This is a genomic window from Paenibacillus sambharensis (genome assembly GCF_003233845.1).
Lineage (GTDB): Bacteria > Bacillota > Bacilli > Paenibacillales > Paenibacillaceae > Paenibacillus_I > Paenibacillus_I sambharensis.
The window spans coordinates 228266-284451 of sequence record NZ_QKRB01000057.1 but is presented as its reverse complement, the minus strand read 5'-3'; the positions used below and the strand labels follow the sequence as shown (position 1 = coordinate 284451).

Genomic DNA, 56186 nt, shown 5'->3' with positions numbered 1-56186 from the left:
GGATTTACCGACATTTGGCCGCCCGACAATCGCCACTACGGGTCTTGCCATCTATTCCACTCCTTCAAAAATTCTCACGATAACCATCATAGCAAAAAACCTCGGGCTTGGCTAACATTTCATTTGTCGCCGTGTTTCACCAAAACCAGAATGCCATTCTTCAAATCATGTACACTTGCATCCAATATCTTTTCGAGCAAAAACGCGGTCTTCTCTTGTTGTTCGCGGCTCTGCTCGACAAAAATGGGCGCTCCGCCCCCGACTGCTTCCCGGTCGAGTGTAACAATAGCCGCAACTTTAGCCACTTGCCCTTCCCTCCTTATGATTGACGCCTGCCTCAGTCGGCATTCGAACGGCGGATTCCAGAATTGGCACCCGTTCGACAATTTCTCGTGCCTTATTAACATCCTTCTCCTGCGGCAGCATAAAGATCGCGAGCCTGCCGTCCTTCATGTCCAGCTTCGCGAGTGGTACCAGGGCCGGTTCGCCTTCATCCCTGAAGACACCCAGCAGAGTGGACAAATCATAGAGAATGGCCTGCCGTTGCCCGAGATTGGCAATTGTCGCTTTTCCGTTGGGATTAAACGGGGTCAGGACAATGCCAATGCCCCGCTCCTTAATGATCGCCTGGTTGGCCGTCAGACCTACGTTCATCATATAGATATCATCCACAAACAAGTCAGGCCCATCTTGTCGAACCTGCACCGCCTCGGCTGCAGCAATATGGGAGATAGATTTGCCCGACCTCAGCTTTCGTACAGCAAGCAGCATCAGAAGAGCAGCAGCGGCACCAGCATACCACTCCCACACGATCGCTGCCAGACTGGTCAAGAACGCCGTAAGGATGACCAGATAATTCCTGCCCTCGAACACCATAGCAATCCCTTCAATATAAGTGGCACCGCGAGGCACAAGCTCGAGTCTATCGATAACCGTAAGCGTCTCCCTCTCCATCTTGCGTACATCGCGGAACTGTTGAGCGGCCAGCGCCAGGAAAGTGATCGCGGTGTAATCCTTGTTAAATAGTGCCGGAACCGCTATAGCCCCCAGTGCCGCTGCTATTACGCCAAGTGATATATGAATGATCCTTCCGTGCGGATAAGTCGGATACTGACGGTAATCTGTGTGAAGCATGTAAAGCCGGGCAGTTACACCCGCCAAAACACCGAGCAAAATTCCGATCGTCTGCTTGTGCGCAGCGAGAAATACCATCATGTTCCCGTCTTCCCCCTTATCTGTGCAATGCTGTTAAGCAGCTGCTTGCCCGCTCTTCGCAGCTTGGCATATAGGTTAACACAAAGGGAAAGCAGGACGGTCACCAAGCGTACTCCTGCCATGGCAAGCAGGAAACTGTCCAGCAGAACCCGGCTGTCAAGCACTGAACTCCTCCAAGTCAGCTCTTTCAGCGGGATAAGAACTGAACCGAGCTCACCGATCGTAGAAGAAAGCGCCAGCACAGCGAATTGGTCCCGAAACCTGGCAGACATGAATGCAGCGGCCAGCGCCGCAAGCAGCGGGGCATCGGTATAGGGATGAAGGATCACGAAGACGGGATCGAACCAGTACAGCTTGCGCATCCAAATCCAGGCAGCAGCCGTAAGCAGCGCAGTCAAGTAAATATAAGTCTGATGGACCGCTGCTTCATGCTTGGTTATTGCCATCATTGCCCACAGCCAGAGCCAAGCAACAGGCAGCAGAACATAATAAACCGGTCTGCCGGCAGATAGCAGCGTCATTGCGGTCAGCGGCACCAGGAACAAGGCCGCTATCCGCATGCTGCAGCCTCCGATGAGCTCCCGCCGCCAGCCGGTCATAATCAGGATCATGCCTGAGAGCAGCAGCCATACAGATAGATATCCGGCAATCAAGACATAACCTCCTTCTGGTCCTATTATGTGCCAAAGCCTGCCGGCATAGTCGGCTGATTTCCTGGCGGTCTAACAGGACGTGCAGACGGAAAAAGAGCTGCCAGCCTGCAGGGTTACCTGCAGGCAGCAGCTCTTCTGGTTACATCATGATCACTTGAACTTGCTCAGCTTATCACCGAAGCGCTCGCCAAGGGTAAAGCTCATGCTTTCCTTGTTCATGCTGACATTCGGATTATTGATTTCTTCCTTAGGAGCACGGGAAGGTCTCTCCGGTCTTGCCGAAGGCTCCGGTGCTTCTTCCGTTTCCTTAATGGAAAGGCTGATGCGCTGCTCAGATGGGATGAAGTCCAGTACCTTTGCCTGTACCTCTTGACCTTCCTTCAGCACTTCAAATGGAGTTGCAATATGACGATGTGCGATTTGCGAAATATGAACCAGGCCTTCAACGCCAGGAGCTACTTCAACAAATGCGCCAAAGTTAACGAGACGCTTAACCGTACCGGTAACGATGTCTCCAACTTTAAACTTGTCGGCAGCTGTTTCCCAAGGACCAGGCTGTGCTGCTTTCATGCTCAGGCTGATTTTGCCTGCTGCAGGATCAACCTTCAGTACCTTGACACGAACTGCCTGGCCTTCTGTTACCACATCCTTCGGATGGGCAACATGCTCCCAGGAAAGCTCGGATACGTGAACAAGGCCGTCTATGCCACCGATATCAACAAAGGCGCCAAATGGCGTCAAGCGCTGTACCGTACCTTCGATTTCCTGGCCTACCTCAAGGGAAGACATGATTTGCTGCTTGTTAGCCTCATATTCTTCCTCGAGCACTTCTTTGGCCGACAGGATCACTTTGTTGTTCTCACTGTCGATTTCTTTAATCTTAACGCGCAGCGTACGCCCCTTGTAGTCGCTGAAATCTTCTACAAAATGACGTTCAACCATCGAAGCCGGAATGAATCCGCGAACGCCGATATCGGCAACCAGACCGCCTTTTACTACATCGGCAATCGTGACTTCCAGAATCTCGCCTTTCTCGAATTTCTCCTGAAGCTCACTCCAGGAACGCTCAGCGTCGATAATGCGCTTGGAGAGGACAAGCTTTTCCTTATCGTCGTCAATGCTGACCACTTTAAGTTCAACCTCTTGGCCCACTTGTACCGCTTCTGCCGCATTATCCAGATGAACAGCGGAAAGCTCCCGAAGCGGAATTACGCCGTCGTATTTATATCCAAGGCTGACGTAGGCTTGGTTGTCTTCAATTTTGACGATCGTACCTTTAACCGTATCGCCCTTCTTGATCGATACCAAATTGTCCATCGTCTCTTCGGTGATGCTTTCCGCTGCTGCGGATTCCTGAACCTTCGTTTCTTCTGACATGTGAACTAACCTCCTCGATTCATACCCCAACTTTATTTAAACCTGTCGAAGGCTTTTGAAACACTTCGCAGGATTTAAAATAAAATCAATGTTCTCGTTATAGTAAGATAAGGCATGTGTGAAAGCTTATAGGCATAGCTACCTGCTTAGCTCACGAATATGAGCCATGATGACGTCAGTAACCCTCTCAAGCAGTTCAGGATCCTTATCGCCCTCAAAAATGGACAGGTCAACTGGGGGCCCGTAACGGACAATAACCTTGCCGAACAGCCTGTAGCTGCCCGTTATCGCCACTGGCACAACTGATGCGCCGCTGCGAAGAGCAATCATTGCCGCTCCCTTCTTAGCCGCTCCTTCCATTCCGGGAACGCTGCGCGTCCCTTCAGGAAATATGCCCATTACCTGGCCGTCCTTCAGCAGCTGCAGCGCCAGCTTAATGGATTCCTTGCTGACTCCGCCCCGCTTGACCGGAAAAGCGCCGATCGCCGTAAGCAGTGCGCCTAATGGTTTGAAGGAAAACAGCTCAGCCTTGGCCATAAAGTGAACGCGACGGCGTACTTTAAGACCAACTGCTGGAGGATCAAAGTTGCTGATATGATTAGAACAGAGCAGTACAGGACCATGGTCTGGTACATGCTCCAGACCTTCAGCTCTAATCCGGAATAGTAACGTATAAAGCACATCAAGCAGGAACTGGCATATCCGGTATATCATTGTGAGTTCGCCTCCGCAATTCTGCCGCGGCTGAGCTCCAATATCCGCTGCACGACTTCATCAATCGTATCGTTCGTGCTGTCCAGCAGAACGGCATCCTTCGCCTTAACAAGCGGAGAAACAAGCCTCTGCTCGTCCATCCGGTCCCGTTCGGCGATCTCCCGCTCCAGCTGCTCCAGCGTATAACCCTGCTCAGCACCAGACTCTTTGTACCGGCGCTTCGCGCGTTCTTCCACCGAAGCTGTCAGGAACACCTTTAATTCCGCATCCGGAAGCACATGCGAGCCGATATCTCTGCCATCCATGACAACGCCTTTGGCAAGTGCCAGCTTGCGCTGCTTGTCAACAAGACTGGTTCTGACCGGCTCAACAGCCGCCACTGCCGACACACCTGCTGTAATCTCCCGCGAGCGGATCAACCCGGTAACATCTTCGCCATTGAGGAACACCCGCTGAACAGGATCCCCTGGTTTCAATGTAATGTCCAGATTACTTACCAGCTCTGCAAGCAGATCTTCACGGCTTGTACCGATGCCAGACCGCTGTGCGGCCAATGTCACAGCCCTGTACATGGCTCCTGTGTCAATATACACATACCCCAGCAAGCTGGCTACACGGCGGGCAACTGTACTTTTACCCGCTCCTGCTGGACCGTCAATCGCAATGTTGATCCGGTCGCTGTTATTATGCTGCTCTATCGTTGCCAAAAAATAATCCCTCCACCATCAGGTAAGCAGGAAGCCCCAGCTTCACAGCACCCCAAGAAAAAAGCAGGCACGGCCTGCGAACGTGAAAATTATACCACACTAAAAACAGAGATGCAAAAGACATCCCCAGTATAAGGGATGCCTTCCAGCCTCTCGGTTAACAAGAGCCAGCTTCTGACCGGCTCAATCTTCAGTGCCGCCTGCGCGATGAAGAGGATTACGAACAACACCGCCAGGCACAAGAAGAGCCGGAAGCTAACTTCGTCAGCGATCCGGCTCCATTTTTCCCAACTAGAACAGCTGCCGTAAGACTTGCGCTTCCCCATATACACGGACACTTCCTTCCGATATTTGGGTTTAGCTTGCCCGCCCCGGCTGGCGGTTATTCACATATGGTATCCTACTGCTTTCGCACTTCCAGCTGTCTTTCGAAACAGTAACGGATAATTTTCTGGCGTTCGCCATCCGTTATGCTGATGTACTTCACCATAACCTGCTTGCGGCCGGATTCCAGCAGCTTGACGCGTACAATCTCCGCTTTGAAATTGGCGTGCTCCAGGGATCCATTCTTATAAGGCAGCAGAAGCCAGCACTCCAGCGAATCGCCCGCTTTAACATCGCGGGCGCCTTCCGCCAAGAAGGAAATCCCCCCGCCGCCAACATCATCCGTATGGACGATGAACCGCTGATCGCCGTTTAGCCTGATTGCCATCTCAAGTTCGGCCGATACCCGCAGAAAGCTCCGGCGCTGAATTTTCGTTATCGAATCCGGCTCGGGCATCTTGATCTCAACCAGGCGCAGGACATCCTGCCTGAAGCCTAGCACGTGAGAGCTGAAATAATGCTTCACTCCCTCTTCATTAAGGAAGTATGCGGACAGCTCGTCCCCCAAGTAAAGCTTCTTCAGCCGGCCGGTCTGCTCAAGCATGGGCACCTCAATCAGCAGCCGTCCTTCCTGTATATCGGCAATCCTTGATTTATACTCGATTTTCGCTTCCTCTTCATCAGAAGAAGCAACTTGCAGAATTAATACTTGGTTCACTTTAGGCAGCAATTGGGCTCCTCCCTCCATATGGTTGATTATAACATGGAGGATTGAGATTCAACTACCACAAAATAGCCCTTTTTTCCTATTCCATTGCTTCAAACCGCTCAATCTTCTCTTCCTGTCCTGAATCTGCATTAATGTAAATCCGGTAGCTTCCTCCATTAATTCTGCCTGTAAACTCATAGCACAGCGTCTCTTCGCCCATATCATTCTCGATGAGGGCAAGGCGTTCACCCTGGAGACGCAGCGAGGGATTAAGCGCCTTGCGGGCCTCAGTACTGTCCAGTGCAGGTTTAGGCAAGGAACGCTCATGATGCTCATAAACAAAGTCTGCTGCCTGCAGACCAATAATATCCCCGTTATCCAGGGCTACCTTTACCGTCAGCTTCTCCGGATAGATCAGCACCTCATCCTGCTGGGCTGCAAACGTCAGCACGATGGCGTTATCGGTCCTGTCAAACGTAATGGCCTGCATATTGGGGTAGCCATGGGTACGGAGGAATGAGGATGCAGCCTGCTCTGCTGTCTCCACATCGACCGCCGGATTATCGACATTACGGGGGTTAAGGTACCAGATCATCCGCCCACCATTCTTGGTAAAATCCATCTTGATTTGCCGATCGGAGCTCGGGTCGCTTATAACCGCAGAATACGTTTGATATTCCGTGCCCTGCCCGTTCTCCTCAACCTGAATGACCGACGGGTCTTTTATGCCGAGAAAATGAGCGGCCGACTGCCGGATCTCTTCCGGACTCTTGGCTTCACCCTGCATGAGCTTAAGGGAGCGCTTCTCGTACATCTTGGTTACAGAAGGACCCCAATCCAGTTCAGGATATTCGCTGACCTTCTTATCTACCGTCCGGAAGCCGTCCACAAGGGTATTCTCCTCTTGCTCCCCGCTGGAGGCAAGCGCAATTTCGACATCCATCCATCTTAAATTCTCCTGCAGCACCTTGGTCTGCATTCCCTGCAGGTTATTGGCAATGTCTTCGGAACTCTTATACAGCGTGAGCAGCGTATCATATTCTTTCTTGGTGAGCGGCTCCTTTGTCAAATCCCGGATCGCCGTCTTATAAGAGAAATTCGCGATCTTCGAGAGAAATTCTTCCGTACGCGTGAATGGCAGCAGAGTTAGCGGCAGCTGGTTGATTTCGTTCTGCGCTTCATTAGTGATCCGCCAAACATTGATCAGACCCTTGCGGTGATACGCTTGCGAAGTTGAATTCACTGCCAAGGTATTACCTAACTCCTCATGAAGCTGATCGACGTGGTAAGTCAAATCGTGAAAAGCCCGCTGATACTGATTTTCCGCTTTGATCAGAATCGAGTTTTTTTCCTGATGCTCCTGATAACCCCAATAGGCTGAGCCAACCAGCAGCAGGGCTGCTACGGGAAACAGGACTGCGCTTAACCGTTGGTACATAAGGCAAAAGCTCCTTTCATTAACAAACCTGCCATTAGTGTGGTTTGTCGAAAGGAGCTTTATGCATGAGATATTGGTCGTTATACCATTTGTTCTTCAATCTCGAAATCTTCGGTATTATTGCATAGACATTGCTTAAAGCCGGTGTCGATTCTTCCCTTCTCGCGCTTGCCTCGCAGCACAAACTTTTCTCCGCATTGATTGCAGCGTATTCTCACTTTAACCCTCATGTTTTCCATAACAACCTCCTGGATAAGTCTTTAACTTTGTCCTTAGGCATTATGGACGGAAGACTCACATTTTAACCTCGTCCTCGCGTCCGACAATCCGGAAAGGGGAGTGCGCATTGGCCCTGCGGATTTTGGCCAGGCCTCTGATCCACAGCACAATCATCAACGGTACAATAAAGTAAATCCACGTTGTTTCAGCAGTCAGCATGATGTAGTCGTACAGACCATGCCAGAACAGCGGCAGGGCCAGCGAGAAGGCCAGCAGACGTCTGGTCTGGTGTTGCTCGGCAAATTTGGCTTTTCCCACGTAATAGCCCATCATGACGCCAAACAGGGCATGCGCCGAAACCGGAAGCAGAGCCCTGACGAGCAGGGAGCCAAACGTAGAAGGCATCAGAAGCGCGTACAGCACATTCTCCAGCGTGGCGAAGCCAAGTGAAATGGCGGATGCATAAATAATGCCGTCATATGGTTCATCGAAGATCGTATGATTGTAGATGATGTGATAGAGCACAAACCATTTCATCACTTCCTCGACGCCAGCAGAGATGACATAAGCGTAGATGAACGGCTCTTCCCCTAACCACAGCATGAGCCCCCGCTGTACAATGACAATCGGCAGCACAATCAGCATGCCGACAATAAACATTCTTGCCACCATATGGAAGGGCTCCATATCATAGCGGTCCTTCAAATAAATGTAGACCAGCAAAGACACACCTGGAGCAATGGCTGCCGCCAAGATTGAGAGCAGCAGCATCTAACGCCTGTCACCTCCTTTCTTTATGAAGAATCTATACCCAGCCGCGTAAGCGGGCAGCCTCCGCGACCTTCCTGACACCTACCATATAAGCGGCAAGCCGCATATTGACCTTGCGCGACCGGTGAACATCGACGACCTCGCGGAATCCCCGCACCATCATAGCTCTTAGCTTTACATCTACTTCCGGCTCAGACCAGTAGTACCCTTGATTGTTCTGAACCCACTCGAAGTAGGAGACAATAACGCCTCCCGAGCTGGCCAGAACATCAGGCACAATAAGGACATCGCGGTCATTCAGGATATTGGTCGCCTCAAGTGTTGTTGGCCCGTTGGCGGCTTCTACAATAGCCCTAGCTTTGATCCGTGGAGCATTATCTGCGGTAATCTGATTCTCGATGGCAGCTGGCACAAGCACGTCGCATTCCAGCTCCAGCAGCTCGTCATTGCTGATTGTCTTGCGGAACAGATTCGTCACCGCCCCGAAAGAATCCCGCTTATCAATCAGATCCTCGATATCCAGCCCGTCCGGATCATGCAGCGCTCCGTGAACATCGGAGATTCCGACCACCTTCGCACCCGCGTCATACATGAACTTGGCCAGATAGCTGCCTGCGTTTCCGAAGCCTTGAATGACAATCCGGGCATCCTTGAGCGGGGTCCCCATGACAGCAAGCGTCTCCTCGATCATAATGGCCACGCCCCGCGCTGTTGCTGTCTCTCTGCCCAGTGAGCCTCCCAGCACGATCGGCTTGCCTGTAATAAAGCCTGGAGAGTCATGTTCCCGAATACGGCTGTATTCATCCAGCATCCAGGCCATAATCTGTGAATTGGTCATGACATCCGGAGCGGGAATATCCTTGTTCGGTCCAACGATCTGGCTGATGGCGCGTACATAGCCCCGGCTCAGCCTCTCCAGCTCCCGGAACGACATGCTTCTCGGGTCGCAGATAATGCCGCCCTTCCCGCCTCCGTAAGGGAGATCGGCTATGCCGCATTTCAGCGTCATCCAGATGGATAACGCCTTTACCTCCTCCTCGGTAACACTTGGGTGAAACCGGACGCCTCCCTTGGTCGGACCCACCGCATCATTATGCTGGGCCCGGTAGCCGGTAAAAACCCTCACTCGTCCATCATCCATCCGGACTGGTATCCGAACCGTCAGCATACGCAGCGGTTCCTTCAGGAGCTCGGCCATATCGGAACCGTAACCCAGCTTCAACAGTGCTTCTTCAATAATGGTTTGCGTTGCTGCCAGCATCTCCTGATGATTATGTGCTGCCATGGGATATACACCACCTTCTACCAGTCTATTATGAACGGCCCCCCGCCTGTCTATGCGCTTTAACGGCGCTTCCCATGGAAAGACAAAAGAGCGTCTGCCGGATTTATGATCCGGTTCAGATGCTCTTTCGTTATACGATTATTCAAAGTGATTGCATATCTCTTTCACTGCGCCTGCGGCGATGACAACCTTGCCGTACTCTTCAAGTACAGCCGTAGTAACCGAGGCAGCTTCGCCATATTCAGCAAGCAGTGCTATAATCGCATGATATTTGGAAGGCTCTGAGCCTGCAGGATCAAATGCAAGCATATATTTGCCCTGATAGGCGTACAGCCGTCCATCCTCCGAAATACCGGATGAAAGCAGTTTCTTAGAAACCGAGATGACGTCCTCAAAATCGCGGAACGCATACATAACTGTATCACTCTGTTCAAGCGTAACTTCCATCTCATAAACCTCATCATCATGATCATCATCCGTATCTGGATATCCGATATGATGGCTGTCCGTTTTGCCGCGGGTGACGATTACGACCATACCTTGGGCCGGAAGTGCAAACACTTCAACCGCGAGAGGCCCGCTTGCGTCGAAGCCGAGTTCGCTGTAAGCTTGCTCCATCATTTCACTGAACAGCTCATGAACTTTCGGAATTTCGCGCCACATATCCTCTTTTTGGATCCCCCGTTCAAGGAGGTCGTCGAACGTCAGGAATATGCGAATCTTGTCCTGACTAAGCCGTTCGATCTTCATGCAAGGAACCCCCCTTTGCAGCATCGGTTATAACATCGTATGAACCGTATTAAGATATGTGATAATAAGTTATATGTATCTATGTTATCATGTCTGCTGCTGAAATGCACTATATGCACCTGAAAAAGAAATTGGCCCGGCCGCCTGTATTTGCAGGCGGCCGGGCCAACTTGTATCCGTCTGTTTATTGCGACGCTGTGGATGCGGCCGAATCAGCTGGGGTAGCTGCTTCCGTCATAATTTGGGCTGCCTGGTTCTTCACTTCCGGGTCGCTCGTCATCAGCTGTGCAATCATATTCCAGGAGCTGTCCTGCTGCTGGTTCTGGGCACTGCTGCCAGCCGTACCGCTGACCGCATTTGGTGCCATTGTGCTTTGCGCTGCATTATTCATTGCAGCAGTATTTTGAGCCGCAGCCTGGTTCGGCTGCTTCTCCTTGCCAAATTTACGGTCAAGTGCGTTTTCAATCATTTTGCTTTTGGCTCCCGCTACTAGTCCGGATGCCGCGTCCCCAACCCATGCAAAGGACCCCGGACGTCTTTTCGCCAGATAGGCGGCTGCCATTACACCTACGATTCCACCGACCAGAAAACCGCTCATTCTCATAACGGGTACCTCCCTTAATAATTCGGTTCCTGGATTAGTTTGTCCGGAACATCTTCCGTAATCCCGATCAAATTAAGGAAAGTGAGGGTTCTGGATGTGAAATCGGGGTAATGCTACAATAAATTACAATCAACTACTCATTGGAGGTAACCATGCTGACGAAATGCTATTCTGCCGTTACAATCATCATTCTCGCCTTCACACTGGCTGCCTGCGGCCAAAACGAAAACACGGATGTCAATCCGCCAGGCCAGCCGGCTGAAACAGATACCACCCTGACGGATACCCCCTCTAAGACACCGGATAACACTGTTACCCAGCCCGAGGAGAGCGCACCTGAGGCTGCTCCGGATCAGGTACAGGAAGACAACGAAGATGCGATCAAGGAAGACCCTTCGGCAGCGGGCAGCAAAGAAGCGGCTTCCTCTGATGGCGAAGAGACAGCCGCTGCTTCCCCGCTATACCGTATGAACGAGGCGTACCGTTTTGTTCCCATCGAAGAGAGCACACCAGCGAAGGTGGTACTGCTTACCTTTGATGACGGGCCTAAGGAGCGTGATCTTCTGGAAAGCATGCTGGATACGCTGGAGAAGCATAACGCTAAAGCCGTTTTCTTCGTTAACGGATACCGGGCCAAAGCAAATCCAGAACTGCTTAAGCTGATCGCAGACAGCGGCCATTCAATCGGTAACCATTCCTGGGACCATATCGATCTGAAGAAGGAAAAGGCTGACGTAGTCAGAAAGCAGATTGGAGATGTTCAGGAGCTCGTAAACGAAGTAACCGGCAGCAAGCCCAAGCTGTTCAGACCGCCATTCGGCTCGGGAGGCGACAGTGTACAAGAAGTCGCTAAGAATGAAGGACTGCTGTATATGACCTGGTCCAACGGTTCGCTCGATTGGGATCCCAAGAACAAGAACAAGCCGGATGCCGTCATAACCAATGTAATGGATCAGCTGCACCCGGGAGCCAATATCCTCATGCATGAACTGCCATGGACAGCGGAAGCACTTGACCAGCTCCTTACGAAGCTTGAAGGCAAGGGCTATGGCTTTATTGATCCCGAGACGATTCAGACTGGGGACAAGAACGAAGAGTAAGTAGATGCGCCTCCGCTGGCGCCCTAAGCCGGAACGGAATTTTGGAAGTGCCGAACCCCCGGCTGACGAGCATCCGGCATTCTTCGCCTACTGCCATACCGGCTTGCTGCAGCTGGAACCAGCCTTTCGGGTAAAGGTTCAGCGACTTGGAATTAATGACAGCACCAGCGAAGGGAACGACGATCTGCCCGCCATGTGTATGACCGGCGAGGATCAGATCGATCCTGCTCCCTTCGCCGCTGCACGGCAGCCGTTCGGCTATGATGGGGTCATGCGCCAGCAGCAGTGTAAACGGAATTGTTTCCTGGTCTACTGCTGCCTTACCCGTTCCCAGGGCCAGCCCCAGCCGGTCTCGGCGGGTTTTGGGGTCATCGACCCCAACCAGTCTAATCACACTTCCATCCTTCTTCTCCAGCCGGACAGCCTCGTTAACCAAGACCCTAACCCGCTCTTCCTCGAGCAGCACCTCCAGTTCCCGAACAGGCTCATCATGGTCATGATTGCCATATACCAAATAGACTGGTCCAAGCCGGGAGAGCAGTCTTACATTATCTCGGGTCCGCTTCAGCGGCACGCCCCCTTCACGAAGATCGCCGCCAATCAGCACCAGATCTGCCCCTTCAGATAATATCGGATCATCAAGCAGCTTCTGCGGGAGCCTTCTGCGATGAATGTCGCTGATAAAAAAAATCCGCGTCCCGTCAAAGGACGCAGGAAGACGATGGAGTCTTACCTCTTCAGTATTGACAGCCGTACGGAATGCTTCAGCCAGCATCCAAACAGCGAACGCAATTGACCCGGCAGACAGCAGAGCAGCAGCAATGAGCATGCGATCGACCTCCGTAACTGTCTTATTTATTTCATATGCGAAAAATAGCGGCTCATTCACTCCCCCGACATCTGACGGCCATACCAGAACAGGCCGGCGGCAAGTGCCAGGAATAGAAAAATTAAGGAGTTATAAAACCACTTGGTTACCTGCTGCTTGCTAGACGGGTGCTTAACCCGGCGCGGGGGAAGCGCCTCCTGTTCGGGTTTCTGCACAATTTCATGATGCGCCGGTCCCGCCGGCTGTCCACGTTTCCTTCCCCTGCTCATGTTTCCCTCCGGAATCGAATAATGAGACCCATAACCATATCAATTGCAAAATGTGCCGCGATCGGCGCCCACAATGTATCGGTCTGGATATAAATCCAGCCAAGAGCGTAACTAATAGAGAAAACAAGTCCTGTCGGTATCCAGTGGCGCAGATACCGGACATGTATAGCGGCAAACAGAATACTCGTCCAGTATGGGCCAAATGCGTGTTGCAGGGCTCCTCTGAAGAGCATTTCCTCACATACGGCTACTATAAAGGAAATCACCAGTATGTGCCAGACAGGCCTTCTGCGGAACAACCTCTCATTCACGCCGCCGTCATCCGCCGCCTCCTCCGGTATCCACCGGGACAAAATGAGATCGACCGCCACCACGGCTGCGGCCAATCCAAACCCCCAGTAGAGAAAGGCAGATCCTTCCGGGACAGCCAAAAGTGAAAAAGGATTTCGCCCCTGAAAAAAAATCCATGCCAAGCCGATAATAAGTGTAAGGACTTGAGTAAGATACAAATTCATCAGCAGCATCCGGTCATCCAGCTCATCGACTGAGACTTTTCGGATTTTGATGTTCTTGATGTCGAATTTTTTCATAGTTCCCTTCCTGTCACAAGGTTCGTTATTCCCTTTTTTGTCATTATAACCTATACTAATTAAGACACATCCCGTCATAATTCGACATCCATCTACTTTACCCACTACATATATTGAAGGAGATTGTCATGGAAAAGCGATTAACCCGAACCGAAATGCTGTTCAGTCTTGGATTTATCTTCATGCTGGTCGTAGCCGTTGCCGCATTCCTCTACGGTATGAAGGTCGGTGCTGAAGAGACTGAAGCAAAGTACGTGCCAAGCAAAAAGCTGAATGCAGAGGTCGCCGACAAAGACACCGCATACCAGCAGCAGGATCTTGTGTCCTACTATCATACCGTATTTTTGCCGTATCGTGAATTTTTGAATGAATGGGTAGCTGAAACGGACCGGATGAAATCGGGACTAACCGAGGAGCCTGCCGATAAATTAAAGGAACTGGCTGCCTTGGCGGATAAGCAGTATAAGGAAGCCGCTAAAGCTTCCCTTCCGGCCGTTTCACCGCTGCTGGTCGACGCTCATACCAGCACATTGAAGAGTCTTAAGCTGTTCAAGCAGGCTGCTGAAGCGCAAACAGCCGCAGCCAAGAGCAAGACACCGGCGGATACTGCCGCCCTGCTCTTCAAGGATGCCTACTACAAGCAGGCTGCCGAGTATGCCCTTCAGAGCCAACAGGAATATTACAGCGCCATGCTGAAGTGGGGATCGACCGTCAATAAGAAGGTTCCCGGCAATTATGAAGCGCCAAGCCTGCTCGATCTCGCCACCTGGAAAGCGCAGCCGATTCTTGTCAAGAACAAGCTGATCGCCGATCAGCTTGAAGCACGCAAGCTTCTTACCGGTTATCATCCGCAGGATATGACTGCGCGCATTGATGCTTTCATTGCCTCCGGTCAGGCTTCCAAGATGAAGATCAAGACGGTATCCGCCATTGTTGACCTGCTCTTGGGAACGGAAGCGGTGCGCGGCGGAGATTTCATGTCAAGCAAATCCAGGTTCTACAGCAAAGAACTGCTTCCACAGCTGCCATTCTTCATCTCTTAATCGTATTGAAAACCATTCAACAAGGCTGCAGCCGCTATTCCGCCTGTTATGTTGCGGAGGCGGCTGTAGCCTTGTCCAGCCATATAACTGCATACATGCATACTGCGTACGCCGTGAGCACAGAGCACATACCACTCTTTGTCCTTGGACAGGTCGTCAAGCGATTCGTGTATCACGCTCATAGCGATATGCCTCGTGCCTGGAAGGTGGTAGTAGTCCCACTCCTCCTGTTCACGGACATCTATTATACTGGCTGGTTCCACCCGTCCCTCTTCCAGCTGTTTGAACAATTCTTCCGGACTAATGTCCTGCCATTCTCCAGCCACTTCAAACCCTCCATCTCGTTTGCTTCCACTGTGCCGTATTATGACATAAACAGGCATAACACGCCAATTACGGTAGAATGATAACGAAATTTTCACATTTCATCAAGTTTGCTGATTGCATTCTTGCGCTCTAATGCTTTAAAATAGGAAAGGACAAGATAATTATTCCGTATTAGTAGGATTATTCTGAAGAATGGAATAAGCTATACTTACAAGAGCCGTTACTCGTTGTAGCGTAAGCTCACATGCGAGTAACGGGAACGAGCTTAACAGCAAGCAATGCCGGTCTAACTCTCGTCCCGCCGCAGCGAACGGTACCGGGATCGGGAGTTTTTTCCTTTTACCACCACTATGATTATGGAGGCGTGTTGCATTATGTTTAAAGTACTCGTATCGGACCCCATCAGTGACCTTGGAATCCAGCAGCTTGTCGATGCTGAAGATGTTTCTGTCGACAAGAAGCCCGGCCTTAGCGAGGACGAGCTGGTCGCTATTATCGGCGAATATGACGCACTGCTTGTGCGCAGCCAGACCCGAGTCACTGCACGGATCATGGAAGCTGGCAAGCAGCTTAAGGTTGTAGGCCGTGCAGGCGTTGGCGTCGACAATATCGACCTGCCTGCAGCCACAGAGAGAGGCATCATCGTCATCAATGCCCCGGATGGCAACACGATTACAACTTGTGAGCATACCTTCGCTATGATGATGGCGCTTGCCCGTCATATTCCGCAAGCTTATACCAAGACGATTAACGGCATCTGGGACCGCAAGACTTTCCTTGGCGTGGAGCTCCGCAACAAGAAGCTTGGCGTTCTAGGAATGGGCAGAATCGGCAGCGAGGTGGCATCACGTGCCAAAGCGTTCGGCATGGAAATTCTGGCCTATGATCCATTCCTGACCGAAGACCGCGCCAACAAGCTGGGCGTTAAGCTGTCTTCTGTTGAAGACATTGTCCGAAATGCGGATTTCATGACTGTCCATACCCCGCTTACTCCTGAAACACGCCACATGATCGCAGGCCCGCAGTTCGAAATCATGAAGCCTGGCATGCGGATCGTTAACTGTGCCCGCGGTGGCATTATTGACGAGCAGGCTCTTGTGGAAGCAATCGACAAGGGCATCGTAGCCGGCGCAGCCTTTGACGTATTCGAAGTAGAGCCGCCGGAGAAGGATCATCCATTCCTTACGAATCCGAAAATTATTGTAACCCCTCACTTGGGTGCTTCAACCGTAGAAGCCCAGGAGAATGTTGCGATTGATGTCTCCGAGCAGGTTCTTCATATTCTGCGCGGCGAAGCGTTCAAGAACGCCGTGAATATGCCTCCAGTACCGGGCGATGTCCTTAACAAGCTTCAGCCTTACTTCTCCCTTGGCGAAAGACTGGGCAGCTTTGCAGCCCAGCTAGCCCATGGTGCGGTTGAAGAAATCACCGTCAGCTACTCTGGAGAGCTCGCAGATGTGGATACACAGCCGCTCACCCGCTATGTTGTGAAGGGTGTACTGTCCCATCATCTCGGTTCGGATCAGGTTAATCTGGTTAATGCCATGCACTTGGCCAAAACACGTGACCTGAACATTGTTGTTAACAAATCAACCGCCCACAAAGGCTTTACTAACCTGGTGACGGTCACGCTGCGCACACAGAGCGAGGAACGCCTCGTAGCAGGCACGCTGCTCACCGGTTACGGTACCCGTATTGTACAGATCGACAAGTTCCCGGTTGATGTCTCGCCGGAAGGCAATCTTATCCTTGTCAAGCATAACGATAAGCCGGGCATCATCGGCCGCGTAGGTACCCTGCTTGGCAATAATGACGTTAACATCGCAACCATGCAGGTTGGACGGAAGCTGGTTGGCGGAGCGGCGATTATGGTCCTGACTGTGGACAAGGCAGCAACCAAGGAAGTCATTGCAGAGCTTGTCAGCCTGCCGGATGTTAATAAGGCTAAAGAAATCCTGCTCGTTTGATTAATTAGCAATTAACATAATCAGGGCTGTCTCGAAGATCAGTATGTATGACCTTTGGGACAGCCCTTCTATTGGCATCGAATGATATGGATTATAATAACGGCCGCCCAGGTTAATTCCTGAACGGCCGTTATTTAATATTATTGTTTCACGAACAACAAGATTAAACGCTACGTTTCGCGAGGCTTGGACAGTACACCGGGCCCTTCGACAGGAAGCATCAGGGTGAAAGCTGTTCCTTCTCCAAGTGTGCTGGCAACCTCAATAGTACCAGCATGAGCTTCGATGATATTCTTCACGATTGCCAGGCCAAGCCCCGTCCCACCGCTGTTACCGCGTGTGCGCGCTTTGTCGGCCTTGTAGAATCGTTCAAAGATGAATGGAATGTCTTCCTTGGGAATTCCCTGCCCCTTATCTCTTACCGTAACTCTGGCAAACGGTTTATCCTTGACAGCCGTTTCCTCAGCGGATATCTTGATCTCTTTCCCTTCGGGCGTGTGACGAATAGCATTATCCAGCAGATTCGTAAGCACTTGTTCCAGACGATCCTCGTCTGCTTGCTCCAGCCGTATCGGTTCCCCTGGCAGATCATACCGAAGGGCAATCCCCCGGTCTTTGGCATAGACCAAGAACTTGCGGTGTACCCGCTTGATCAGTTCGCTTAGATCAGCCTGTTCCAGCTTCATCTCCATATGACCGGCTTCCATTCGGGCCAGATCAAGCAAATCCTTCACCAGTCGTCCCATACGCAGCGATTCGTCATGTATCACCTGGACGAGCTCATTGCGCTCCTCAGGAGAAGCGGCAATATCGTCAAGCAAGGCTTCACTATAGCCCTGCAGCATGGACAACGGTGTGCGGATCTCATGGGAGACATTGGCCACGAAATCTTTGCGGAGCTTCTCCAGCCGGTATTCCTCTGTCACGTTCCGAAGCACGGCTACCGCTCCTCTAACACTTTCCTTTGACTTGAGTGGCGCCATAACAATAGACCACACGTCGTTCTGCACATGCATCTTATCGGTTTGATCTCTGCCCTGCCGCAGTACATCCCGGAACAAACCGTACAGCGGAGCAGGCACGGAGCCATACCTCTGCAGCTGTCCCGGCTCCTGATCCCTGGAAATAGAGCTCCACTGCTCCATAATCTGTTCCCCTTCGGGGTTGGTCATAATGACTTCTCCGGTAGCATCGAAGGTAATGACGGCATCAGCCATACTGCGCAGAATGGATGACAGATGATCCTTCTCATGCTGCAAATCCCCGATAAGCTTATCGACTTCAGCCGCCATATGATTGAATGTTCCCGCCAGTTCTCCCAGTTCATCCGTAGAGCGAATGGGCACCCGGGTGCGGTATTCGCCCTGGGCGATCAGATCGGCAGCCTTCTTCAGCTGAAGCAGAGGCTGTGTGATTTTGAACGATAAGAAGAAAGCAAAGAAGGTGGAGAGCGTAAATCCGATGATACAGGTAATGATGAAGAGCATCTTGACATCGTCGGCATTCGTAAACGCAATATCGATATATTGGAGCAGGAACATACCGAGTATGATCAGCACCACAGCTACAAGGGCCATAATCGTAGCCCACAGCTTGCCTACAACGCTGCGCAAGAACCGCAACACCATCTTACTTAGGCACCTCTAACTTGTAGCCGACACCCCATACGGTCGTGATCATGGCCGCTGCATCTGGAGACACCTTGTTAAGCTTCTCCCGAAGACGCTTGACATGCGTGTCAACCGTACGAAGATCACCAAAAAATTCATAATTCCACACATCCTTAAGCAGGTCTTCACGCGAGAATACCTTGTCCGGTGAAATAGCCAGGTAGTGCAGGAGCTCATACTCTTTCGGTGTCAGGCTCACTTCATGTCCTCCAGCCGTGACCCGGTGGGCATCATGTTCAATTACCAGATGCGGGAATACGATATTATTGCTGGTGTTCGCTTCCTTCGATAAGAAGGCTGTCGCAGAAGAACGCCGCAGGATCGCTTTAACACGATAGATAACTTCCCGCGGACTGAACGGCTTAACGACATAGTCGTCAGCTCCCACTTCGAAGCCCTGGACCCTGTTCATCTCTTCGCCCTTGGCTGTCAGCATAATAACCGGAGTAGCCTTGGATTGCCTTAATCTGGAGCAGACCTCGATCCCATCCATACCTGGCAGCATGACATCCAGCAGAATGAGATCAAACTCATCGGCGGTAGCGATTCTTAGTGCTGTCTCGCCGTCCTCGGCCTCTTCAATGATATAGCCTTCCTTCTCCAGGTACATCTTCAGCAAACGGCGGATTCGCTCTTCATCGTCAACAACAAGTATGCGGTGAATTTGTTCAGACATAGGTTGATACTCTCCTTTGGGAACGGTTATCCGTCAACCCCGGCATACGAATGCAGGCCGGCAATAATGAGATTGACACCAATTAATGTAAACATGACTACGATAAAGCCGATTACAGCCAGCCAGGATGAACGGTGTCCCTGCCAGCCGCGCGATAAGCGCAGATGGAGGTATGCACTGTAGTACAGCCATGTAATCAGGGCCCATACTTCCTTCGGATCCCAGCCCCAGAACCGGCCCCAAGCCTGTTCTGCCCATATCATGGCAAAGATCAGAGCGCCTAAGGTGAATACCGGGAAGCCAATCGCGATTGAGCGATAGCTGATTTCATCCAGATCCTCGGGATCAATCCCCTCCAAAGTCGGGTGAATAACCGCGCCGAGAGGCTTGCGAAACACCAGTCTTAGTAGTCCATACAGCAGTGTGCCGGCGATAACAGACCAAATGACCGTGTTCAGCTTGCGGCCCGCATTCGCGCCATTCATCCAGGACGGCGCCTCGAAGAGCGGCGATTTCATACCGAGGAAAGGCTCGATAGACGTTGTCTCACTGTTGTACGGCTTCACAATCGGCGGCAGTGTGTATTCCACCTTATCTTCCGTAATGGACTCCGCGCCAGTCTTATCATACGAGATTGTAGTCTGTGTGAAGCTGGCCTGATAATCCATCCCTCTGAATAGGAACACAGCACCGATAAAGCCAACAATGACAATAATCACATACAGCGTAAACTCAATCCAGCGTTGTGCGCGTCTGGCTGCCTTGTCTGTCCCTTTAAAATCGATCACTCGCAGCAGGTACATCAATCCGGCCGCAAAGCCGACTGCGAAGAACGCTTCTCCAAGCGCCGCGGTTGTTACATGCACCTTAAGCCAATTGGACTGCAATGCCGGAACGAGCGGCTGCACCTTCTGCGGAAATACCGCCGCATAGGCCACAATCACAATGGTAAGGGGAAGCGCGAACATCCCGAGCAAGGGAGATCGGTAAATCAGATAAATAATAGTGAAAGCAATCATGATGGACATGCCTAGGAAGGTCATGAACTCATACATATTGCTGGTTGGTATGTGTCCGGCTCCTGCCCAGCGTGTGAAGAAAAACACAAGATGGGCCGCTAGTCCAATCGTCGAGAAAACAAATCCGACCCGGGACCACTTGCGCACATGCTCTTCCGGCTTACGGTTGCTCCATTTCCGTCCAGCCACCGCAATGACATAGAACAGAAAAGCGAAGCAGTATAGGAAAAACGCCGCAATAAAGGCGCTGCTGCTAATGTCTAACCAATTCACGTCTTGTTCCCTCCGTTATCAAGCGACTTCGGATCCAACTCAATGCCCATCCTGCGCAGAACTGCTGCTACATCATTTCTCATTCCGTACCAGTTCTTGTTCGTATGTGCGCCAAGTGACAGGATGCCGTTGTCGATTCGCAGCCAAATTCTTCGATGGTTCCAGTAGAAGCCCATCACAAGGCCTATCATGGATATAGCAGCGCCAACCCATATATACGGCATCGCTTTATCGATCCGGATATTAAGGTAAGTCGTTGCGCCCGATATTTCCACCTCTTCCATGCTGTCTACCCGGAATTCAATCCGCTCCGCAAGCTCCCTGTTCAGTATATCCTGACTGAAGCGCTGCTTGTCCACCTGCTTCGGAAAATAGATGAACGTCTCACCGGCCGGATCAAGCTCCGGTCCCTTCACAAGAAACAGGAAAGCCGGCGCGTTAGGCTCCCTCGACTTCGTGGCTGGTTTACCCTGTTCGTTTATGGTGAAGTCCATGAAGCGTGTAATCAGCTCCAGACGGTAAGGTCCCAGCTCATACAGCATCTCGGGCTCCGTAATAGACAAGTGAAACGGCCCATAAGCCTCGCCCGTCTTCTTGTCCACAAGCATCGGATTAACAGCTTTCAGCTTCGGGGTAGGATCGTAATCGAACTGGTACGCCTTAAGGCCCTTGTAGCTCAATGGAGAGTTTACAATGATGTCATGCTCGGTCACCTTTTCAAGAACCGGTTCACCCTGGGTGCCTGCACAGTTATCCACACATTCATACAGCTCTGCCTTTGTCTGATATTTCTTGGCCCGGACGGTGTCCCGGAGCTCCTCAGGCAGCTCTTCATTACTGTAGTAATCCACGGAAAACTCAACATTCTTCAGATAATAATTGGTGTCTGCCAATCTGACGGTATCCCCCTCCGGAACAACAGCATACGTATCCATATGCCAGCCCGGAATACTGCGCGCAAGAACCGCCAGAAGAAACAGGATAAGGCCGATATGGTTGATATAAGGGCCCCACCGGCTGAAACGGTTCTTCTCAGCAAGCAGCGCATCCCCATCGCGGTATACCTTGTAGTTTCTCTTGCGGAGCTGCTCACCCAGTCTGACCGTCCATTCTTCGGTGTCCGCATCGTCAATCCGCCCGGTATATACGACCTTCTGTCTCGTGATAAACTGAAGATGCTTGCGGATTTGCTGTTTGTTCAGCGCTTTATAGAGAGGAAGCACCCGGTCGAGACTGCAGATGACCAGCGAAGTGCCGATCATAACGAGCAGTCCGATAAACCACCAGGATTCATACGTATGAGATAAGCCGAGCATGTAATAAATTTTTCCCGGCAGGCCATATGTATCTTCATAGTACTCCGGGTCATTAAAGTTAATGAAGGTTCCTTCCTGCGGATAGATTGTGCCGAGCATGGCCCCAAGCAGCGTAATCACAATCAGAATTACCGCAATCTTTACGGAAGAAAAAAAGTTCCATACCCGGTCAATCAGTCCAGGGTTTGCTTTCTGGGAACGTCTGGCTGCGCCGTCATACCGCATCTCCAGAGGTGCATTATCCCCTGCCAGCTCTGCATCCAGCGGCTTGCCGCATGATTCACAGAGAACTGTGCCGGCGTGATTTTGATGACCGCATTCACATTTGGTGTTATGAAACAATCGCGTCGGTCCCCCTCCCTGCCGCCAGAAGCGGTTAACCCTGCAGCAGTTTTTCCACTCGGGTATCAATGTCCTGCTCTGTCATACCTCCAACAAAAATATCCTGAATCGTTCCGTCGGCTGCCACGAAGAAAGTAGTGGGATAAGAACGCAGCCCGTATCTTTTTTCCACTGTTTTCTCATGATCCCGCAGGATCGTATAGTCAAGATCAAAATCTCGAAGGAAGCTGCGAACGGTAATATCATCCTCGCTCAAATTAATCGCAAGAATTTCCAGCCCTTTGCTGTGCCATTTGTCATACTGATTCTGAAACTCGGGCATTTCCTTCACACATGGCGGACAAAAGGTGCCCCAAAAATTGATAATCATCGGCTTACCCTTATAGTCCTCCAGCTTATGAACATCCCCGTTAAGCCCGGCCAGCTCAAAAGCAGGCGGTTTGTCCCCAATCTTGGGCGCCCCTCCAGACACAAACAACGTCTTGCCGATGGCATAACCGCCCAACAGCAAGACGCCGATCAGGATGACAATTTGGACGGGCTTACGCATCTTGCCTTTCATTCGTTCATCCCCACCCTTGTTTGACGGCTTTACCTTTCATTATAGCGAAATGTCCAAACCCATGTATTTCGACAATTTTCACTTTTTGTGAACATTATGTGTCTTCTTGGATGAACCCAGCAGTTCCTTCACTTCACCAGGCGTCAAATGCCGGTATTTGCCGCGGGGAAGCCCATGCAGCGTCAGATCGCCGAACTTTACACGCTTTAGTAAGATGACAGGATGGCCGATGGCCTCAAACATCCGTCTGACCTGACGGTTGCGTCCCTCATGGATTGTTATGCGGATGGTTGAGCGCTTGCTGTCCGGATCAACGTCCTGGTATTCAATTTCCGCTGGTGCAGTCATGCCGTCCTCGAGCTCGATCCCCTTCTCCAGCTTCTCCAGAAGCGAGCCGTGCGGCACACCTTTCACAGTCGCATGATACGTCTTAGGGACATGATGGCTTGGATGGGTCAGCAGATTGGCAAACTCACCGTCGTTGGTAAGCAGCAGCAGACCCTCCGTATCATAATCCAGCCGGCCCACCGGATAGACGCGTTCCTTAATCCCAGGCAGGAAATCACCTACAACCTTGCGGCCTTCCGGATCGCTGGCGCTTGTGATGACGCCCTTCGGCTTGTGCAGCATCAGGTACAGCTTCGCTTCACTGCGTATCCTGCGGCCATTTACCTTAATTTCATCTGCAGCCGGGTCGGCTTTTACGCCCAGCGTTGTTACTACCTCACCATTTACCTCTACCTTGCCGGACAAAATAAGCTCCTCGCACTTCCTGCGGGATGCCACGCCGGCCTGAGCCAATATTTTTTGTAAACGTTCCAAGTTGGTTCACCTCATCTACCATCATACCCATAGAAGTCCAAAATCACAAGCATACCGGAAGTCCGCAGTCTGTATACAACGAAAAACCGCCTGGCGTCTTTAGACGCTAAGCGGCCTGTAAGCTGATAATGGCACTGCTTCACACAATTCCCTTGCCATTACTTAACCGAAAACAAGCAAACATATAAATACAGCAGCCAGAAATCCGACAAGATCTGAGAACAAGCCGACCTTCAGGGCGTACTTCGTTCTGCGGATGCCGACTGCTCCAAAATAGACGGTCAGCACATAGAGCGTTGTGTCTGTGCTGCCCTGAATCGTGGAAGCGATCCTGCCGATCATCGAATCAGGGCCATACACCTTGATCAAGTCAGTCGTATAGGCCAGTGAGCCTGCACCTGTAATCGGCCGCAGCAGGCCAAGCGGCAGCACTTCGCCCGGCACCTTCATCCAGGCGAAGAGCGGTTCGAGCACGGCCACAATGGCATCCATCGCTCCCGAAGCCCGGAACATGCTGATCGCCACCATCATGCCAACCAGATGAGGGATCAGGGAGACGGCCGTGCCGAAACCATCCTTCGCCCCGTCCACAAAGGATTCATACACCGGTACTTTGCGAAACGCAGCATATAATGGAATAAATGCGATAAGTGCAGGTATCATCCACGTTGAAATTACGGTAATCCATTGATACATCCTTGTCAGCCACCCTTCAGGGCGGCAGAATGATTGCTTCCGGCTGCTGATGACCCGCCGGTATGTAAGGGCGGCTTGGCGGAGCGTCTGCGGTACCACCTATCCGCAAGAATGGCAGCAGCTGTTGCCACCGCAGTAGCCGCGAGCGTTGTTCCTACAATCTCCGCAGGATTGGCTGACTCGTAGCTCATCCGGATGGCAATAAGCGTGGTCGGCACCAGCGTAATACTGGATGTGTTAATCGCCAGCAGGGTGCACATGGCAGGTGTTGCGGTTTCCTTGTCAGGATTGAGCTTTTGCAGCTCCTGCATCGCCTTGATCCCCATGGGCGTGGCCGCATTGCCTAACCCGAGCAGGTTCGCGCTCATATTTGACATGATATAACCAATCGCCGGATGGTTCCGTGGCACATCGGGAAACAGCAGCCGGACAAGCGGACCCAGCAGGGAGGCCAGCTTGCTGAGCAAGCCTGCATCCTCCCCAATCCGCATGAGGCCCATCCAGAATACCAGCACGCTGATCAGCCCGAAGCAGACGGTTACGCCGGTTGTAGCGCCATCAAAGGCCGCTTCCGTTACAGCATCCATCCGCCCGGTAAAGGCGGCAACCATAACACTGGACACAATCATGATGAGCCAGATCCAATTTACCATGTCAAGCCGCCTCCTTCCTCCCGAACAGAACACCAAACACCGCACGAACCGCATTTATCCAGCTGTCACTGCTGCTGCCAATCTCGATGTCTTCCGGCTCGCTGCTGCTCCTGTCCGGATCCGGCTTTGCTGATGTGTTAGATGGCGCAGCCGCAAGAGCTTTAACCGGGATAGAGCCAATCAGCTTGCCGTCGAGGGAAATGTTGATCACGCCCGCATCCCCGAGCGTGTAGCGGACGTCTTGCGCTGGCCGCCGTACCAGCTTGGCCGTCAGGCGGGATTTCTCCCCCTGCGCGAGCGGATACCGGAAAGCGGTTCTGGCAGCTACAGTAGTCAGCTTCTGTCCTTTCTTGATAACAGTCTCAAGCGGGTAATGGGCAAACCCCCAGTCCAGCATCTTACGGTGATCATTCCAGTCATCTCCATCGTTCAGCGTGACAGCTGCAAGCTGCTGGCCATCACGGGTAGCAGAGCTGACCAGACAGCGGAAGGCAAGCTTCGTATAACCGGTCTTCACGCCGTCCGCTCCTTCGTACATGGACAGCATCTTATTCTTGTTGTACCACTTATAATCCCAAGCTTCATTCGGATTTGGAGCTGACTTCACCTTCGTCTTCACGATCTCTCTGAAGGTGGGATTTCTTAATGCATAGGCCGTTAGACGAGCCATGTCGTTAGGCGACGAATAGTGTTCATCATGGTCAAGCCCGTGCGGGTTCATAAAATGGGTTTGGTCAAGTCCGAGTTCTTCTGCCTTCTGGTTCATTAAGAAAACGAACCCTTCCTCTGTCCCCCCTACATGCTCCGCAATCGCGGTCGCCGCATCATTACCGGAACGAAGCATTAACCCATACAGCATGTTGTGAAGGCTCATCTCTTCGCCAAGCTTCAGATATATGGAGGAGCCTTCTTTGCCTGCCGCGCGCCTGCTTGTCTTTACAGCCTCTGACAGATTGCCGTGCTCAATGGTCACAATGGCTGTCATGATCTTGGTCAGGCTGGCGATCCGCATACGCTCATTGCCACGGGCGCTGTATAATATTCTGCCGGACTCCACATCAATTAAGGCCGCCCCCTTGGCGTTAGTGTACAGCTTCGCCGGTGCAGCAAACACATGGCCTGCTGACAAACCGGAAGAAAAGAGCAGCACGAATGCGGTTAGTGCGGTAACCAAGGATTTCATGCTTTCAGCTACCTCCTTACATGTCTTCCCTATGCCTGTCCGGCTTGGGGTCTTGTACAGTATATGCTATCATTCGGCCGTTATGTCCCTTAAGGCTGCCTGTCCAGCAAAAAGCTGCCCCCCTGTTAAGAGGGACAGCCGGTTTGCCTATTCGACAGACAGCTAGATCAAGCTGTTGTCATCGTCACTCGATTGATTGCTGCTGTCGGAAGTGTTCGAGCTGCCCGTCGAGCCGGAAGTCGAGGAACCCATCGACGATCCGCCCATTGTGGAGCCCATACCCATCCCGGATGTCATAGAGCTCATAGCTGAGCCCATGCCGGCAGCACCCATGCCAGTGGAGCCCATAGCTCCCATTCCCATAGAACCGCCGCCGCCCTTCATCATGTTCTGCAGCTTGTCAAATACCTTAGGGGCAGAGTCCATAACCTTCTCCCACAGATGTGTGGAGTTATCAAGCGAAACAATCTTAACGCCCTGCGAGCCAACTACAAGAAAAGCGATTGGCGTAATGGAGACGCCGCCGCCGCTGCCGCCGCCAAAAGGCATGGCTACGGACGGATTGTGGTGTTCAATTGTCGTGTTTGCAGTAGATGTTTCCGTAACGGAATCGACACGGTAATCACTGCCGCCGGCAACGAAGCCGAAGCCGACTTTAGAGATTGGCATGATGATGCTGCCGTCCGGCGTTTGAACCGGGTCACCGACGATGGTATTGACATCGACCATCGCTTTGATGTTCTCCATAGCGGTTTCCATTAACCCTTGAATCGGATGTTCCATCTCCATGTTCTTCATCCTCCCTTTACGAATAAGCATAGTTCTGCTTTGTTAGCTTTCCCGAGGCCGATATTCTTATGCATGGCCTTAATGAACTCAGATGTTCCGCGACAACCGTCTTGGAAGGAGGACACGGCCCCACGCCCTGAAGCCGCCTTTGACGGCGCGAATACGCCCGATCAGCCGAACCCCCACCACCAGCATTTGAATAACTCTGATCTTCGCCGTGCTCACAATTTCCGTGGTAAAGCTGGTCTGATTGAACAGCGGCTGCACATCCATCTGCGGAATGGTTTGCAGGCGGACCATCTGAGAGAATACGCCCATGACAGACGATTTGGCCGACCATGCCATTCCGGTTGTCATAGCCGTCCATACAGCATCGCCTGTTCCCAGCTTTGTTGTCCAGATCCATTCCGTTATCCGTGTTTTGCACAGCACCTGCTTCGCTATACCAGTCAAGTCACGGGTATACTTAAGCAGATCGTTCAGCTTCTCAACCAAACGCATAATCGTATGCCGGTCAATGGTTTCCTCCGAGGTGCCTTCTCCCCCGGGTGTTATTGGTGTTCCCGACTGTTCCCGTTTGAATACAAGCTCCATGCCTTTCAGCTTGGCAATCGGGATTTCCAAATGGTACCTGACGAGCCCGAACAAGGCCTGCAGCTTAATCTCGATGTGGTCGTTCTCGTTTTCCCGGCGTATCACACTCTTAATGACAATATTGGACATCAACACCGCGACGACGAGTAAAAAAAAGAGACCTGCCGCGATCCACCATCCGACTGGGATTCCAAGCACCTGTAATCACCAACGCTTCCTTAATGTTGTCGGATATAGTATGACCTTGCGTGCAAATCTCATGCCTGTTTAAGGCTCTTTTAATTCATCAATTGTAATTTGGACACTATCCAGCTTCTCGAACAGCATCTGGGTCTGTTCCTCGAGCAGCTCGCTTTCATTGAATGATGAAGGCTCTGGCAGCGATTCCAGACTGGACAGGCCGAAGTAATCCAGGAAAGATTTTGTCGTCCCGTACAGAATTGGCCTTCCTATGGCATCCGCTCTCCCGACCTCTTCGATCAGATCCTTGTTAACGAGTGATTGCAGCGCCCGGTCACTCTTGACCCCGCGGATCTCTTCAATCTCCACACGCGTGATAGGCTGACGGTAAGCAATGATCGACAGCGTCTCAAGAGCGGCCTGCGACAGGCTCTGCCTGCCGGGTGTAAAGGCCATTCGCTCAAAATATGGCGCATGCTCGGGCAGCGTTGTGAAACGGTAGGACCCGGCTACCTCAGCGATCCGAAGTCCGCGCTTCCTGCGCTTCATCTCTGTCTTCATTTCCTGAACGGCATCCTTGATTACAGATGCGTCTTGTTCTATGATATCTGCCAGCTGTCTGGCACTTAGCCCTTCTTCTCCTGCCATATACAGCAGGCCCTCAATAATCGACTTCAAGGTCGGAAAGTCCACCGTCCTCCGCTTCCCCTCTCCAATGAATCACGATGTCATCAAACAGTCTGTTCTGAAAGCACTGGATCTGCTTCATCTTCATAAGCTCAAGCAGAGCAAGGAAGGTTACAACGATCTCATGCCTGTCCATTTCCTGCCGGACCAGCTTGGAGAACCTCACCATCTCATGGCCCCGCAGCAGCTCGACGATATCGCGTATCCGGTCCTTGACCGATATTTCATCGCGTTTCACCGTTGAGACCAAATTACGGCGAGTCGCCCTGCGAAGCGCTTTTTGAAAGGCCTGTATCAAGTCGGATACATGCAGACCTTTCACCGGATTTTCCGGCACGGCCGGAAGGTAAGGCGTCAGATCCTCTGGCTCCTTCATAAAAATCAGGCCGCTCTCGGCCTCCATTTCGCGCAGCTGCTCGGCAATCAGCTTGAACTTCCGGTACTCAACCAGTTTCTGTATCAGTTCATCCCGCGGATCGAGACCATCATCTGCCCAATCGTCCATGTAGTCATCCTCTTCGATGACCGGCGGCTTCGGCAGAAGCTGCTTGCTCTTCATGGCCAGCAAAGTGGCGGCCATTACAAGAAATTCACTCGTTACCTCAAGCTCAAGCTGCTGCATGGCGCCAAGGTACTCCATATATTGGTCCGTGATTTCACTGATGGATATTTCATGGATATCGATCTCGGCCTTGTCAACCAGATGGAGCAGCAGATCCAGCGGCCCTTCGAATGATTCCAGCTTGTAATGGACCGTCACTTGCGTAACCTCCCGGAATGTATGATTAGCTGTTCAAGGAACGAGTCAAGTTGGCCATCTCAATGGCTGTAACAGCCGCTTCCCAGCCCTTGTTCCCCGCTTTCGTGCCAGCCCGCTCAACAGCCTGCTCAATCGAGTCGGTCGTGAGAACGCCAAATACGGTTGGCACGCCAGTCTTCAGGTTAATTGCGCCTACACCCTTGGCAACCTCGTTGCAGACATAGTCAAAATGCGGAGTTGATCCGCGAATGACTGCGCCAAGCGTTACAACGGCATCATACTTGCCGCTCTCGGCCATCTTCTGGGCAATCAGCGGAATTTCGAAAGCTCCGGGTACCCAGGCTACTTCCACTTCATTCTCTTCCGCTCCGTGACGCTTGAAGGCGTCAAGCGCTCCGCTCAGCAGCTTGCCTGTAATGAATTCATTGAACCGGCCGACTACAACGCCATATTTCAATCCTTGCGAAACTAAGTGTCCTTCATAATACTTCGTCATGTATAATCATCCTTTTCTCTGTTATATAGGGAGTCAAGCTCAGCTTAATTATTGAACTCCAGCATATGTCCAAGCTTTGATTTCTTCGTATGCAGGTAGTTGGTGTTATCCTCATTCTCCTGCATCTGGATCGGCACGCGTTCGACGACCTCAATGCCATATCCTTCAAGACCCTTGATCTTGCGCGGATTGTTCGTTAAGAGACGCATTTTGCGAATGCCGAGATCCTTCAGAATCTGGGCGCCGATGCCATAATCGCGCAAATCAGGAGCAAACCCCAGTTTAATATTCGCGTCCACCGTGTCGAATCCCTGCTCCTGCAGCGCATAAGCTTTCAATTTGTTAATAAGGCCGATCCCGCGCCCCTCCTGCCGCATGTACAGCAGCACGCCGTTGCCCGACTCGCTGATCTGGCGCAGAGCCGCCTCCAGCTGCGGGCCGCAGTCACAGCGATGGGAATGAAATACATCGCCTGTCAGGCATTCTGAATGGACGCGGACGAGCGCCGGAATATTCTCGTCAATCTGTCCCTTAACGAGCGCTACATGCTCTTTGCCATCCACTTCATTCGTATAGGCCACCGCACGGAACACCCCGTAGTCGGTCGGCATCTTCACTTCGACCACGCGCTCTACCAGCTTCTCCTTGTCATTCCGGTACCGGATCATGTCCTGAATGGAAATCAGCTTCAGCCCATGCTTCTGACGGAACTTCTCGAGATCCGGCAGACGCGCCATTGTCCCGTCTTCATTAATGATCTCGCAGATCACCGCTGCCGGATAGGAACCGCACATTCTTGCCAGGTCAATAGCCGCCTCAGTATGACCGGCACGGCGCAGAACGCCGCCCTTCTTCGCAATCAGCGGGAAAATATGACCCGGCCTGCGGAAGTCGCCCGGACGGGTTTGCGGGCCGATGAGCGCTTTTACCGACTGGGAACGCTCGTATGCGGATATTCCTGTAGATGTGGTGACATGGTCTACCGATACGGTAAACGCCGTCCCATGAAAGTCTGTGTTGTGCGTTACCATCGGGGGCAGGTTCAGCTCCTCGGCCCGTTCTGCCGTAATAGGCACACATACAAGCCCGCGCGCTTCTGTAATCATGAAATTAATGATTTCGGGAGTCGCTTTATCAGCCAGCGCAATCAGATCCCCTTCATTTTCCCGGTCTTCGTCATCCACGACGATTACGGCCTTGCCCAGCATCAGATCATAGATGGCTTCTTCGATCTTATCAAACCGCGTTTCCTCACTCATCTGTTTATCCTCCATTCCTGATTGCACGATTCACATAAAGCCATGCTCGGTTAGAAAAGATGCGGTAAGCCGGCTCTTGGCCCCTGGCTGCTCTCCTGCTTCCGTCCTTGGCCCATAGCGGAGCAGATGCTCAACATATTTGCCTAGTATATCGCACTCAATATTGACCGTGGCACCCGGCTGCTTATGATAGAGCGCAGTTTCCTTCAAGGTGTGCGGAATGATGGAGACGGTGAACCCGTCCTCCACGAGCTCCGCTACCGTCAGGCTGATTCCATCCACCGTGATCGATCCATGGTTGACGATATAACGCATCAGCGAGGCTTCCTCTAGGCGGAAGGTAAACCGTACAGCATTTCCCTCTGTCTGTCTGCTCACCAGTACAGCAATGCCATCAGCATGACCTTGAACAATATGCCCGCCGAATCTTCCATTCGCCGCCATTGCCCGTTCAAGATTGACAGGATCCCCCGGCTTTAGGTCTTTCAGATTCGTATGACGGTAGGTCTGCGGTGTAACATCCATTGTAAAGCTGCTGCTGGTAAAGGAGGTCACAGTGAGGCACACACCATTAATTGCGATGCTGTCACCAAGCCGGGCACCCTCCAATACCTTGCCAGCCGATATATCAAGCACCATGGCTTCTCCCTGCCTGCTTACCCCGCGAAGGCTTCCCACTTCTTCAATCAATCCTGTAAACATATTCGCCATTCACTCCTTTCCGCTGCTGTAATCCGGATAGCCAGTTATGGCAATATCCTCTCCGTACCGCTGCACTTCCACTCCGCGCAGCTGGAGAGCATCCGCCATACGCCCGGCACCCTCATACTCGAAGCTTCCCGGGGCCAGCTGCCCCCCGCCGATAATCTTGGGAGCGAAGAAGAGTACCAGCTTGTCTATCAGCCTCGCCTGAAGCATGGAGCCGTTAAGACGTCCGCCCCCTTCCAGCAGGATGGATGAAATCTCCTTCTCGCCAAGCCTCTGCATAGCATAATGCAGATCAACCGCTGTCCCGTCACCGCATTCGATAACGTCAACTCCCCGCGCCGCAAGCTGCGACTTGCGCTCAGAATCTGCGCCTGCCGTTGTCAGCACAATCGTAGGAGCTTCCCCGTCTGTATACAGCTTGGCATCAAGAGGCACTCTCAGCGACGCATCCACCACGATACGAACTGGATTAAGACCCGGCACAGGCAGGCGTGTGGTCAAGGATGGATTGTCTGCGGCAGCTGTACCAGCCCCTATCATAATCGCCTGGTGCTGATGCCGGAGGGTATGTACGGCCATTCTGGCCTGCTCACCCGTAATCCACTTGCTGTCGCCGCCTCTGGCTGCGATCTTGCCGTCCAGCGTGCTGGCAGTCTTCAGCGTTACGAACGGCATGCGCGTGACGATGTATTTCTCAAAGGCTTCATTCAGCCTTCTCGACTCTTCCGCCAGTACACCGGCTGTTACCTCAATTCCCGCGTCCCGCAGTTTGGCGATCCCGCGCCCAGACACCGCTGGGTTCGGGTCCAATGCCGCTACTACTACCCGTGATGCCTGGGAGGCTATGACCCGGTCGGCACACGGGGGAGTTTTCCCATAGTGGCTGCACGGCTCCAGCGTTACATAAACGGTTGAGCCTGCGGCCTCCCCGGCAGCCATATTCAGCGCATGCACCTCGGCATGACCGCCGCCTCTCTGCAGATGAGTGCCAAGACCGACGATCCTTCCTTCCTTCACAACCACGCAGCCGACCACCGGATTGATTCCCGTCTGTCCGGATGCGCGGGAGGCCATATCCAGCGCCAGACGCATATAAAATTCATCATTCATCTGTTCGATCATGACAATTAACCCCCGAAGACATTCTTCGGGGGTTGGACGTTAACAGAGCTGCTTGCAGCGGCATCCTCAAAAAAGCCTGCACCAGCTTGTGAAAAAAAGAACAAGACGGGCGGGCCTACACGCAGACGTGTCTAGCCGCTGATCACACTCTCTTCTCCCATCCAGACTATACTGTCGGTCCCGGAATTGCACCAGGTCCACCGGACCGCCAAGGCAAGCTGCCTTGTACAAGCTGCGGTACGGGTCACGGACTGACTTATCGAGAGCGAGGAACTGGTCCTCTTCCTGATAGGATCACCGCCGGTTGGGAATTTCACCCTGCCCCGAAGAAAGCTAATCTATTCAATTGGATTACGTTGATTGAAATAGTACCACCGTGTGTGAAAAAAAGCAACCATTTTCATCCTTGCGAAGCCAACTGCACAAAGAAAGCAGCATCCTGGTCCGGATGCTGCCCTGGTCTTCCGTACTAAGCTTCTACTACCTCAACGCTCTCCATCTTGTCGCCGCCCTGGAACGCATCGATATGCTCCATTCCCTTGGTTACCTTGCCAAACACGGTATGCTGGCCATCCAGGTGAGGCTGCGGCTGGTAGCAGACATAGAACTGGCTGCCGCCGGTATTGCGGCCTGCATGCGCCATCGCGAGCGAACCGCGCTCATGCTTGTTCGGATTGATTTCACAATTGATTGTATAGCCCGGTCCGCCTGTACCTGTTCCGTTCGGGCAGCCGCCCTGAGCCACAAAGCCCGGAATAACGCGGTGGAAATTTAGGCCGTTATAGAAGCCGGAATTCGCCAGCTTCTCGAAATTTGCTACTGTATTCGGTGCGTCCTGCTCGAACAGATCAATGACGACTTCTGCTCCGTTCGCCATTTTGATTTTTGCTTGTTTAGCCATATACGAATGGTCAACTCCTTGGCATTTTTTCTCATGATACTATAAATAGGACAAGACTGCAAAAGCCTCCCCAATCTGACGCGCTGTTGTGCGGGCGGCTGTTGCTTGCACGGACATCTAATATATGGATATAATACCAGGTAAAGAGAGGTGATGTCTCATGAGTATGAATTGGAGATCCAAGCTCAACACTGACGAAACGCCGCTTGTGCGCAGCGCCCGTTACCTAAAAACTGCCATGCTGCTAACCGGAATGCTAGTTCTGCTTCGTATTCCCATGACAAGCGGCTTAACCTTGGCCGAGGAGCTTGTAAGCCGTGCGGGTCTCCCTATCTTCAGCAATATGGAGCAGCATACAGGCCTGCATTATGTGAACATCGTTCTGGTTCTAATCTTGTTTGCCATCATCACGCTGCTGGTTAACAGCCTGAACCGCCACCGGTTCCTCGCAATTATTCTGCTGTACTTTATTCTGCATGCAGTGCCCGGCTGGCTCTTAACCGCCTACCAGAGCACGCTTGCGAGCGGGGTTCACGCCTTAATGAACAATGCACCTGCAGAGTGCAGGCTCAAGAAGACAGATGGAGACCTGCATGGAAATTGCAGCTTGGCATTGACCAATTACAGCAGCCGGGAGGTGACGGTGACACCGGTTGTTCACTTGAAGCATCTATCAGATGTTAACCAGCCATACACATTTGAAACAAGTACCATTACGATTGAGGCACGTTCCACCAAATCCTACTCATTAGATATTAAGCCAGAGCCAACCGGTAACGATATGCCGCAAATTGGAAATTATATGGGTACCGCAACAATTGAACTTCATGACGGACAGCGCTCGCGAATATTCAACTAGCTTGCCGTTATGCCATGCACTGCCAAGATGCCGGGAAAACGAAAATCAGGTGAAGGAGAAGCCCAATATGAGAAAATCATTCAGCTCGCCGGATAAATGGATTGGAGTCGGATTCATAACGTTTGCGGCATTGTTCGTGATAACGGGCGTCCTGCTGCTTGCAGCTCTCCAGACCGGTTATATCCGTTTGAACTAACAGGCTTTTGGCAAGCGCCATAAACCATGAAAGGGCTGAACCAGCCGCTATAATGCGGGGTTCAGCCCTTTCTCATTTTATCGCTGCTTATTGCGCCGATGAAGCCTTGCGCAGACGTGCAGGCAGCACATCGTTGCCGACAATGTCATCAAGCGATTCACGCTTAACGGCTAGATCAGCCTCACCGTCTTTAACAAATACGACAGCCGGCTTGCGAATCCGGTTATAGTTGCTCGCCATAGCATAGTTGTAGGCGCCGGTACAGAAAACAGCCAGCAGATCGCCGGTTTGTACCTTCGGCAGGTCGAGATCCCAGATCAGCATATCGCCGCTCTCGCAGCATTTGCCTGCAACCGATACCGTCTCTTCAAGCGGCTCGTTGGCACGGTTGGCCAGGACAGCCTCATACTTGGACTGGTAAAGTGCCGGACGCGGGTTGTCGGTCATGCCGCCATCAACGGCAACATACTTGCGTACGCCTGGAATTTCTTTGGACGTACCGACGGTGTACAGCGTTGTGCCTGCATCGCCAACGATGCTGCGTCCCGGCTCTACCCAAATCTCAGGCAGCGGATATTCCGCCTCCGTGAAGTGGCTGATAATGGCATCGGTGATCGCCTTCACATATTCAGCAACCGGCAGCGGGGAATCCTCGGAGGTATAGCGAATGCCGAAACCGCCGCCCAGATTGATAACCTGGAAAGTCATGTCCAGCTCATTGCGGATTTGTACAGCAAAGGCGGATACCTTGTCCACTGCCATGCGGAAGCCTTCCACTTCAAAGATCTGGGAACCGATGTGGGAATGAACACCCAGCACATTCAGGTTAGCCAGCTCTTTGGCCTGCTTCAGCGCTTCATAAGCGGCGCCGTTGCCAAGATCGAAGCCAAACTTTGAATCCTGCTGTCCGGTGGAGATATAGTCATGCGTATGAGCTTCAACACCAGGTGTAATCCGAAGCAGAACGTTTACCTTCATGCCCTTGTCAGCAGCGAGTGCGTTCAGCAGGTGCAGCTCGACAAAGTTATCGACAACAAAGCAGCCGATACCGGCATCGAGTGCCATGTTGATCTCATCCGGCGTCTTGTTGTTGCCATGGAAGTGAATGCGTTGTGCCGGGAAGCCGGCCTGCAGTGCTGTATACAGCTCGCCTTCCGATACGACGTCAAGCGACATATCCTCCTGCTCAGCGATCGCACACATCGCCATTACGCAGAACGCCTTGCTCGCGTAGGCTACCTGGAACTTCAAGCCGGAGGCGCGGAATGCCTCGACATACTCTCTTGCACGCTGACGGACAAGCGCCTCGTCAACAATATATAGCGGCGTGCCGAACTCGGCAGCCAAATCCTTCACATCACAGCCGCCAATCTCCAGATGTCCGGCTGCGTTAATTTTGCTGGTACCATGCAAGTACATATAATTTCCCCTCTGCTTTCTGCATAAAGTCCAAATTGATTTGCATCATTTGCACTTAAGTATAACGCATTATCGCTGAAGGAGAAATGGATAAATCAGCAAATCATTTGTACTTTCCGCCTGTTGCCAATGGCTCCTGCTGCTGTCAGCCTGCCGGCCTCATTTCGGCTTGAACAGCACCGTCCGCTTCCGCTGCTTGAGGAACGGGCGTCTTAGGATCAATTCGCCGAGCGCTCTGCGGTTAAATGGAATGAACGGCCACAGGTAAGGACGGTTGAACGAACGCTCGACAGCCAGCAGAACAATCAGCAGCGTACAGCCCAGCATGAAGCCTGGAATCCGGAATGCCGCCACGAGCACGAGCAGGACCAGCCTGACAATCCGGTTGGCCAGACCCAGCTCATAGCTGGGTGTAGCAAACATGCCGATAGCTGCCACCGCCATGTACAGAATAACTTCATTGATGAACAGTCCTGTCTTGACGGCTATGTCGCCAATCAGGATAGCCGAGATCAGCGACATGGCTGTGGCCAGCGGTGTTGGCGTATGGACCGCTGCCATTCTCAGCAGGTCAACGCCGACTTCGACAAGCAGAAACTGCAGAAGCAGCGGTATTTTCCCCGCATCGGTCGGACCGATGAAGCCCAGGGCCGGCGGCAGAAGATTCTCTTCCACAACGAGCAGGAACCACAGGGGAAGCAGGAACATTGACGCCAGAATCCCCGCGAATCGGACCCACCTCAGGTAGGTTCCGATGAATGGCGTCTGGCGGTCCTCCTCCGCATGCTGAGCCATCTCGAAGAAGGTTGTCGGCAGCAGCATCACGCTTGGAGACGTATCGACAAAGACGGCTACATTGCCTGCCAGCAGCTGTGCTGCGACCACGTCGGGACGCTCGGAGTAGCGGACCAGCGGGTAAGGGTTCCAGCCGCGCTTGACTGTCGCTTCCTCCAGCTGCTTGTCTGCGAGCGGAATGCCGTCAACCTCCACCCCGTTAATCTTCTTCTTGACGGAATCAACCAGCTTATGATCTGCAATATCATCAATATACGCGATGCATACATCCGTCTGGGTTCGCTTACCCACCTTGACCATCTCATAACGGAGATGCTTGTCCCTCAGCCGGCGCCGCACCAGCGAAATATTGATCATCAGGGTTTCCACAAACCCGTCTCTGCTGCCCCGGACAACCCGCTCAAGAGTCGGTTCCTCCGGCGTCCGCGCCGGGTAACTCTTGGCATCAATGACCAGCACGGCCTGTTCCTTCTCGATGAATAATGCCGAGCTGCCCGCGAGCACCGCATCCAGCATTTTATCCTGCTTCGTCACCTTCTCCACCTGTATGGCGGGAATATACAGCTCCAGGAAGGATTGAACCGCATCGGTGGAAATCTGTTCTGACTGCAGATAGGTCAGCCGTTTTAGCACCTCCGTCAGGATCGTATCCTTCGCAAAGCCGTTCATGAAGAACAAAGCCGTCTTCCTGTCGCCGAAGGTCATCTCACGAATCACAACGTCGAAGCTGGCTCCAAACCCGACCTGTTCCTTGAGCAGCGCCCGGAAGTCTTCCATTGCGGATGGAATGCTAAGATCCTCCTGCTTTTGTTTATTCTTCTTCGCCGGAGGCTGCTTGCGGACACGGTGCTGCCGGATAATCATGGTCTCCGGGGAACCAGACGAATGCTTACCCGGCTCCTGCGGAGGCTTGCCATCCACCGGTCTCCCGTTCTCATGCTCCTGCTCATGCCCTTGCCCATCCTGCATATCTGCCATATGTATCCCTCCATCTGTACAATTGTGAACCTTTAAGCCGCCTGATTGCCGGCTACCATTGATAGATCAGCCATTCAAACAGGGAGCCCACCGTTTTTCCAAGCACCATAGCCATGACAAGACCAAGCATATACCGGGATAAATGAAGCCGTTTCGCCATGATCGGCAGTACATTGATCACTTCAGTCAGCGCGGCTGCCAGCATCCCGACAAACATGCCGTCCAGAAGTCCGACAAGCATCAACGGATACGTTGCGGGAAGCCCCGCTTTCCAGCCAAAAAAATCAGCCAGGGACCAAAACACAGAGCCAAAGACAATGGCAGTTTCGAACCAGACTGCATGCCGGTAAGCTCTGGCAAGCTGGGCAAGCCGCGGAATCAGATCCAGTATGACAAGCAAGGCTACCATCCCGCTCCCTACTGCCACACCCCCTGAGAGCCCGATGAACAGTACGACGACCCGTGTCATCAGCTCATTCATCCGCTCCGCTCCGTCCGGCTGCATTCATCTTGCCCATCTCATCGGCAATCACGTACGCATTCACATTCTCCTGATACGTGAAGAGCTCAACCTCCAGCGGACTCGGCTCTTCGTTAAACCGTTTGCGGAAGATATGGTTGAAGAACAAGGACATGCCAAGCCCGATACCAGCTGAATAGGGGATCTGAAACCACAGCGGGTGGGCATCCGCAGAGCCGGTGATCAGCTCGGTAATCCGCACATGCACCTCCCGCATGCTGACATCCGCATGAAAGTTCATGATAGCCAGCCCGGCACCGAAGAACAGGAGAAGCCACGCGAACACAAGCACCGTAATCCGCGGCTTAATGGTCTTCATATCGATCATAACGAGGACCTGGGGATCACCATAATATTCAACCGGCAATCCGGGCTTAACAGTGTGAATAAGGCGGATGATGTGAAGCATATCAATGACCATACGGTTGCCGTCTTCGGGCTTATGGCGGTATATTTCCAAATCGGCAAGCTCCTTCTCCACGCCCGCTTCGGACAGCATTCGGGATACCGCTCCAAGCTTCACCTGTTCACCGGGACAGATAGCAATCCGCTTGCGGAGCCTCACATATAGAGTTGCGTCTGGCGGTGCTGCCATACTGCATCAGTCCTTGGTTTCTTTTTCCCGTATAGTATGAGATGGGAAGTTCAGATATAATCATGATCCGTCAGGTAAAATAAGGAAAAAGACTGCCTGAGTCGAAATTTCCATTTCGCTCAGACAGCCCTTCAGCGGATTACTATTAGCTCATTGCCCCAACCTGCATCTGACCGGTACGCACCAGGAAGTAATAATGCTTACGGCAGTATCCTCTGGCAACTGACGGCTCCTCGCAGCCGCTTCGCATGCATGAAGCCTTGGGCGGCCTGCTGTAATGAATGTCTCCGTGTCTGCGCATCCGCTGATGATGCATGGCACACAAGCCTTTAGCCTTCACCGTCTTGCAGCAGCCTTCCACCCTGCAGATATCCATAATCAACCGCTCCCCCTTGTTTTTTAACCTAGATCATTAATTCCATTCGATTCCAATATTCGGTTCCCGATCCCAACCGGATGAGTTACTCTCATTATGGGGCCTTATTGTTATAAAAATATCGCCTTAATTGTTAGGAAAGTGTCAGTTATTCAAATATGTCTGCATCGTCTGAAAAAAGAAAAAACAGACCGCGCTACTGCGCGATCTGTTCCCGTATCGTCTGTAATATCTTCTTCTCCAGCCTGGACACCTGCACCTGGGATATTCCAAGCCTGCTCGCCACCTCGGACTGCGTCTGGTCCCGGTAGTACCTGAGATAGACAATCAGCCGCTCCCGTTCGGACAGCGTTTCAATAGCCTCGCTCAGCGTCAGCTTGTCAAACCATTTTTCCTGGCTGTCATCCGCAATCTGGTCCATCAGCGTTATCGGATCGCCGTCATTCTCGAATACGGTCTCATGGATGGAAGCTGGCGGCTTGTTAGCCTCCTGGGCAAACACCACATCCTCCGGGCTAATCCCCAGATGCTCTGCCACTTCGCCGATCGTCGGCTGGCGGCCCAGCACCTTGGACAGCTCATCCTTGGTCTTGCGGACCTTGTTGGCCAGCTCCTTCAGTGACCGGCTGACCTTGAGCGTCCCGTCATCCCGCAGGAACCGCTGTATTTCTCCGATGATCATCGGCACAGCATAGGTTGAGAACTTCACATCGTAGGACAGATCAAACTTGTCCACCGATTTCAGCAGCCCGATACAGCCGATCTGGAACAAATCCTCTGGCTCATAGCCGCGGTTCATGAAGCGTTGGACAACCGACCACACAAGACGGATATTGCAGTTAACAAGCGTATCTCTGGCACTGGTTTCTCCAGTCTGACTTAAGGCAATCAGCCTTTTAACTTCTGCGTCATCCAAAAACGGCTGCGTGTTCTGTTTCAAATCGACTTCCATGAGGCCCAACCCCTATGCGCTTAATTAAAAAGCGCCTTTTTCGATTCGATGCGCTTGGTCATCACGATCTGCGTGCCGGTTCCCTGCTCGCTCACGACTTCAAAATGATCCATGAAATTTTCCATAATCGTAAATCCCATGCCGGACCGCTCCAGCTCGGGCTTGGACGTATACAGCGGCTGGCGGGCCAGGTCAAGATCCTCAATCCCGCCCCCGCTATCCTTAACGGCAATGGATACCGTATCTCCTTCAATTGCTGCTTCAATCGTCACGACACCCGCAGGATCACTGTTATAGCCGTGAATAATGGCGTTGGTTACGGCTTCCGACACCACAGTCTTCAGATCATTCAATTCCTCCATTGTCGGGTCCAGCTGGGATACGAAGGCGGCAACTGCAATCCGTGCAAAGGCCTCATTCTCTGAGCGGCTGGCAAACGATAAGGTCATATGATTGGATCCGTTCATGATACGACCTCCAGACTGGTCAGCGCTAAGCGCTCGTTATCGTGTATTGTCAAAATCTTGAACAGTCCCGACAGTTCAAAAAGGCGGTGGACGGCAGGGTTGACATCGCACACGACCATCTTGCCCCCGCGGGATTTCAGCAGCTTATAGCGCCCGAGAATCACACCAAGCCCTGAGCTGTCCATAAACAGCAAATCCTTCAGGCTTAAGATCACATGATCGCTGCTTCCCCGGAGAATCGCTTCCTCCATCTGCTGCCTGACACTGTCAGCCGTATGATGATCGAGCTCGCCCTTCAGCCGGACGATCAGCACGTTGCGGTAGTGTTCCAGTTCAACCTGCAAACGCATAATTCTGTTCACTCCTCCCCTTGGATAGAACAGAGATTTCTACGTTTTACCTGTCCTTTCCTGCCTCCCGACAAAACTAGAAGAAGGTTGCTACGAGGTGACAAGAAACGCTATGCCCGCAGCTAACGTAAGTCCTTGTTTCAAGTGAACAGCTCGGTACAGGTACGCTTGAAGAGCGTCCACCATCCAGCCTTCTCAACAGACTGCGGCGCTTCTACCGCAAACTCCGTAAGTACCTTATCCCCTTGGAAGACAATCAGCTTGCCGATCGGCTGTCCAATCTTGACCGGGGCGGACAGGTTGGCGTCAAGCCGCAGCTCGTGCCGGATGTCCTCGGTTTTGGTACCTTTCTTGAGCAGGATGCTGTAAGGATGCTTCGCGACCAGCTTCAGTTCTGCTACTGAGCCCTTAGCAACACGGACAGTGCCGATTTCCTCGCCCTTCTTCAGGATCGGCAGGTTCGAATATTGGGCGAACGCATAGTCAAACATCTGCGATACCTCTGCATTGCGGGTCTTGGTATTCGGTTCACCCATGACGACGGCTATAATCCGGAACTGATCCCGCATGGCTGTTGCCGTCAGACAAAATTTCGCCTCGCTCGTATAGCCGGTCTTTAAACCATCGGCACCGCTGTAGAAGCGGACCAGCTTATTCGTGTTCACGAGCCAGAACGGCTTCTCCGAATCCTTGCGCAGATAATCCTGATATAAGCCCGTATATTTCGTAATTTCGCTGTGCTTCAGCAGCTCTCTTGACATAACGGCGATATCATGAGCGGACGAAAAATGGTTTTCTGCAGGCAGTCCGTTCGCATTCGCAAATTGTGTGTTCTTGAGGCCCAGCTGAGCAGCCTTCTCATTCATCAGCCTTACAAACTCCTGCTCGGTGCCGGCCAGCTTCTCCGCCATTGCAACCGAAGCATCATTGCCGGAAGCGAGCGCAATGCCCTTCAGCATATCATTGACCGTCATTTCCTCGCCTGGCTCCAGGAAAATCTGCGATCCGCCCATCGATGCAGCATACTCACTGGTAGCGACTTTGTCAGTCAGCTTAATTCTGCCTTCATCCAGCGCTTCCATCACAAGAATCATCGTCATCACTTTCGTAATGCTTGCCGGCGGCAGCTTATCGTGACTATTCTTCTCGAATATAATGGTGCCGCTGTCAGCATCCATCAATATGGCAGATCTGGCTGACGGAGCAAGGTCTGCTCCTCCAGCGCCCGGCTTCGGCGCTTCCTCTGCCATCACAGCAGCAGGCATGGCAGCCATAACAGCCAGCAGCAGCGTAATCGCCGACTTTATTCTCTTCATCGTACAGTCCCCTCCTGGTAAGTTGCGGCGGAACATCCGCAATTTGGCTATCGTTCTTCTTTTCCATTATCGACCAGCTGTGACGGAAATATTCCATTCCCTATATGAAAAAGAATGATCCAGCCAGCTTAAGGCAGTAGGAGAAGATGGGGTTGTGCCTGTCACGGCGAGAGCCCACACCAAAAGGGAGCAGTCCCGTAAGCCATCACAGATGACCAGGGATGCCCCTTCCTACCAGTTGAAGGTGTAGGTTTAACAACAAAAACAGCCGGTCAGGATACACTCCCGACCGACCGTTTAAGAGTTACAGTCTCTTCCTATTACTGCTCTCATACTATCCGAAACGTTCTATTCCATCCTTAGTAACAACAGACAGCACAAGCGGTCTTGCGGATGCCGGCGCGTCAGCGATCAGGAAAGCATCCCGGACGGCTTCAGCCACCCTGCTCTCCGCCGCTCCGTCTTGACGGGCATGAAGCAGGGCGATGACATCCCCCTGCTCCACGCGGTCACCGAGCCTGCATGTCAGCTGGATGCCGACAGCATGGTCAATCTCCGCTTCCTTGGTAGGCCGCCCTGCACCGAGATGCATAGCAGCAAGTCCAAGTTCCTCCGCTTCAATTGCTGTTATGTAACCCGCTCTGGCTGCCTTGACTTCAAGCTGGTATGGTGCCTTCGGAAGCAGCTCTGTATGGTTCACCATAGCCGGGTCACCGCCCTGTGCAGCGACAAACTCACTCATCTTGGCCAGTGCTTCCCCGCTCTGGAGCTTCGACTGCACGAGCAGCCGGGCTTCCTCAAAGGACTGCGCCTTCCCGCCAAGCACAACCATATGAGCCGCTAAGGTCGTACACAGCTCCTCCAAGTCCTTCGGGCCGCTGCCGCGCAGTGTCTCCACTGCTTCGGCCACCTCGAGCGCATTGCCGATCATATATCCTAGCGGCTGGTTCATATCACTGATGACCGCAACTGTATGCCTGCCCGTCTCCGTGCCGATTGCCACCATAGCCTGAGCAAGCCGCTCAGCATCTTCTACAGTCTTCATGAAGGCTCCGCCGCCCGCCTTGACATCCAGCACGATGGCATCTGCCCCGGCCGCTATCTTCTTGCTCATTACGGAGCTTGCGATTAGAGGCACAGATTCGACTGTAGCTGTTACGTCCCGCAGGGCGTACAGCTTCTTATCGGCGGGTGCCATGTCACCGCTCTGTCCGACAACGGCAAGCCCCAGTTCATTGACCTGCTTGATAAACTCCCCAGTCGTAAGCTCGGTACGGAAGCCGCGGATCGATTCCAGCTTATCTATAGTTCCGCCTGTGTGGCCAAGTCCTCTGCCGGACATCTTGGCAACCGGTACACCTGCAGATGCTACAAGCGGTCCAAGGATTAACGTCGTCTTATCGCCTACCCCGCCCGTACTGTGCTTGTCCACCTTAATGCCAGTGATCGCTGACAGATCCAGCTGATCGCCCGAGCGGGCCATAGCCATGGTCAGCTCCGCTGTCTCCGCTGCGGTCATTCCTCTAAATACGACAGCCATAGCCCAAGCAGCCATCTGGTAATCCGGCACTGTTCCTGCACTGTAGCCGTCGATTAAGAACGAAATTTCCTCAGCGGACAGCTCTAATCCGCTCCGCTTGCGTCCGATAATGTCTACAGCCCGCATCCGTTTATTCCTCCTAAACAGACGTTTTTTTCATCTGAGACGCCCGTTTTTCAACCATAAACTGCACGATTAATCCGTCAAGCGACTGACTGAGCCGCAGCACCTCTTGATGCTGAATATTCTGGTTGCGGTGTGCCGCCGCATTCATTTTGCCCCGCAGCCTCTCCATCTGCAACAAAATCTGTTTATTCAATACGTTTCACTCCAATATCCCTTAAAAATTTCACAAGGGACATTATACGACGGTTGCTGGACAAAGGATGTCACAATGAGTCGAGCCTAACGTAACAATTTATTTACAAATTGCGACTAAAGGGCCGGAATAACACCGAGCACGAGTCCCAAAAACCGAGATTTTACGCGTTCGGTCGTCTCCATAACCTCTTCGTGAGACAGCGGCTGGTCCAAAATGCCGGCTGCCATGTTGCTGATACATGAAATACCCAGCACTTCGATGCCCGCATGACGGGCTGCAATTACCTCTGAGACGGTTGACATTCCGACCGCATCGGCTCCAAGTGTCCGGAGCATCCGGATTTCCGCTGGCGTTTCGTACGACGGACCAAGCAATCCTACATAGACACCTTCACGCACACCAAAGCCTTGTGCTTCCGCTGTCTCTCTTGCCAGCGCACGGAACTTGCGGCTGTAGCACTCGGACATATCAGGGAATCTTACCCCCAGCTCGTCGTCATTCGCTCCGATGAGAGGATTGCGGCCAGTCAGGTTCAGGTGGTCCGATATCAGCATCAGATCACCCGGCTCAAATCCAGTATTGACTCCGCCCGCTGCATTGGTGACGATCAGCTTGTCAGCCCCCAGCGCCTTCATCACGCGCACAGGAAATGCGGTGAGCTCCGGGCCATAGCCTTCATACATGTGGAAGCGCCCGCGCATCATGACCACTGGCCGGTCGGCCAGCTTTCCAATCAGCAGTTCACCGGCATGTCCTTCTACTGTTGATACAGGAAAATGCGGAATATCCTCGTAAGCGATGGTGACCGCATCGGTCACATGGTCGCCCAGCACGCCAAGACCAGAGCCCATAATGAGACCAATCTCCGGTTTAACCGTAGTACGTGAGCGGATATAATCCGCTGCTTCTTTAATTTGAACTGCTGCTTTTATCTCAGTCATGCTCTGTTCCTCCATATCTCTTCTATGTCTATGTAAAGCTGTCTATCAAGTCTGACGATTGCCAGCCACATGTTTCCGCATCGAATAGTATCCTATCTCCTTGGCAGGCCTAAACCATCAGCTTGGATTCGTTAATTCAGACAGGAAGCTCCGGCCATTACCGGTTCCTGCCACCCCAAAATTGGCGGCAATGGTTGCAGCGACATCCGAGAAGGTCTCTCGCACGCCCAGCCGGACATTCTTCAAGCGGGGATTATAAGCCAACAGCGGTACATACTCCCGTGTATGATCTGTACCTGCGTGCACCGGGTCGTTGCCGTGATCCGCCGTTATGATCAGCAGGTCATCCTCCGTCACCCGCTCCAGCAGCCGGGGCAGCTCCTGATCGAACTCCTTCAGAGCTCCCGCGTAGCCTGCCGGGTCTCTGCGGTGTCCGAACAGCGAGTCGAAATCAACCAGATTCGTGAAGAGAAGGCCGCTGAAGGACTTGTCCATCAGTTCAATTGTCCGTTCAATGCCATCGGCATTGCTCTTCGTCGGATAAGAGGCAGTAATACCTTCTCCGCTGAATATATCGTTGATTTTGCCGACGGACCACACATCAAAACCACCGTCCTGCAGCGCGTTCAGCACAGTCGGAGACGGAGGCGAGACAGCATAGTCATGGCGGTTGGAGGTTCGCTTAAACGAACCGGGTTCGCCCACATAAGGTCTTGCTATGACCCTTCCGACCGCGTACGGCTCTTCAAGCGTCAGCTCTCTGGCAATCTCGCAGGCCCGGTAAAGCTCCTCAAGCGGAATGATTTCCTCATGTGCCGCAATCTGGAACACGCTGTCAGCAGATGTGTACACAATCCATTCCCCTGTTTCCATCTGCCGGCGGCCCAGCTCATCCAGAATTTCCGTACCGCTAGCCGGTTTGTTGCCGATTACCTTGCGGCCTGTTCTCTCCTCAAAGATACTCAGCAGCTCGGCAGGGAACCCGTCCGGAAAGGTGCGGAACGGTACATTGATCCGGAGGCCCGCCAGCTCCCAGTGCCCAGTCATGGTATCCTTGCCCACAGAAACCTCCGCCATCCTGCCGTATGCAGCAAGCGGCTCTGCAGCAGGATTCCAATCGCCGATCGGGGCGATATTCCCAAGGCCAAGCTTGCGCAGATTAGGCAGATCAAAACCGCTTACCTGCTCTGCTATATGTCCCAGCGTGTGCGCACCGGCATCACCGAAGGACGGAGCATCCGGAAGCTCGCCAATCCCCACACTATCAAGAACAATTACGGTCATACGTTTAAATTGCATTGCCTTCACTCCAACCTTGTGTTCTCCAATCGCTACTTCGCCCGCGGATGAGTCTGGTCGTACACATCCTTCATTCGCGAACGCGTAACCTGGGAATAAATCTGCGTCGTCGAAATATCCGCATGTCCGAGCATTTCCTGAACAACACGCAAATCTGCACCATTCTCAACCAAATGGGCTGCGAAGGAATGACGCAGCGTATGCGGCGTTATTTCCTGTTCGATGCCGCTTTCCCGGGCGTATTTCTTAATGATTTTCCAGAATCCCTGCCTCGTCATGCGTGTCCCCAAGTGGTTAAGGAACAGTGCGCTTTCCTCCCGTCCAGGCTTGGCAAACCTGCTGCGCGCAGCAGCGATGTACTCGTTCATTGAGCTTGATGCTACCTTGCCGAGCGGAATGATCCGTTCCTTGCCGGAGGCCCCCATGCAGCGGACAAAGCCCATATCAAGGTTGACATCGCTTATGTCCAGTGCGATCAGCTCGCTGACCCGGATTCCGGTAGCGTACAAGAGCTCAAGCATGGCCTTGTCCCGGACACCCCCAGCCGTTTCCGGACCCGGAGCGTCCAGCAGTCTCCCGATATCCGCTATCGATATTACGCTTGGCAGGCGCTTCTCCTGCTTGGGGGTTTCCATGTGAACGGCCGGATCACTCGTCAGTACCTGCGTAAGCACGAGGAATTTGAAGAACGCGCGGATTGAGGACACGGTCCTGGACAGCGTCGCCACCGCACGGCCCGACTGCTTCAGATGCAGCAGATACTTCGCTATATGATGCTTGCGCACATGATCGGGCAGGATAAGGCCATCCTCGGCAGCATACTCGAAGAACATCGACAAATCCCGTTCGTATGATTCAATTGTCGAACGCGACAAGCCGCGTTCCTCAGACAGATAACGGACAAATGGCTGCAGCTGTTCCTTCATGAAGACATCCTTTCTGATGCAATCTCTCTGTCCTTTATCCTCTCATAATTCAACACGCCGCCTGTAATATCCTGCCGATTGAAGTCAATATTTATGACTGGCCTACTCACCGATCCAGTAGAACCACCAGAGCCTTTCACGAAAGCTGAATTCCGACACCGATCCAGTCCGGTCTCCGAATACCTTGACGGCACTGCCCTGCGGTACGGCATAGGGCTCAGGTGTATGCACCCATTCGGTCACAAGCCGGAGTGTGAAATACAGAAGCAGTGTGAGAAGCATAAGTGAGAAAACAAAGAACAGCCGCCTGACAACCTTACGCAGTGATACTACCATAGCAATTCCCCCAGCATCAGTGATGGGACGGTTCGTCCTTATCCCACCATATGTGGATGCCCGGCTCGTTATGCGGTGCAGTTGTACCAGCGGCTGACCATTTATCATGATGAAGCTGACCGTTCCGCTGAGTCCAGCTCTCAGCTGGCACCGCCGTTAGCAAGAAGATTCTCTACCGGCACATAGCCGGCTCCTGCCGCTTCGGCCACCCCGGGATGTGTAATATAGCCTTGATACGTGTTAACGCCCTTGCGCAGCGGAACATTATCCTGCACCGCACGGTGGAAGCCCTTGGTTGCCAGTTCAAGAGCATAAGGAAGGGTAACGTTGGTTAATGCGAGTGTAGATGTCCGCGGAACGGCCCCCGGCATGTTGGCTACTGCATAATGCAGCACCCCATGTTTCTCGTAGACTGGGTCCTTGTGCGTGGTAACCCGGTCGATTGTCTCAATCGTGCCGCCCTGGTCAACTGCAACATCTACAATGACCGCTCCCTTCTTCATTGTCTTGACCATCTCCTCGGTAACCAGATGAGGGGCACGCGCACCCGGGATCAGCACCGCGCCAACGAGCAGATCAGCCTTCCGGACTGCATTAGCTATATTATAGCTGTTAGACATCAGGGTATGGATGGTTCCGCCGAAAATATCATCGATATAGCGCATCCGGTCCGGGCTTCTCTCGAGTATAACGACACTGGCTCCCATGCCGAGCGCCATGCGGGCCGCATTCAAGCCGACGATGCCACCACCGAGTACGATAACCTCAGCGGGCGGAACGCCCGGCACACCGCCCAGCAGAATGCCCCTTCCCCCATGGAAAGCCTCCAGGAATCTGGCTCCGACCTGTACTGCCATCCTGCCCGCAACCTCACTCATCGGAGTCAGCAGCGGAAGCCCGCCATTATCAAGCTGGATCGTCTCGTAAGCGACCGCTGTGACCCGGTTATCGGTTAGAGCCTTCGTTAACGCCGGCTCGGCTGCCAGATGCAGATAAGTAAACAGCAGCTGCCCGGGTCTGAAATAAGCATACTCCTCAGCAAGCGGCTCCTTGACCTTCATAATCATATCCGCCTGCTTCCATACCTCGGAGGCTTCCGGAATAATCAATGCGCCTTCTTCAATATAGGCCTCATCCTCAAACCCGCTGCCATCCCCTGCTCCTGCCTGGATCAATACTTCATGGCCTGCATGACGTAAAGCCGTTACGCCTGCGGGCGTCAAGGCTACTCTGTACTCGCTGGATTTTATTTCCTTTGGAACACCTATCCGCATGATCATTTCCTCCTTAAATGTCTTCCTGTGAAAACCTCATATGGATACCTTTGCCAGAGCATCACCCAATTATGTGCGCTGCGGTAAATTGGCCCAGGTTCGCTGCACATCTGCCTACATACTATGTCATTAGACCGGAATTGTGGAGGGGAAACGATGAATTCATTAAGTCAACTTATCAGCAGCTGTGCATGCCGGAGCAGGAACCGGCATGGGGAACGCAGGCTGTTTGCCTTCAAGAGCCTGCGCAGCTACAGAACCTGCCTGCGTGAGCTGAGAACTGCCGGTTACCGACCTCACAAGCAGCTGGACGAACAAGGAATATTCAGCCTCACAATCGATAAGCGGAGAAGCTTGCGTGAGATAGCCCGGCACACCGGTATCAGGTATGTCGAGAAGGATGTAAAAGCAAGGGCTCACAGCTTGCGCAGGAAGACGCCATCCATCCGTGCTTCCGGTAATACGGGCCGGGCCCCCTGGAATATCCAGCAGGTTCAGGCTCCACTGGTATGGCCGCTCACACGAGGCAGCGGGATACGCTTGGCCGTCCTGGATACGGGGATTGCCGCTCATCCCGACCTTAAGATAGCGGGCGGGATCAACACGATCAACGGCCGTTCCTACCGGGATGACAACGGCCACGGTACGCATGTGGCCGGTATAGCGGCAGGGACCGGATTCAAACGGCTAAAGGGAATGGCTCCCCGAATCTCTCTATATGCCGTTAAAGTACTGGATGAGTCAGGGAGCGGATATGTATCCGATATTGTGGAAGGAATAGACTGGTGTATCCGCAACCGGGTGCAGGTAATGAACCTTAGCCTCGGTCTGCCTCCCGGAGAAGACAGCCAGGCTCTTCGGGAAGCCGTGCGCCGGGCCCTCCGGCATGGTATAGTCATTATCTCCTCGGCAGGAAATGAGGGCAAGTCTGCGGAGAGCCTGGATGCACCGGCCAGATATGCGGGCGTCCTTGCCGTAGCCGCCTCCACGAAGAAAGGCAAGATTGCCGGCTTCAGCAGCCGGGGAAGCGGGCTGGCATGCGCGGCTCCAGGCTTAAATATACGCTCCACATGGCTCCGCGGCGGCTATAAGACAATGTCGGGCACCAGCATGGCAGCCCCCCATGCGGCTGGCGGCGCCGCTCTTCTGCTTGCAAGAATGCCAAGATTGCTGCCTCATCAAATAAGCAGAGCCTTTGGTATCAGCGCCAAGAAGCTTGGCTTCAACGTTCGGGCACAGGGCGCGGGCCTGCTTCAGACCGCCGACGCTCTTATGCGGGCCAGGGCCGCTGCCAACCGGGTTGTACAGCGCCCAGGGAGCCAAGGTCAAGCCTGCCGCCAGCTGATCCGAAAGCCCTTCGGCGGCCGTAATCGTCCCACTCCAACACTGTTCATTCAGCAGGGCAAACGATGAAGCGGATTCGGACGCTGCAAGCAAAAACTCCTGGGAGTGTACCGGCAACATGCCGGTCACTCCCAGGAGTCTATCAAATGACACTTCTTATAATAACTTCTCAGCTACCCGGTTGATTATTCTTGTCCCTGCAGCGGCTGCAAATTCCATGGAAGTCAAGCCGATGATCAATGACTTGAAAACCATATTCCTGTTCCAGCCGTTCTTCCAGCGGACCAAGCCAATCATCCATAATTTCATCCATTGCACCGCACTGCACACAAATCAAATGATGATGATGATGCTTGTTGCTGTCGGTACGAAGATCGTAACGGGCCACGCCGTCGCCGAAGTTAAGCTTCTCTACGACATGAAGCTCACTTAACAGCTCCAGAGTCCGATAGACCGTCGCCAAGCCGATTTCCGGTGCTTTCTCCTTCACCAGCATGAAGACGTCCTCCGCACTTAAATGATCCTCTTCGTTCTCGAGCAGCACACGTACGGTTGCTTCCCGCTGCGGGGTTAGCTTGTAGCCCTGCGACTGAAGCTGCTGTTTGATTTTCTCGATACGGGCTTCCATAATTATTCCCTCCGCGCTTCCATGCACCGTTATGCCAGACAGTTGCTTTCATTATAGGGGCTAACAGCCGGGAAAGTCAAACCTTTTACTAGAAAATAGGAGGACGGCCCCTAGACCAGATAGGGAGCCGCCCAAGCAATAATATGCGGAGACAAATAGACTTCCACAAGCGCTGCGCCCCACAGAACCAGAAGCAGCAGCAGCGAAGCGGCAGTATGCGACAGCAGCGGCTGTACAAGGTCGCCTCCCTTGCCGATCAGCCTCTGCCTGATCACATAAAGCGAGAAGGTTAGCCCTGATACGCTCGCCATCACAAGCGCGGGAATGACGATAAGATTTGGCGGCGCGATCGAGGCAAGCGCGAACAGCAGCCCCTTCCATTCATGCTGGCTGATCAGGGCACCTACAGAGAACCCGATTAGCACGCCCTTCATGAAATCCAGCGCGAGTATGACAGGCAGTCCGACGACCGTTATACCGAGCAGCCAGATCAGCAGCAGCCACTTGCCATAGAAGAATGCCCGCTCACGAAGCGAGCCGTCAGTCTCTGGCATAATTCCCGCTTTGAACACTTCCGCATAATGGCTGACTTCCCCTGCCAGCACCTCCTGCTGCTCCAGTGTCAGCGCATTAAACATCAGGGTCCCGAAGACAACGCCCACAACGAAGAGCACGATCACAAACACATATAAGGTCAGGCTTTCCCTGCCGGAGCGAAGCCATTGTACAGGGTTCATCTGCCGTTCTCCCTTCTTGTCCGAACTGTCTGCTACATTGTATGACGTTCGTCCAAGCGGTATGCCCCTGTGCAGGATAGCCATACTGGCCAAAAGAAATTTACTTCCTCACCTTCCCGTATTTGCCGCCGCCCCCAGCCTCAAGATTGAGGCGGCCTTCTCTGGCCGCAATAATAAGCCCTGCCGTCTGCAGGCCTGCCTCATCAGCAAGCTCCTCCTTGCCCGCGGTGTGCAGCACGTCCATCTCTGTACCGAAGCGCTGCAGCAGGCGGTCGAGCAGCTTCGGTCCTACTCCGGGGACAAATTCGAGGGGAACCTGGTACCGGTAAGGCGGCCGCCCGCTATGTACTACTGCCGGCTGCTCCCTGCCCATCAGCCTGCCCAGTTCTTGAATCCGGTCCATGACTCCGCTCACCAGCTTCGTGCTGCCGCAAAGAGAGCATCGCTCCGGCTGGCGGTCCTGCCCTCCCAGATCAAGACCCGACTCACAATTGAGGCAGTAGGTCTTATGATATTTGCCAAGCCGCGGATTTAAGCCGTAGTTAGCGGCAATCCTCCTGCCCTCCTTGCCCTCCAGGGCCATCCGGAAATCCGCAAATGATGGCTTGCCAAGCAGCAGTTCATTATACTCACGGCCAATCTTGGAGAGGGAATGCGCATCCGAATTCGTCAGGAACGGGTAACCATCCAGCTCAGCTACGTAACCCGCCATTTCCGTATCCGCACTTAAGCCAAGCTCGACTGCAGACACTGCCGCCGGGTCAAGCACCTCTGGAATTGAATTCGTACAGCTGCCATACAAGCTCTTGTGGGGAGTGAAAATATGAGCGGGAATAAACAGACCGCCCCTGGAGAGCGCCTGCTCCTGCAGTTCCCTGCCCGTTACATAAATGCGCTGGGAGCTGAGCATGACATTGCGCATATAAGCGCCCATCCATTCCGTCCATGCTTGCATGCGATCAAAGTCTGGCATGAACACCAGATAATGTGCCGGGCCTCTGCCAGGCTCCTTCACCTCGATTTCACTGCCAAGGAGCAGGGTCGTATCCCGATACCCGATGCCTCCGCCTTCAACCTCAGACATTTCGCCAGCCTCCAGCAGCCCGGCGATGTCCCGCTGGACACCCGGCGAGTGGGCATCTATGACGCCGAGCAGCCGAATCCCTTTGCGGACTGCCGCCTCATGGGCGATGTTGCGGAATGTAAGGCCGCGGCTCGCGCTGATCTTAACCGGTTCACCTTGGTCTGTGCTGCCAATATGAATATGCATGTCGGCATAGACCGTTTGAAGATGCTCTCCGCCCTGCTGCCGTGTCATATCAGATCGTTCCAGTCAGCCGGTACAGCTGCCATGCCTGCACCGCCATCATTGTTTTCGCATCGCTGATCCGGTCTTCACGGATATACTGCTGAGCCTGCTCGAAGCTGATCGCATCCACGGCGAGAAATTCATCCTCGTCCAGCTGCAGCGAGCCCTTCTCCAACTGATCCGTAAAGTACAGGTACAGCTTCTCATCGGCAAAGCCCGGTGAAGTGAAGAAGGCGCTGACCAGCTTCATCGAGCCTTCCTTGGCCTTGTAACCCGTCTCCTCTTCCAGCTCGCGGTAAGCCGCCTGAATTGGGTCCTCTCCTGGATCGAGCTTGCCTGCCGGGAGCTCAACCTGAAATTTCTCGAGCGGCTTGCGGTACTGCTCCACAACCAGCAGCTTATCATCAATCAGAGCCATTACTGCGGCAGCCCCGGGGTGCTTAACGATTTCGCGTGTTGCCGTTTCACCATTGGGCAGCTGCACCGTGTCCACCTGCAGGGTGATCATCCGCCCGTTGAAGATGTGGTCTGTCTTGATTGTTTTCTCCTGCCACTGCTCTGATTTGCCGAATGTCGTCATCGTATCTTTCGCTCCTTGCCGGCTAATACCGGTCCTTGTATTGCCCTCGGCAGTCTGTTGTCCGTTCACACCTAGCATTAACGTACACACTGGCTGTCCAACAAATTAGCATTCGAGGGATAACTTGTCCATCTTGCGCATATTGATCATTATACCAAAACAGGACAGGGGTTGAAAAAAGATGAAACAATATCTGGATGATAAGGGTCTCCGCCTGGTCGGCAAGGCATGGGAAATCCGCCATCAGCTGCGCAAGCTGACCGGTCCGGCCGCCGACAGCCGCAAGCTCCGTGAAATGCTTGGAAAACCTGCGGGACCCGCTGTCAGCGAGTTGAACCGCGGCAGCTAGCCAGCCGTTACCTACAATGGCCAGATGTGTGAACGTCGCCAGTTATCAAAAAAAGGCACTCCCCCGCCAGCAGCAGCTGCTGCCAGCTTAGGAAATGCCTTCATTATTTACATAAGCAGCCAACAGGCTAATACTCGCTTCCTGGTTGCTTTTTGGGGGGTTACACTCTAAGCTTACTTCTCTTCAGCCGCAAGCTTAATGAGCTGCACGACCAGCTCAGTTGTCTTAACCAAATCCGCAACCTTGATCTGCTCTTTGGTTGTATGAATATGCTCATACCCGACCGCAAGATTGACCGTCGGCACGCCAAGTCCATTGAAGATGTTGGCATCACTGCCTCCGCCTGAGTGGAAGGTTCTTGGTGTGCGCCCAATCTGCTCAATAGCCTTCTTCGCCAGCTCGACTACCGGATCACCATCCGTATAGGAATAAGCCGGGTAGATGATCTCGCTCTCAAACTCGGCTGTCGCGCCGTAGTCAGAGGCCGCACTTTCAAGCGCTGTCCGCATCGATTCAATCTGAGCGTCCAGCTTATCCTGCACAATACTTCTCGCTTCTGCATCAAGCTTTACATAATCACAGACAATGTTCGTTGCGCCGCCGCCCTCGAAACGACCAATATTAGCTGTCGTTTCTTTGTCGATCCGGCCCAGCTTCATGCGGGAGATGGCCTTGGCGGCCACCTGAATTGCACTGATACCGTCCTCCGGGTTTACACCGGCGTGAGCCGACTTGCCTATGATCTTCATGTCGATCTGCGCCTGCGATGGAGCTGCTACAGCGATATCGCCGATTTGTCCATTGGAGTCAAGAGCATACCCGTATTCTGCCTTCAGACGGGCAGGGTCCATTACCCGGGCACCATGAAGGCCCGCTTCCTCGCCTACCGTGATAACGAATTGAACCGGTCCGTGAGCGATCTTCTGCTCCTTCAGCACCTTGATTGCTTCCAGCATCGCAGCGATGCCTGCCTTGTCGTCAGCGCCCAGAATGGTTGTTCCGTCACTGCGGATATAACCGTCATCATCCAGCTGCGGCTTAATGCCGGCGCCAGGTGTTACCGTGTCCATGTGGGAGGTGAAAAAGATAGTCGGCGCATCCTCTGTGCCGCTTGCTTCCAGCATAATGAAGAGATTGCCCGCTCCATGCCCGGTCTTCTCCGCAGCATCATCCTCCTCGACCTGCAGGCCAAGCTCGGCAAACTTTTGTTTCAGCACCTTGCTTATTGCCTGTTCATGCTTCGTTTCACTGTCCACTTGGACAAGTTCCATAAATTCGTCCACAAGACGTTTCTCAGAGATCATTAGCTTTCCTCCACTATGTAATATCGTATACAATAAGAGTCGTAACCCTTCCCTTGAAAGGAGTGCGGCATCATGCACAATCGCAAATGGCTGCGCATTACAGCTATCATTCTCGTCGGTGTTATGTTAATTTCCACCGTCATGATGAGCATGTCCTGGTTCTTCTACTAAACCATTCGAATGCTTGTTGAATATGCGGCAGAAGTGCGGCAGAATCTCTTCTGCCGCCTGTCTGACCGGCATAGTCCTCCCCGTCAGATCCTCGAAGGAAGTCACACCATAAGATTGAATTCCGCATGGAATGATGCCCTGAAACCCATCCGCTGCAATCCCCGCCTTCAAATTCAAGGCGAAGCCGTGGCTTGTTACGAAGCCCTTGCGCCTGCGGCTCTTGTTGAATTTGACGCCAATTGCCGCTATCTTCACATCGCCGACCCACACGCCTGTATATTCCGTCTTCCTGCCGCCTTCTATTCCGTATCCGGCAAGCCAGTCGATCATCACCTGTTCCAAATTACGAAGATAAGCGTGCAGATCCAGTCCGGCAGCATCCAGATACAAGAGCGGGTAACCAACCAGCTGGCCAGGGCCATGATAGGTAATATCGCCGCCACGGTCAATCTGATGTACGGCAATTCCGCGTGCCGCAAGCTCTTCCTCGCTGAGCAGCAGGTGCTCCGGATGCCTCTGTGACCCAATCGTATACGTTGGCGGGTGCTGAAGCAGCAGAAGCTTCTCAGGAGCTTCCTCCAGATCAATCTGCCGGACAAGCGATTTCTGCAGGTCCCAAGCCTCGCCATAGCCTAACATAGGTATGTAGATGCTGTCCAACCGGTTAGCTTCGCTCATAGTCGCACCCTCTTTTTTTGTCAATG

At 52.9% G+C, this 56186-nt stretch carries 66 protein-coding genes, 1 pseudogene and 1 riboswitch (1 of these 68 cut by a window edge); of the genes and pseudogenes, 8 read left to right on the top strand and 59 right to left on the bottom strand.

What is annotated here, in order from left to right; all coding sequences use genetic code 11:
* The 15 genes from der to DNH61_RS23035 all read right to left on the bottom strand — a co-directional run.
* Positions 1 to 51, bottom strand: partial view of a ribosome biogenesis GTPase Der gene (gene der, locus DNH61_RS23100; protein ID WP_111149181.1) — the 5' portion only. Its footprint begins 1272 nt before the window's first position; the window shows 51 of its 1323 coding nt (coding positions 1-51); its start codon is at positions 49 to 51; its stop codon lies off the left edge, out of view.
* A gap of 68 nt (positions 52 to 119) precedes the next feature.
* On the bottom strand, positions 120 to 305 hold the full coding sequence (locus DNH61_RS23095; RefSeq protein WP_111149180.1) for a capping complex subunit for YIEGIA: 186 nt from the start codon (positions 303 to 305) through the stop codon (positions 120 to 122).
* Positions 298 to 1215, bottom strand: a complete 918-nt coding sequence (locus DNH61_RS23090) for a YIEGIA family protein (protein WP_111149179.1) — start codon at positions 1213 to 1215, stop codon at positions 298 to 300. The genes DNH61_RS23095 and DNH61_RS23090 overlap by 8 nt, the downstream gene beginning before the upstream one ends.
* On the bottom strand, positions 1212 to 1868 hold the full coding sequence (locus tag DNH61_RS23085; protein WP_111149178.1) for a YphA family membrane protein: 657 nt from the start codon (positions 1866 to 1868) through the stop codon (positions 1212 to 1214). Before DNH61_RS23085 ends, DNH61_RS23090 begins: the two co-directional genes overlap by 4 nt.
* Positions 1869 to 2018: 150 nt before the next feature.
* Complete coding sequence (gene rpsA / locus DNH61_RS23080) at positions 2019 to 3245, bottom strand: 30S ribosomal protein S1 (protein ID WP_111149177.1); 1227 nt, start codon at positions 3243 to 3245, stop codon at positions 2019 to 2021.
* Between the two features lie 138 nt (positions 3246 to 3383).
* Positions 3384 to 3959: a lysophospholipid acyltransferase family protein gene (locus DNH61_RS23075; protein WP_111149176.1), complete on the bottom strand. Its 576-nt coding sequence runs from the start codon at positions 3957 to 3959 to the stop codon at positions 3384 to 3386.
* Positions 3956 to 4666, bottom strand: coding sequence for a (d)CMP kinase (gene cmk, locus DNH61_RS23070; protein ID WP_111149175.1), 711 nt, complete (start codon positions 4664 to 4666; stop codon positions 3956 to 3958). The genes DNH61_RS23075 and cmk overlap by 4 nt, the downstream gene beginning before the upstream one ends.
* Before the next feature lie 89 nt (positions 4667 to 4755).
* The gene (locus DNH61_RS23065) at positions 4756 to 4992 is read right to left on the bottom strand and encodes a hypothetical protein (protein ID WP_111149174.1); all 237 of its coding nucleotides are present in this window, start codon (positions 4990 to 4992) and stop codon (positions 4756 to 4758) included.
* A 74-nt stretch (positions 4993 to 5066) separates the two neighbouring features.
* Positions 5067 to 5720: a flagellar brake protein gene (locus DNH61_RS23060; protein ID WP_111149173.1), complete on the bottom strand. Its 654-nt coding sequence runs from the start codon at positions 5718 to 5720 to the stop codon at positions 5067 to 5069.
* 76 nt (positions 5721 to 5796) lie between these two features.
* A complete protein-coding gene (gene ypeB, locus DNH61_RS23055) occupies positions 5797 to 7137 on the bottom strand; it encodes a germination protein YpeB (protein WP_111149172.1) in 1341 nt (446 codons plus the stop codon).
* A gap of 80 nt (positions 7138 to 7217) precedes the next feature.
* Positions 7218 to 7376: a hypothetical protein gene (locus DNH61_RS26520; protein WP_181438833.1), complete on the bottom strand. Its 159-nt coding sequence runs from the start codon at positions 7374 to 7376 to the stop codon at positions 7218 to 7220.
* 55 nt (positions 7377 to 7431) lie between these two features.
* Positions 7432 to 8127 carry a glutamic-type intramembrane protease PrsW gene (gene prsW / locus DNH61_RS23050; protein WP_111149171.1) on the bottom strand — a complete coding sequence of 232 codons (696 nt, stop codon included), beginning with the start codon at positions 8125 to 8127 and terminating at the stop codon, positions 7432 to 7434.
* Between the two features lie 34 nt (positions 8128 to 8161).
* Entirely contained in the window at positions 8162 to 9412 is a 1251-nt protein-coding gene (locus DNH61_RS23045; protein WP_111149170.1) for a Glu/Leu/Phe/Val family dehydrogenase, read from the bottom strand.
* 138 nt (positions 9413 to 9550) lie between these two features.
* A complete protein-coding gene (locus tag DNH61_RS23040) occupies positions 9551 to 10162 on the bottom strand; it encodes a genetic competence negative regulator (protein WP_111149169.1) in 612 nt (203 codons plus the stop codon).
* Between the two features lie 184 nt (positions 10163 to 10346).
* Positions 10347 to 10766, bottom strand: coding sequence for a hypothetical protein (locus DNH61_RS23035; RefSeq protein ID WP_111149168.1), 420 nt, complete (start codon positions 10764 to 10766; stop codon positions 10347 to 10349).
* Between the two features lie 152 nt (positions 10767 to 10918).
* Between DNH61_RS23035 and DNH61_RS23030 the strand changes: the two genes are divergently transcribed.
* Positions 10919 to 11866 carry a polysaccharide deacetylase family protein gene (locus tag DNH61_RS23030; RefSeq protein WP_111149167.1) on the top strand — a complete coding sequence of 316 codons (948 nt, stop codon included), beginning with the start codon at positions 10919 to 10921 and terminating at the stop codon, positions 11864 to 11866.
* Here the strand turns inward: DNH61_RS23030 and DNH61_RS23025 are convergent.
* Genes DNH61_RS23025 through DNH61_RS23015 form a run of 3 tightly spaced genes read right to left on the bottom strand, consistent with a single transcriptional unit; the run spans position 11820 to position 13554 of the window.
* Entirely contained in the window at positions 11820 to 12695 is an 876-nt protein-coding gene (locus DNH61_RS23025; RefSeq protein WP_111149166.1) for a metallophosphoesterase, read from the bottom strand. The genes DNH61_RS23030 and DNH61_RS23025 overlap by 47 nt on opposite strands.
* A gap of 56 nt (positions 12696 to 12751) precedes the next feature.
* Entirely contained in the window at positions 12752 to 12964 is a 213-nt protein-coding gene (locus DNH61_RS23020) for a hypothetical protein (protein ID WP_111149165.1), read from the bottom strand.
* Positions 12961 to 13554, bottom strand: coding sequence for a CPBP family intramembrane glutamic endopeptidase (locus tag DNH61_RS23015; RefSeq protein WP_111149164.1), 594 nt, complete (start codon positions 13552 to 13554; stop codon positions 12961 to 12963). The genes DNH61_RS23020 and DNH61_RS23015 overlap by 4 nt, the downstream gene beginning before the upstream one ends.
* Positions 13555 to 13682: 128 nt before the next feature.
* On the opposite strand from DNH61_RS23015, the gene DNH61_RS23010 reads away from it, so the two are divergent.
* On the top strand, positions 13683 to 14597 hold the full coding sequence (locus DNH61_RS23010; RefSeq protein ID WP_111149163.1) for a hypothetical protein: 915 nt from the start codon (positions 13683 to 13685) through the stop codon (positions 14595 to 14597).
* Here DNH61_RS23010 and DNH61_RS23005 read toward each other — a convergent pair.
* Complete coding sequence (locus DNH61_RS23005; protein WP_245948303.1) at positions 14594 to 14923, bottom strand: rhodanese-like domain-containing protein; 330 nt, start codon at positions 14921 to 14923, stop codon at positions 14594 to 14596. The genes DNH61_RS23010 and DNH61_RS23005 overlap by 4 nt on opposite strands.
* Before the next feature lie 375 nt (positions 14924 to 15298).
* On the opposite strand from DNH61_RS23005, the gene serA reads away from it, so the two are divergent.
* Positions 15299 to 16891 (top strand): phosphoglycerate dehydrogenase, encoded by a 1593-nt coding sequence (gene serA, locus DNH61_RS23000; protein ID WP_111149161.1) that lies wholly within the window; start codon positions 15299 to 15301, stop codon positions 16889 to 16891.
* A gap of 170 nt (positions 16892 to 17061) precedes the next feature.
* Here serA and DNH61_RS22995 read toward each other — a convergent pair whose 3' ends face one another.
* The 18 genes and pseudogenes from DNH61_RS22995 to DNH61_RS22910 all read right to left on the bottom strand — a co-directional run bounded on the left by DNH61_RS22995 (position 17062) and on the right by DNH61_RS22910 (position 33599).
* A complete protein-coding gene (locus DNH61_RS22995) occupies positions 17062 to 18513 on the bottom strand; it encodes a HAMP domain-containing sensor histidine kinase (RefSeq protein ID WP_111149413.1) in 1452 nt (483 codons plus the stop codon).
* Between the two features lie 7 nt (positions 18514 to 18520).
* Entirely contained in the window at positions 18521 to 19237 is a 717-nt protein-coding gene (locus tag DNH61_RS22990) for a response regulator transcription factor (RefSeq protein WP_111149160.1), read from the bottom strand.
* 26 nt (positions 19238 to 19263) lie between these two features.
* Positions 19264 to 20529 (bottom strand): cytochrome c biogenesis protein CcsA, encoded by a 1266-nt coding sequence (ccsA, locus tag DNH61_RS22985; RefSeq protein WP_111149159.1) that lies wholly within the window; start codon positions 20527 to 20529, stop codon positions 19264 to 19266.
* Positions 20526 to 22187: a cytochrome c biogenesis protein ResB gene (gene resB, locus DNH61_RS22980; RefSeq protein WP_111149158.1), complete on the bottom strand. Its 1662-nt coding sequence runs from the start codon at positions 22185 to 22187 to the stop codon at positions 20526 to 20528. The genes ccsA and resB overlap by 4 nt, the downstream gene beginning before the upstream one ends.
* A 34-nt stretch (positions 22188 to 22221) precedes the next feature.
* Positions 22222 to 22749, bottom strand: coding sequence for a redoxin domain-containing protein (locus tag DNH61_RS22975; protein ID WP_111149157.1), 528 nt, complete (start codon positions 22747 to 22749; stop codon positions 22222 to 22224).
* A 78-nt stretch (positions 22750 to 22827) separates the two neighbouring features.
* Positions 22828 to 23571, bottom strand: coding sequence for a pseudouridine synthase (locus DNH61_RS22970; RefSeq protein WP_111149156.1), 744 nt, complete (start codon positions 23569 to 23571; stop codon positions 22828 to 22830).
* A gap of 162 nt (positions 23572 to 23733) precedes the next feature.
* Positions 23734 to 24267, bottom strand: a complete 534-nt coding sequence (locus DNH61_RS22965; RefSeq protein WP_111149155.1) for a spore maturation protein — start codon at positions 24265 to 24267, stop codon at positions 23734 to 23736.
* 5 nt (positions 24268 to 24272) lie between these two features.
* Positions 24273 to 24920 (bottom strand): nucleoside recognition domain-containing protein, encoded by a 648-nt coding sequence (locus tag DNH61_RS22960; RefSeq protein WP_111149154.1) that lies wholly within the window; start codon positions 24918 to 24920, stop codon positions 24273 to 24275.
* A gap of 1 nt (position 24921) precedes the next feature.
* Complete coding sequence (locus tag DNH61_RS22955) at positions 24922 to 26103, bottom strand: D-alanyl-D-alanine carboxypeptidase family protein (RefSeq protein ID WP_111149153.1); 1182 nt, start codon at positions 26101 to 26103, stop codon at positions 24922 to 24924.
* A 363-nt stretch (positions 26104 to 26466) separates the two neighbouring features.
* Positions 26467 to 26886, bottom strand: a pseudogene (gene ytfJ, locus DNH61_RS22950) (GerW family sporulation protein); the annotation flags it as partial.
* A gap of 93 nt (positions 26887 to 26979) precedes the next feature.
* On the bottom strand, positions 26980 to 27684 hold the full coding sequence (locus DNH61_RS22945; protein WP_146241123.1) for a DUF2953 domain-containing protein: 705 nt from the start codon (positions 27682 to 27684) through the stop codon (positions 26980 to 26982).
* Positions 27685 to 27753: 69 nt separating this feature from the next.
* Positions 27754 to 28359: an SMC-Scp complex subunit ScpB gene (scpB, locus tag DNH61_RS22940; protein ID WP_111149151.1), complete on the bottom strand. Its 606-nt coding sequence runs from the start codon at positions 28357 to 28359 to the stop codon at positions 27754 to 27756.
* Positions 28328 to 29113, bottom strand: coding sequence for a segregation and condensation protein A (locus DNH61_RS22935; protein ID WP_111149150.1), 786 nt, complete (start codon positions 29111 to 29113; stop codon positions 28328 to 28330). The genes scpB and DNH61_RS22935 overlap by 32 nt, the downstream gene beginning before the upstream one ends.
* Positions 29114 to 29138: 25 nt before the next feature.
* The gene (ribH, locus tag DNH61_RS22930) at positions 29139 to 29609 is read right to left on the bottom strand and encodes a 6,7-dimethyl-8-ribityllumazine synthase (protein WP_111149149.1); all 471 of its coding nucleotides are present in this window, start codon (positions 29607 to 29609) and stop codon (positions 29139 to 29141) included.
* Positions 29610 to 29653: 44 nt separating this feature from the next.
* Positions 29654 to 30868 carry a bifunctional 3,4-dihydroxy-2-butanone-4-phosphate synthase/GTP cyclohydrolase II gene (locus DNH61_RS22925; protein ID WP_111149148.1) on the bottom strand — a complete coding sequence of 405 codons (1215 nt, stop codon included), beginning with the start codon at positions 30866 to 30868 and terminating at the stop codon, positions 29654 to 29656.
* Positions 30869 to 30898: 30 nt separating this feature from the next.
* Positions 30899 to 31570 (bottom strand): riboflavin synthase, encoded by a 672-nt coding sequence (gene ribE / locus DNH61_RS22920; protein ID WP_111149409.1) that lies wholly within the window; start codon positions 31568 to 31570, stop codon positions 30899 to 30901.
* A gap of 9 nt (positions 31571 to 31579) precedes the next feature.
* Positions 31580 to 32698 (bottom strand): bifunctional diaminohydroxyphosphoribosylaminopyrimidine deaminase/5-amino-6-(5-phosphoribosylamino)uracil reductase RibD, encoded by a 1119-nt coding sequence (gene ribD / locus DNH61_RS22915; protein WP_111149147.1) that lies wholly within the window; start codon positions 32696 to 32698, stop codon positions 31580 to 31582.
* A gap of 145 nt (positions 32699 to 32843) precedes the next feature.
* Positions 32844 to 33033: riboswitch (FMN riboswitch) on the bottom strand.
* A gap of 134 nt (positions 33034 to 33167) precedes the next feature.
* Positions 33168 to 33599: a peptidylprolyl isomerase gene (locus DNH61_RS22910; protein ID WP_111149146.1), complete on the bottom strand. Its 432-nt coding sequence runs from the start codon at positions 33597 to 33599 to the stop codon at positions 33168 to 33170.
* A 160-nt stretch (positions 33600 to 33759) separates the two neighbouring features.
* Between DNH61_RS22910 and DNH61_RS22905 the strand changes: the two genes are divergently transcribed.
* Both DNH61_RS22905 and DNH61_RS27070 read left to right on the top strand, forming a co-directional pair.
* Complete coding sequence (locus tag DNH61_RS22905) at positions 33760 to 34458, top strand: hypothetical protein (RefSeq protein WP_111149145.1); 699 nt, start codon at positions 33760 to 33762, stop codon at positions 34456 to 34458.
* Positions 34459 to 34525: 67 nt separating this feature from the next.
* Positions 34526 to 34654, top strand: coding sequence for a hypothetical protein (locus DNH61_RS27070; protein WP_281272430.1), 129 nt, complete (start codon positions 34526 to 34528; stop codon positions 34652 to 34654).
* A gap of 87 nt (positions 34655 to 34741) precedes the next feature.
* Here DNH61_RS27070 and lysA read toward each other — a convergent pair whose 3' ends face one another.
* The 16 genes from lysA to ald form a co-directional block, all read right to left on the bottom strand.
* Entirely contained in the window at positions 34742 to 36073 is a 1332-nt protein-coding gene (gene lysA / locus DNH61_RS22900) for a diaminopimelate decarboxylase (protein ID WP_111149144.1), read from the bottom strand.
* Between the two features lie 159 nt (positions 36074 to 36232).
* Entirely contained in the window at positions 36233 to 37846 is a 1614-nt protein-coding gene (locus tag DNH61_RS22895) for a spore germination protein (protein ID WP_425452303.1), read from the bottom strand.
* 52 nt (positions 37847 to 37898) lie between these two features.
* Positions 37899 to 38351: a stage V sporulation protein AB gene (locus DNH61_RS22890; protein WP_245948302.1), complete on the bottom strand. Its 453-nt coding sequence runs from the start codon at positions 38349 to 38351 to the stop codon at positions 37899 to 37901.
* Positions 38320 to 38961, bottom strand: a complete 642-nt coding sequence (locus tag DNH61_RS22885) for a stage V sporulation protein AA (protein WP_111149143.1) — start codon at positions 38959 to 38961, stop codon at positions 38320 to 38322. Before DNH61_RS22885 ends, DNH61_RS22890 begins: the two co-directional genes overlap by 32 nt.
* Before the next feature lie 145 nt (positions 38962 to 39106).
* The gene (locus DNH61_RS22880) at positions 39107 to 39337 is read right to left on the bottom strand and encodes a hypothetical protein (protein WP_111149142.1); all 231 of its coding nucleotides are present in this window, start codon (positions 39335 to 39337) and stop codon (positions 39107 to 39109) included.
* A 196-nt stretch (positions 39338 to 39533) separates the two neighbouring features.
* Entirely contained in the window at positions 39534 to 40289 is a 756-nt protein-coding gene (gene sigF / locus DNH61_RS22875) for an RNA polymerase sporulation sigma factor SigF (RefSeq protein WP_111149141.1), read from the bottom strand.
* A gap of 20 nt (positions 40290 to 40309) precedes the next feature.
* Positions 40310 to 40756: an anti-sigma F factor gene (gene spoIIAB, locus DNH61_RS22870; RefSeq protein WP_111149140.1), complete on the bottom strand. Its 447-nt coding sequence runs from the start codon at positions 40754 to 40756 to the stop codon at positions 40310 to 40312.
* A complete protein-coding gene (spoIIAA, locus tag DNH61_RS22865) occupies positions 40753 to 41106 on the bottom strand; it encodes an anti-sigma F factor antagonist (protein WP_111149139.1) in 354 nt (117 codons plus the stop codon). The genes spoIIAB and spoIIAA overlap by 4 nt, the downstream gene beginning before the upstream one ends.
* A gap of 140 nt (positions 41107 to 41246) precedes the next feature.
* The gene (locus DNH61_RS22860) at positions 41247 to 42422 is read right to left on the bottom strand and encodes a D-alanyl-D-alanine carboxypeptidase family protein (protein WP_111149138.1); all 1176 of its coding nucleotides are present in this window, start codon (positions 42420 to 42422) and stop codon (positions 41247 to 41249) included.
* Between the two features lie 334 nt (positions 42423 to 42756).
* Positions 42757 to 44088, bottom strand: coding sequence for a pyrimidine-nucleoside phosphorylase (locus tag DNH61_RS22855; RefSeq protein WP_111149137.1), 1332 nt, complete (start codon positions 44086 to 44088; stop codon positions 42757 to 42759).
* A 13-nt stretch (positions 44089 to 44101) separates the two neighbouring features.
* Positions 44102 to 44281, bottom strand: a complete 180-nt coding sequence (locus DNH61_RS22850; protein WP_111149136.1) for an aspartyl-phosphate phosphatase Spo0E family protein — start codon at positions 44279 to 44281, stop codon at positions 44102 to 44104.
* A gap of 116 nt (positions 44282 to 44397) precedes the next feature.
* Positions 44398 to 45225 carry a purine-nucleoside phosphorylase gene (locus DNH61_RS22845; protein WP_111149135.1) on the bottom strand — a complete coding sequence of 276 codons (828 nt, stop codon included), beginning with the start codon at positions 45223 to 45225 and terminating at the stop codon, positions 44398 to 44400.
* A gap of 117 nt (positions 45226 to 45342) precedes the next feature.
* Complete coding sequence (gene deoB, locus DNH61_RS22840) at positions 45343 to 46524, bottom strand: phosphopentomutase (protein ID WP_111149134.1); 1182 nt, start codon at positions 46522 to 46524, stop codon at positions 45343 to 45345.
* Between the two features lie 32 nt (positions 46525 to 46556).
* Positions 46557 to 47450: a site-specific tyrosine recombinase XerD gene (gene xerD / locus DNH61_RS22835; RefSeq protein ID WP_111149133.1), complete on the bottom strand. Its 894-nt coding sequence runs from the start codon at positions 47448 to 47450 to the stop codon at positions 46557 to 46559.
* 102 nt (positions 47451 to 47552) lie between these two features.
* Entirely contained in the window at positions 47553 to 47786 is a 234-nt protein-coding gene (locus tag DNH61_RS22830) for a DUF4227 family protein (RefSeq protein ID WP_181438832.1), read from the bottom strand.
* Between the two features lie 140 nt (positions 47787 to 47926).
* Entirely contained in the window at positions 47927 to 49060 is a 1134-nt protein-coding gene (gene ald / locus DNH61_RS22825) for an alanine dehydrogenase (RefSeq protein WP_111149131.1), read from the bottom strand.
* A 156-nt stretch (positions 49061 to 49216) separates the two neighbouring features.
* On the opposite strand from ald, the gene DNH61_RS22820 reads away from it, so the two are divergent.
* Positions 49217 to 50473 carry a S8 family peptidase gene (locus tag DNH61_RS22820; RefSeq protein WP_181438831.1) on the top strand — a complete coding sequence of 419 codons (1257 nt, stop codon included), beginning with the start codon at positions 49217 to 49219 and terminating at the stop codon, positions 50471 to 50473.
* Between the two features lie 100 nt (positions 50474 to 50573).
* Here the strand turns inward: DNH61_RS22820 and fur are convergent, their stop codons facing one another.
* The 4 genes from fur to DNH61_RS22800 form a co-directional block, all read right to left on the bottom strand.
* Complete coding sequence (gene fur, locus DNH61_RS22815) at positions 50574 to 51032, bottom strand: ferric iron uptake transcriptional regulator (protein WP_111149129.1); 459 nt, start codon at positions 51030 to 51032, stop codon at positions 50574 to 50576.
* Positions 51033 to 51142: 110 nt separating this feature from the next.
* Positions 51143 to 51769, bottom strand: a complete 627-nt coding sequence (spoIIM, locus tag DNH61_RS22810; RefSeq protein ID WP_111149128.1) for a stage II sporulation protein M — start codon at positions 51767 to 51769, stop codon at positions 51143 to 51145.
* 100 nt (positions 51770 to 51869) lie between these two features.
* The gene (locus DNH61_RS22805; protein WP_111149127.1) at positions 51870 to 53087 is read right to left on the bottom strand and encodes an endonuclease Q family protein; all 1218 of its coding nucleotides are present in this window, start codon (positions 53085 to 53087) and stop codon (positions 51870 to 51872) included.
* 1 nt (position 53088) lies between these two features.
* Positions 53089 to 53658: an NUDIX domain-containing protein gene (locus DNH61_RS22800; protein ID WP_111149126.1), complete on the bottom strand. Its 570-nt coding sequence runs from the start codon at positions 53656 to 53658 to the stop codon at positions 53089 to 53091.
* Positions 53659 to 53839: 181 nt separating this feature from the next.
* On the opposite strand from DNH61_RS22800, the gene mciZ reads away from it, so the two are divergent.
* Positions 53840 to 54007, top strand: a complete 168-nt coding sequence (mciZ, locus tag DNH61_RS22795) for a Z-ring formation inhibitor MciZ (RefSeq protein WP_111149125.1) — start codon at positions 53840 to 53842, stop codon at positions 54005 to 54007.
* Positions 54008 to 54180: 173 nt separating this feature from the next.
* On the opposite strand, the gene DNH61_RS22790 is transcribed toward mciZ, so the two are convergent.
* Positions 54181 to 55311, bottom strand: a complete 1131-nt coding sequence (locus DNH61_RS22790; protein WP_111149124.1) for a M20/M25/M40 family metallo-hydrolase — start codon at positions 55309 to 55311, stop codon at positions 54181 to 54183.
* Positions 55312 to 55383: 72 nt separating this feature from the next.
* On the opposite strand from DNH61_RS22790, the gene prli42 reads away from it, so the two are divergent.
* Entirely contained in the window at positions 55384 to 55482 is a 99-nt protein-coding gene (gene prli42 / locus DNH61_RS27280; protein ID WP_181438830.1) for a stressosome-associated protein Prli42, read from the top strand.
* Here the strand turns inward: prli42 and lipB are convergent.
* Positions 55438 to 56160 (bottom strand): lipoyl(octanoyl) transferase LipB, encoded by a 723-nt coding sequence (gene lipB, locus DNH61_RS22785; protein WP_111149123.1) that lies wholly within the window; start codon positions 56158 to 56160, stop codon positions 55438 to 55440. The genes prli42 and lipB overlap by 45 nt on opposite strands.
* Positions 56161 to 56186: the final 26 nt, after the last annotated feature.

Bases quoted from the DNA above. Each gene is read 5' to 3' on its own strand.
- DNH61_RS23090 (WP_111149179.1), bottom strand. From the start codon at position 1,215: ATGATGGTATTTCTCGCTGCGCACAAGCAGACGATCGGAATTTTGCTC.
- rpsA (WP_111149177.1), bottom strand. From the start codon at position 3,245: ATGTCAGAAGAAACGAAGGTTCAGGAATCCGCAGCAGCGGAAAGCATC.
- DNH61_RS23075 (WP_111149176.1), bottom strand. From the start codon at position 3,959: ATGATATACCGGATATGCCAGTTCCTGCTTGATGTGCTTTATACGTTA.
- DNH61_RS23065 (WP_111149174.1), bottom strand. From the start codon at position 4,992: ATGGGGAAGCGCAAGTCTTACGGCAGCTGTTCTAGTTGGGAAAAATGG.
- ypeB (WP_111149172.1), bottom strand. From the start codon at position 7,137: ATGTACCAACGGTTAAGCGCAGTCCTGTTTCCCGTAGCAGCCCTGCTG.
- DNH61_RS26520 (WP_181438833.1), bottom strand. From the start codon at position 7,376: ATGGAAAACATGAGGGTTAAAGTGAGAATACGCTGCAATCAATGCGGA.
- prsW (WP_111149171.1), bottom strand. From the start codon at position 8,127: ATGCTGCTGCTCTCAATCTTGGCGGCAGCCATTGCTCCAGGTGTGTCT.
- DNH61_RS23045 (WP_111149170.1), bottom strand. From the start codon at position 9,412: ATGGCAGCACATAATCATCAGGAGATGCTGGCAGCAACGCAAACCATT.
- DNH61_RS23040 (WP_111149169.1), bottom strand. From the start codon at position 10,162: ATGAAGATCGAACGGCTTAGTCAGGACAAGATTCGCATATTCCTGACG.
- DNH61_RS23035 (WP_111149168.1), bottom strand. From the start codon at position 10,766: ATGAGAATGAGCGGTTTTCTGGTCGGTGGAATCGTAGGTGTAATGGCA.
- DNH61_RS23030 (WP_111149167.1), top strand. From the start codon at position 10,919: ATGCTGACGAAATGCTATTCTGCCGTTACAATCATCATTCTCGCCTTC.
- DNH61_RS23025 (WP_111149166.1), bottom strand. From the start codon at position 12,695: ATGCTCATTGCTGCTGCTCTGCTGTCTGCCGGGTCAATTGCGTTCGCT.
- DNH61_RS23020 (WP_111149165.1), bottom strand. From the start codon at position 12,964: ATGAGCAGGGGAAGGAAACGTGGACAGCCGGCGGGACCGGCGCATCAT.
- DNH61_RS23015 (WP_111149164.1), bottom strand. From the start codon at position 13,554: ATGAAAAAATTCGACATCAAGAACATCAAAATCCGAAAAGTCTCAGTC.
- DNH61_RS23010 (WP_111149163.1), top strand. From the start codon at position 13,683: ATGGAAAAGCGATTAACCCGAACCGAAATGCTGTTCAGTCTTGGATTT.
- serA (WP_111149161.1), top strand. From the start codon at position 15,299: ATGTTTAAAGTACTCGTATCGGACCCCATCAGTGACCTTGGAATCCAG.
- DNH61_RS22990 (WP_111149160.1), bottom strand. From the start codon at position 19,237: ATGTCTGAACAAATTCACCGCATACTTGTTGTTGACGATGAAGAGCGA.
- DNH61_RS22975 (WP_111149157.1), bottom strand. From the start codon at position 22,749: ATGAAAGGCAAGATGCGTAAGCCCGTCCAAATTGTCATCCTGATCGGC.
- DNH61_RS22965 (WP_111149155.1), bottom strand. From the start codon at position 24,267: ATGTATCAATGGATTACCGTAATTTCAACGTGGATGATACCTGCACTT.
- DNH61_RS22960 (WP_111149154.1), bottom strand. From the start codon at position 24,920: ATGGTAAATTGGATCTGGCTCATCATGATTGTGTCCAGTGTTATGGTT.
- DNH61_RS22955 (WP_111149153.1), bottom strand. From the start codon at position 26,103: ATGAAATCCTTGGTTACCGCACTAACCGCATTCGTGCTGCTCTTTTCT.
- ribH (WP_111149149.1), bottom strand. From the start codon at position 29,609: ATGACGAAGTATTATGAAGGACACTTAGTTTCGCAAGGATTGAAATAT.
- DNH61_RS22925 (WP_111149148.1), bottom strand. From the start codon at position 30,868: ATGAGTGAGGAAACGCGGTTTGATAAGATCGAAGAAGCCATCTATGAT.
- ribE (WP_111149409.1), bottom strand. From the start codon at position 31,570: ATGTTTACAGGATTGATTGAAGAAGTGGGAAGCCTTCGCGGGGTAAGC.
- ribD (WP_111149147.1), bottom strand. From the start codon at position 32,698: ATGATCGAACAGATGAATGATGAATTTTATATGCGTCTGGCGCTGGAT.
- DNH61_RS22910 (WP_111149146.1), bottom strand. From the start codon at position 33,599: ATGGCTAAACAAGCAAAAATCAAAATGGCGAACGGAGCAGAAGTCGTC.
- DNH61_RS22905 (WP_111149145.1), top strand. From the start codon at position 33,760: ATGAGTATGAATTGGAGATCCAAGCTCAACACTGACGAAACGCCGCTT.
- DNH61_RS27070 (WP_281272430.1), top strand. From the start codon at position 34,526: ATGAGAAAATCATTCAGCTCGCCGGATAAATGGATTGGAGTCGGATTC.
- lysA (WP_111149144.1), bottom strand. From the start codon at position 36,073: ATGTACTTGCATGGTACCAGCAAAATTAACGCAGCCGGACATCTGGAG.
- DNH61_RS22895 (WP_425452303.1), bottom strand. From the start codon at position 37,846: ATGGCAGATATGCAGGATGGGCAAGGGCATGAGCAGGAGCATGAGAAC.
- DNH61_RS22890 (WP_245948302.1), bottom strand. From the start codon at position 38,351: ATGCAGCCGGACGGAGCGGAGCGGATGAATGAGCTGATGACACGGGTC.
- DNH61_RS22885 (WP_111149143.1), bottom strand. From the start codon at position 38,961: ATGGCAGCACCGCCAGACGCAACTCTATATGTGAGGCTCCGCAAGCGG.
- DNH61_RS22880 (WP_111149142.1), bottom strand. From the start codon at position 39,337: ATGGATATCTGCAGGGTGGAAGGCTGCTGCAAGACGGTGAAGGCTAAA.
- sigF (WP_111149141.1), bottom strand. From the start codon at position 40,289: ATGGAAGTCGATTTGAAACAGAACACGCAGCCGTTTTTGGATGACGCA.
- spoIIAB (WP_111149140.1), bottom strand. From the start codon at position 40,756: ATGAACGGATCCAATCATATGACCTTATCGTTTGCCAGCCGCTCAGAG.
- spoIIAA (WP_111149139.1), bottom strand. From the start codon at position 41,106: ATGCGTTTGCAGGTTGAACTGGAACACTACCGCAACGTGCTGATCGTC.
- DNH61_RS22860 (WP_111149138.1), bottom strand. From the start codon at position 42,422: ATGAAGAGAATAAAGTCGGCGATTACGCTGCTGCTGGCTGTTATGGCT.
- DNH61_RS22855 (WP_111149137.1), bottom strand. From the start codon at position 44,088: ATGCGGGCTGTAGACATTATCGGACGCAAGCGGAGCGGATTAGAGCTG.
- DNH61_RS22845 (WP_111149135.1), bottom strand. From the start codon at position 45,225: ATGACTGAGATAAAAGCAGCAGTTCAAATTAAAGAAGCAGCGGATTAT.
- deoB (WP_111149134.1), bottom strand. From the start codon at position 46,524: ATGCAATTTAAACGTATGACCGTAATTGTTCTTGATAGTGTGGGGATT.
- xerD (WP_111149133.1), bottom strand. From the start codon at position 47,450: ATGAAGGAACAGCTGCAGCCATTTGTCCGTTATCTGTCTGAGGAACGC.
- DNH61_RS22830 (WP_181438832.1), bottom strand. From the start codon at position 47,786: ATGGTAGTATCACTGCGTAAGGTTGTCAGGCGGCTGTTCTTTGTTTTC.
- ald (WP_111149131.1), bottom strand. From the start codon at position 49,060: ATGCGGATAGGTGTTCCAAAGGAAATAAAATCCAGCGAGTACAGAGTA.
- DNH61_RS22820 (WP_181438831.1), top strand. From the start codon at position 49,217: ATGAATTCATTAAGTCAACTTATCAGCAGCTGTGCATGCCGGAGCAGG.
- fur (WP_111149129.1), bottom strand. From the start codon at position 51,032: ATGGAAGCCCGTATCGAGAAAATCAAACAGCAGCTTCAGTCGCAGGGC.
- spoIIM (WP_111149128.1), bottom strand. From the start codon at position 51,769: ATGAACCCTGTACAATGGCTTCGCTCCGGCAGGGAAAGCCTGACCTTA.
- DNH61_RS22805 (WP_111149127.1), bottom strand. From the start codon at position 53,087: ATGACACGGCAGCAGGGCGGAGAGCATCTTCAAACGGTCTATGCCGAC.
- DNH61_RS22800 (WP_111149126.1), bottom strand. From the start codon at position 53,658: ATGACGACATTCGGCAAATCAGAGCAGTGGCAGGAGAAAACAATCAAG.
- mciZ (WP_111149125.1), top strand. From the start codon at position 53,840: ATGAAACAATATCTGGATGATAAGGGTCTCCGCCTGGTCGGCAAGGCA.
- DNH61_RS22790 (WP_111149124.1), bottom strand. From the start codon at position 55,311: ATGATCTCTGAGAAACGTCTTGTGGACGAATTTATGGAACTTGTCCAA.
- prli42 (WP_181438830.1), top strand. From the start codon at position 55,384: ATGCACAATCGCAAATGGCTGCGCATTACAGCTATCATTCTCGTCGGT.
- lipB (WP_111149123.1), bottom strand. From the start codon at position 56,160: ATGAGCGAAGCTAACCGGTTGGACAGCATCTACATACCTATGTTAGGC.